We start from the raw sequence: 57,671 nt of genomic DNA, 5'->3' as shown, positions 1-57,671 counted from the left end.
CACGCGCAACAAGCACAGCGTGGCGTCGGAGGCGCTAGACGAGGGCCACGACTGCGAGCACGGCGAGCGCACCATTTCGCAACAATGAACCGGCACCGACAGGCTTCGCGGACCAGGGGCCGAAGCAGGCACATGCAGGCCTGTCGTCAGGCGGTCGGCGCAGCACCAGCGCCAGCGCTCCGCTGAAGGCGGCCAATAGCGCCAGCGCCAGCCACGCCAGCCACGGCTCGGCTACCCCGGCCGCCAGTCCCGCTCCCAGCACGATTTCGATGGGCGCAATAACCGGCACCGTCCAGCGCGGCGCACCCATGGCTCGGGCTGCGCCCGGCCACGACGGGTCACGCAGCTTCAACGCCCCCGATGCCAAGAACAGGACGCCCAGCGCTATCCGGGCGACAGTGCCGACCACTCGATCACCCGATCACCCGACCACATCCTCAGGCAAAGGTGCCGTAGCCACCCTTCCAGAACAGCAGAGGGTCCTTGGCGTCAAGCGCATCGAGCTCCACGACACGTCCAACCACGATGTCGTGGTCCCCCCCGTCGTAGACCGCCTCGATGGTGCAGTCGATGTAGGCGATCGAGCCGTCGATAATCGGTGCGCCTGTCGGTCCCGGCCGCCACTTCACGTCGACGAACTTGTCATCAGCTCGGCTGGCCATGACGCCGCAGGTAACCATCTGATCCTGGGCCATGACGTTCACGCAGAACGAGCCGGCCGCACGAATGTCGGCCCACGACGTGGAGTCCTTGGTGGGCAGGAATGCCACGAACGGCGGATCCAGCGACACCGACGTGAACGAGCCGATGGCCATGCCGACGGGACGGCCCTCGTTGACGGCCGTCACGGCGGCAACGCCGGTCGGGAAGTGCCCGAGCACGTTGCGGAAGAGCCCGGAATCGATGGACGGCTGGTCGCTTGCGTCAGTCACGGCTGCAACCCTAGACACGCCGCCGGGGCCGTTCCCCGTCTCCGTTGGAGCTCGCAGCACCCGGTCCGTTCTGCATGGCCCTATGTAGTCTCCGGCCATGAGTTCGAAGGCAGGCGGGACCACAACAAGCGGCGATGCAGCGGGTGCGCTACGCGAAGGCTTTGTTGCCGTCGTGAAGCGGGACTGCCCGACATGTGAGCTGATTGCGCCAGTGCTGGGCGACATCGAGACCCGGGGTGTGCTGACGGTATTCACTCAGGATGATCCTGCGTTTCCCGAGACGGTGTCAGTCCGGAAGCACGACGCTGACCTGGACTTCTCGTGGCACAACGACATTGAGACGGTGCCGACGCTGATGCGCTTTGCTGACGGCGCCGAAGCCGGACGCATCGTGGGCTGGTCGCGGACAGAGTGGGAGTCGTTCACCGACCTCGACGAGCTGGGAGACGGCCTGCCCGAGATGCGCCCCGGATGCGGCTCGCTGTCGGTGGATCCAGCTCACGCTGACGCTCTCGAAGCCCGATTCGGCGGCTCAGCGATGAGCGCCCGCCGCGTCGAGTTCGGCAGCCAGGAGGACGTCCAAGAGGCGATGTTGGACTGCGGCTGGTCTGACGGCTTGCCGCTCGTGCCCCCGACCGCCGAACGGGTGGCGGCAATGCTTACGGGCACGACGCGCTCCCCCGAAGAGGTGGTGGCCAACGTCGCGCCCGATCTTGCTGACTGCACAGTTGAGAAGGCGGCCGTGAACGCCGTCATGGCTGGCTGCCGGCCCGAGTACTTCCCGGTGGTGCTGGCTGCACTCACTGCTGTGTGCAACAGCACGTTCAACATGCACGGAATGCTGGCCACCACCATGCCCGTAGGGCCTGTGTTCATCGTCAACGGCCCCATCGCGCGCCAGATCGGCATGAACAACGGCATCAACGTCTTCGGTCAGGGCAACCGGGCCAACAGCACGATCGGCCGGGCGGTGCAGCTGATCGTGCGAAACGTCGGCGGGGGCCGGCCCGGCGAGGTTGACCGGGCAGCGCTGGGCCAGCCCGGCAAGGTGGGCTTCTGCTTCGCTGAAATCGAAGGCGGGATCGAGAGTGCGCAGGGCGACGGCGACGGCGACGGCGGCACCGGCTGGGATCCGCTGTGCACAGACTTCGGCTTCGAAGCCGGAGCAAACACGGTGACGGCCTTCCCCGGCGAAGCGCCCCGCTCGGTCGTCGACCAGGCGTCTCGCGATCCCGAATCGCTGGCGCGCACGCTGGCGGCCGCGCTGAACGCAATCCACCACCCCAAGCTGGTGCTGGGTTTCGATGCGATCCTGGCGGTGGCACCCGACCACTCCCGTGTCTTCATCGACAGCGGCTGGTCCCGCCAGCACACAGCACAGCGCATCAACGAGCTGACGACCCGCCCCGGCGCCGAATTGGTGCGCGGCGCCGGCGGCATCGCCGAAGGGGTCCCTGAGTTCCTGGCCGAGACGGACCTTCCCAAGTTCCGTGAGGGCGGCCTGCACCTCGTGCACTGCGGTGGAGGCGCCGGCCTGTTCTCGGCGGTCATCGGCGGTTGGGTGAACGGCGATGTTGGATCCCAACCCGTGTGCGTCGAGATCGATCCCTGGCGCTAACAGCACCACTCGTCTCCGGGAAATCTGAAGACAAGCGACTACAGTCGATCAGGACGTGCCCACCGGATCCAACACAGGGGGGACCTCATGAGCACTGTCGTTTTGGACCCAACCAACGAGGCGGCGCCTGCGCACCGCGAACGCGTGACGCGGCCCGACTCGCTGGATGGCCTCACCGTGGGACTGCTGGACATCAGCAAGCCCCGCGGCGACCGGTTCCTGAACCGGCTGGAAGATCGGCTGACCGAGCGAGGCATGCGCGTCGAGCGCTACGCCAAGCCCACGTTCACCAAGCCGGCGCCGGTCGACTTGCGCCACGAGATCGCCACCAAGTGCGACGTGGTGATCGAAGCGTTAGCCGATTGAGGCAGTTGCACGTCGTGCAGTGTGCATGACATCGCTGATCTGGAACGCCGCGGCATTCCGTCCGTCTTCGTCGCCACCGTCCAGTTCGTCGACGGGGCGCAAGTACAGGGCAAGGCCCTCGGCTTCGACCCTGCGGCCGTGTGGGTGGAACACCCCATCCAGGACCGCACCGACGACGAGATGGTCGCCATCGCCGACAAAGCCTTCGACGAGCTGATCGAGCAGCTGGTAGCCGCTTAGTCAACCCAGTCTCAGGTGGTCGATTCGGGACGTGATGAGTCCTTCGGCAATCAAATCCGCCACGAGTCGTTCCGTGCGCTGGAGATCGTGCTCGAGGCCCATTGCCGCAGCGGCTTGGTCTCGTTCGAGGTGTGCGGACGACAGCGCTGCGAGCAGTCTCCCCCTCGCCTGACGGTCGCTGCCTTCGAAACGGGGCTGGCGCGTGCTTGTGCCTGCGCTGCGCTCCGCGGGATCGGGTGCATCGGACCCAGTCCAGGCGCACCAGGCGCACACCGGACACGCATCGCATTGCGGATCTCGTCTGGTGCAGACCCGAGCACCGAGATCCATCATGACCTGGTTCCACGACCAGCCTTCGCCTGCGGGCACGGAGTCGTCGGCTATCCGCTGCGCTTCAGCGGGAGTCAGGCGGCGGCCGGTCCAGCGAGCCAGGATGCGACCCACATTGGTGTCGACGACGCCGACGTCGGCGCCGAACGCGAACGCCTGCACGGCCCGAGCGGTGTACGGCCCCACGCCGGGGAGAGCCAACAAGTCATCGAGGCCGTCGGGTACTCCGCCCCCGTGCTGTTCGGTGATCATCCCCGCGGCACGCCACAGGTTGCGTGCCCGGCGCGGATAGCCCAAGCCCTGCCATGCCGACAGAACCTCAGCGAGTGACGCCTGCGCGCAGCTCTCCGGTGTCGGCCAACGCTGCGCGAACGCCACAAAATGCGGCCGCACACGGTCCACCTGGGTCTGCTGCAGCATCACCTCAGAGACGAGCACGAGCCACGGGTCGCGTGTCTGCCGCCACGGCAGGTCACGCCGCTCGGCTGCGGCCCACTGCGCCAGCGCGAGATGGCGCAAGCGATCAACCTTCGCCGACGGCGGCCTCATCTGTGTAGGGGAACTGGCGCGTCGGACCGGCGTCACGCTTCCAGATCATCACCTTGCGCCGGAAGTAGCAGACCTCTTCTGAGCGCTGATTGAAGGCCCGAGTCTCAACGGTCACGACTCCCCTGTCGGGACGCGAACCCGACTCGCGCTTGTCGAGCACCTTGGTGACTGCGTAGATGGTGTCGCCGTGGAAGGTGGGGCGCTGATGGGTGAGGGTTTCCACTTCGAGGTTGGCAATGGCAGCCCCGCTCACGTCGGGCACGCTCATGCCCAATACCAGTGAGTAGACGAGGTTGCCGACCACCACGTTGCGGCCGTGCACGGTCTCGTTCTGGGCGAACCACTCGTTGGTGTGCAGCGGGTGGTGGTTCATGGTGATCATGCAGAACAGGTGATCGTCGGCCTCGGTGATGGTCTTGCCCGGCCAGTGCCGGTACACGTCACCGATCTCGAAGTCCTCGAAATAGCGCCCGAAGGGGCGGTCATGGACGGTCACGGGAACCTCCGCGAAGTGGTGCTGTGGGAAGGGTCGGATCATCGTACGGCGCACGACCTCCGCTGACCGGGTCGACAAGAGCGTCACGCTTTCTCTGCGCAGAATTGCCGCCTGCAGCGGCATATTTGCACAAAGTCTCGGCGGACCCCCGCCGACCAGGGTCGGCGGCCGGGTCGCTTGAGGGAGTGGGCTTTAGCCTGTGCGGCTATGACACATGGGGCGACGAACGCGGGACCCGCAGAACCGGACCTTGCGGCTGCGGCCGACGCGCTGGCAGCGGGAGCCGCGGCGATTGCCCGGGCCACTGACCATGCCGCAGGGCTGGGTGACGCCGATGCGCACCAGTGCTTCCTGTACGACCTCGCCCACGCCGCGTCCGCCATGCAGATCTGCGGCTCACTGCTCGACTGGGGCGCGAAGGGCGATGCTGAGGCTCAGCTGGCGTGCGGATTCATCGCCGATGCCCTCGGCGAGTTCAACACCCGGCTGTTCGCCCGCGAGGCCGAGTGGGGCCTCGAGCCGGGTGCACTGGATGCAACCCGCGGGTTCGTGGCCGCGTACCGCAACCCGTCCTACGTGGCCACGCTGGCCGATGTGGCAGCACCGAGCCACCTCGACGAGGATTTTGAGCTGGTGGCCGAGACATTCCGCCGCTTCGGCGAGGACAAAATCGCTCCCGCTGCCGAGCACATCCACCGCGGCGACGCCGACATTCCCGAAGAGCTGATCTCGGGACTGGCCGAGCTGGGTTGTTTCGGCCTGTCGGTGCCTGAGGAATACGGCGGCTTCGCGTCGGGTTCCGAAAGCGACTACCTCGGCATGGTGATCGCCACCGAAGAGCTGTCACGAGCCTCGCTCGGTGCGGGCGGATCGCTCATCACTCGCCCGGAGATCCTGACTCGGGCACTGGAACGCGGCGGCACCGAGGAGCAGAAGAAGCATTGGTTCCCGCGCATCGCCACAGGCGAGACGATGGTCGCCGTCGCTGTGACCGAACCCGACTACGGCAGTGACGTGGCCAACCTCGTGGTGGCCGCCGCGCCGACGCAAGGCGGCTGGCTCATCTCAGGCACCAAGACGTGGTGCACGTTCGCGGGCCGCGCCAACGTCATCATGCTGCTGGCACGAACCGACACCGATCGCCGTAAGGCGCACCGGGGACTGAGCCTGTTCATCGTTCCCAAGCCGCAGGCTGAGGGGCACTCGTTCCAGTTCACTGACGACCGCGGCGGAACGATCGAAGGCCGCGCCATCCCGACGCTCGGCTACCGCGGGATGCACAGCTTCGAGATCGCCTTCGACGACTGGTTCGTGCCCGCAGAGAATCTCATCGGCGGCGACGACGGGCTGGGGCAGGGCTTCTACCTTCAGATGGCCGGTTTCGAGAACGGCCGCCTTCAGACTGCAGCGCGCGCCGTAGGAGTCATGCAGGCCGCCTTCGACGAGGCGAAGGCCTACGCGGCCGAGCGGCGTGTCTTCGGCCAGCCGATTGCCGAGTACCAGCTCACCCAGGCCAAGCTGGGCCGGATGGCAGCGATCATCGCTGCGGCCCGTCAATACAGCTACGAAGTGGCCAAGATGATGGCGCGGGGCGGCGGTGCGCTCGAAGCGTCGATGATCAAGGCGTACGTCTGCAAGGCCGCAGAGTGGGTGACGCGTGAGGCCCAGCAGATCCACGGCGGCTTCGGCTTCGCGGAGGAATACACGGTGAGCCGGCTGTTCGTGGACGCCCGCGTGCTGTCCATTTTCGAAGGCGCCGACGAAACGCTGTGCCTGAAGGTGATCGCTCGCCGCCTGCAGACCCAGCAGGCAGCCTGATCTACGACGGTCGCCGCTGACGCGTCTTCCAGCGGGCCAGTCAACGCGGTTAGCTTTCGCGCGTGCACCCGATCGAGCACCTGCGCTACGTGGCCCGCGCGGGCGACATCTCCCAGGACATGCTCGTGCGCGAGACGGCCGCGGCGCTCGGGGCGCTCGCATCGGACCCGCTGGAATTGGTGACGGTCTGCCGTCGGATCCTGAACCGCTACCCCATCGCCGGAGCGTTGTGGTCGATGGCGGCACGCGTGTGCGCGTCGCCGCAGCCGCATCGTGCCGCACGCGAGTTCGTGGCCGAGCTGCGCTCGGATGCCACCGCAGATCATGTCGCTGCCGGCCTGCCTCACGATGCGTCCGTGTGCCTGCTGGGCTGGCCCGATCTCGTCGCTGACCGCCTCGAAAGCCGCCCCGACGTGAGGTTGCGGGTGATCGATGCCTACGGCGAGGGCGCAGGACTGGCCCGGCGGCTCTCTGGACAGGGCTGCGCGGTAACCGACGTGCCTTTGGCAGGCCTGTCCGCTGCGTGCTCAACCGCCGATGTGATCCTCATCGAGGCGGCAGCAGCCGGTCCCGACGGCGTCATCGCAGCCAGTGGCTCGCATGCAGCCGCAGCGGTGGCGTATGTGAGCAGCGTGGAGGTCTGGTGCGCGGTCGGAGCAGGCCGTGCGCTGCCGGCACCTTTCTATGAGGTGGCGGCGCGGACCGTGGCCGATGACGAGCCTTGGGAAGCTGATGAGGAAGTCGTTCCCCTCGGCTTGTTCAGCCGCATCGTCGGCCCCGGCGGCGTCGAGACGGCTGCCGGCTGGCAGCGCGAAGACTGCCCATACGCGGCAGAGCTCGTGCGCTTGCCGATCTGAATTCGCCCGCGAAGCGTGGCCGCAGCCACGCCGCGCGGTAACTTGCCTGCCGTGCTCGCAGCCCCATCCGCTGACATCACGCTCAAGACCATGAGCGGCCACGGTCACACGCTGGGCGAGTGGCTGGTGGTGTTCAACCTGCTGGCGGTCGTCATCGACCCCTACACGCACCAGAGCGGCTGGATCCTGCCGACTGCGTCTCGGATCTTCCTGCATTATGAGGAAGCCGACATGCGCTGCGCCTTCGTGGTGTGCAGCGACGCCGAAGGCGCTCAGAGCTTCCTCGGCCGATTCGCGGATGAGCACTTGGTCCTGCTGGATCCAGATCGGGAGTTTGTGCGCTCCCTCGGCCTCGAGCGCGTCCCCGCGCTCGTGCACCTCGCCCAGGACGCCAGCGTGCTCGGATCCGCTCAAGGCTGGGATGCCGCGGAATGGTCAGCGGTCATCGCACGTGCCGAGGAGACCATGGACTGGCGGGTCCGCCCCGTGTTGCCGGGCCCTGGCGATCCCGGCAACTTCGAAGGAACCCCGGCGATCAGCTAGGAGCCTGCTGATTTATTGGGGCGGATTTCCGCGTGTTGGGGGTGTGCGCGCGGGAGAATGTGTGCATGCAGGGTTCGTGCCGTTTGGATCGTGAGCTTTTGGATGCGCGGGCGTTGTGCGGGCATCTGGTGGGCGTGGGCTCGGTGCATGCGTTCTTGGCTGAGCATCGCAGTCGTCTGTTTCCTGACGGGTTGTTCGCTGATTTGTTCGGGTCGCGTCGGGGGCGTCCGTCGGTGCCTGGCGAGGTGGTCGCGGTGGTGATGGTGCTCCAGGCGCTCGAGGGCTTGTCGGATCGGCAGGCGTGCCGGCGTTTGGCGACTGATATCGCGTGGAAGGCTGCTGCGGGTCTGGCGTTGACTGATGAGGCGTTCCATCACACGGTGCTGACGTTGTGGCGCAATCGGCTGCGTGCGAGCGGTGATCCTGATCGGGTGTTCCGGGTGGTGAGCGAGTTGATCGCTGAGTGCGGCGCGGTAGCGAAGAGCCATCGGCGGGTGCTCGATTCCACGGTTCTTGATGACGCTGTGGCCCGTCAGGACACCGTCACGATGCTGGTGAACCAGATCCGGCGGGTCCGCAAGCTCCACGGCGGGCTCGCCGATGTGTGGGTGCGCGAACGCAATCTCGACACCGGCGGGGCGGTGGTGGACTGGGGCGATCCCGGCGACGTGGAACGGCTCGTGAGCGAGCTCGTCGACGACGCACTGGAGCTGATCGGCACAGCAGAAGATCTCGAATTGGACGACGCTCAGGGCGACGCGGTGGCGTTGCTGGCGCTGGTGGCGGGCCAAGACGTGGAGCCCGGCGACGGTCCGGGGCGGTGGCGCATCGCGCGGCGCACCGCGCCGGGGCGAGTGATCTCGGTGGTGGATCCCGAGTCGCGTCATGTGCATAAGTCGCGCAGCGTCTACCGGGACGGCTACAAGGCCCACATCGCGGCGGAGCCCGACACGGGTCTGATCACCGCAGTGGACCTCACCGCGGGCGATGTCGGCGACGCGCGGGCCGCGCCCGGCCTGATCGCCGACGAGGCGGCGGGCACCGAGGTGTACGGCGACAGCGCGTATGGCACCGGGGATCTGCGCGCTCATCTCGCCGAACGCGAGATGACCGCTGTGATCAAGCCGCCGCCGATCCAGACCGCGGTCGACGGCGGGTACAGCATCGACGACTTCGACATCGACATCGACGCCGGCACCGTGACCTGCCCTGAAGGCATCACCGTGACGATCAGCCCCACCGACACCGCCCGCTTCGGCCGCCGCTGCCGCACATGCCCGGTGCGAGCACGCTGCACCACCGCCAAAGACGGGCGCACCATCAAAATCCACCCCCACCACCAGCTCCTCAAAGCAGCCCGCAAACTGGCCCGCACCGACTGCTTCGACCATGACTACCGCCGCCGGCGGCCCATGGCAGAGCGCTCCATCGCGTGGCTCGTGCGCAACAACCGAAGATGCCCCTACCGAGGCATCCACAAAAACCGGCAATGGCTCACCACCCGCGCCGCAGCAGTCAACCTCAAACGACTCACCAACCTCGGACTCACACACAACGGCCGCCACTGGGCCATCAACTGACCCCCACCACAAAACACCGCCAACAACCCACCGCGACACCCAAACCCAACCCGAACCCCACACACACGACCCCGAACAGCCACCGCCACACCGCCAACCACCCCTCGGACCGTCACAACACGCCCGACACAAACACTTTCAGACAGGCCCCCACCCACCCAGACCCGACTTGCTCAGCAGGCTCCTAGCGCGAAGCGCCGTCGAGCACCCCACGTACCGCATGTTCGACCGCAGCTCCCTCGGCCGAGCTCGCTAGCCACTCTCGTGCCGTCCTGCGCGCAGTCGTGACTGTCAGTACGTCAACGCCACGATGCTGGCATTCGCTGCCAATCCGACGCTCGACGCCCGCAGCAGCTTCCGCAGCGGCTTGTGCCAATTCGACATGCGCTGTTCGACCGCCGTCATAACTCGGAATCGGCAATTTCCAAAGGTGCGTATGGAGGTGTCGAACGCCGAACTGACCCTTCGGCATCAACGGAGCAACGAGTTCACGTAGCGCGACAGAGTTGATGATGCCGCACACATAGTGGGCCTCTTCGTTTGTGCCTACCGGCATCCAGTAAAGGGAGTTCTCCACAATGACATCCGGGTCATCGCAAACAGCAGCTGTGGGATGTCCTGATGACGCGTAGATCACTCGGATTGCGTTATCTCGATCGATCGTCCGCCGCCACTCCAGCTGCGCTGACAGTGCGTGTACATAGTCGAGCCGACGAGCGAGAGTCATCGCCCGGCGCTGTTCCCAGACATCGGACAAGAAAGCCCACCGCTCCCGCATTCGCGGCGACAGCGATGCCGGATCGAGCCGAGTTGGGTCAGAAGGCAACCACTCAAAACCCTCCTGTGATGCAATTGGCAGGAGTGCAGGAAATGTTCGCAAGTGAAAATACGGGGCGATGCTCGCACCCAGAGCCACATCGAACAAGTACTTGGACTCGACGGTTTGCTGTGTGATTTCGGCGAAGTCGAGAGAGTGCCATGGCTCCCGACCCGGCAACTCACGATGTGGGCTGACTCGAATCGTCCCCGCAGCGGCGACAGGTCCGACAAGGGGTGCTTCCTCAACGAAGAACAAACGCCTCGGGAAAATCGTCGCGCCATTGCGGACGCGCCCCGCGTATGGCGACTGAAATCCCTCGTCGAGTATCAGTCGGGACACGGATCGCTCGACGTCAACGGAACCTGCTTCGCCGATCCACTGCTCGACTTCAGACGGGAGCGGGCTGCTGGATTCCATCCGACTGCCGTAGACGACGCAGGCAGGTACCGGGAAGAAGTTGTTTGCCTCAAGTGGCTCCAAATCCCACGGAGTCGAATGCGCGAGGTTCATGTTGAGCGGCGCATCAGACCCCATCCAGCGTCCAGTTCGCCACTTCGCGTATTGGCCCTGAGCGAGGGCAGAGTGCGGCATGACCATGGCACACACGCCTCCGGGCGCGAGGTAGAGGTCTGCACAGCGGGTAAAGAAAAGTGCGGCGAGATCGGCATTGGTGGCAAATTGGGCGCCTTCCCAGATGCCGTAGCCGACGCTGAGTTGCTTCAGGCGTGCACCGAGGCGGTCGATGGTCTGGTTGTAGGTGATCCAAGGCGGGTTGCCGATGACGACATCGACCGACTCTTCTGCAAGCACAAGCGGACGTACCACGTTGCGCGTGTAGTAACTCCAGATGTGGTCGCGGCCCTCAGCGTGAAGGTTGTTCAGGAGGTCAAGCGTCGGTTCCAGCGCTCGGCGCTCGTCCGTGGGAATTCCTGCGTCGACGAGCGCTTGCCGGGAATCTCCGTCAGTTCGAACTTGAGCTGCAACACGCTCCATGGCCGCATCGAACATTTCAGGCCGTTCGATGAGGGACCGAGGAAATCTCAGTTCGCGCCGTAGCGGATCCCCCGTCACTGGGATGCTGACTTCGACCTGGCCCAACATTCCTTCCGCCCGGGTGATCATCTGAAGGGAATCCCCCAGGTAGACGGGAGGCGCGAATTCGGGTCGATTCGCTGCGTCCGCGATCGCATCGCGTGAGGCCAGAACCCATTCCGATCGTGCGAGGTGAACCGCGACCGGGTGTACGTCCACGCCGATGACGTTGCGGCGCAACTTGGCGAGCGTTTCGGCCGGCGTCAGGCCCGCTCTGTCGGCAGCCACGAGCAGGTGCCGAATTGCTGCGACGAGGAAGCTCCCCGAGCCACACGCCGGGTCCAAGACGCGATGCGTCAGTGGGTCCGTGACCGCCTGACGAACCATCGCTTCCGCCAACCAGTCGGGTGTGTAGTACTCGCCCAGCTGCTCTCGCTCTGACGCGGGTATGACGCTCTGATACAGCGCCGATGCCAAGCCCAACTCGGCGCTCGACCAGTCGTAGGACGCGACCCACGCTGCCATTTCCCGTATGACGTCGACCCCGCCATCAACTTCGGCCAGCCATGCGAAGAAGTTCGACTCGATCACACCGGCGAGGCCTGTATCAGCAGAAAACCGACGCCCGAGGAGCAGATCCGCCGGGTCGTGCGCCGACAGACGCTCGATGTCCACGCCAAATGTGGCCTGGGTAATCATGCCGATCATGGACACCAAGTAGGTGTGCCGAACGAACAAGCTGTGTAGTGATTCGGCGGGCTCGGTCCCGATGATCTCTCCGAGGGCAACCGCCAGCAACTCCTGCCACAGGTCGTACTTGATGGCAACGGTGCGGTCTTCACCGTGATGCTCGAATAGCCGCCGGATCAGCTCAATATGGGTCGTGTACACCGGGCTACCCGGACCGAATTCTCTGCCTACCGTGCTCGCGTGAACCGGTTTCGCACGTTCACCGCTGAAGATGTACTCGTTGAGCCAGCGGTATAGCTCAACACCCTCGTCGGGGCCCCTCAGCGTGAATGCCCACGGGTACGTCGCCGGAACGTCCACCTGGCCGGCAGTTCTGCGCAGCCAGTGACGGCCGTCCGTCAATACCCCAACACTTACGTCGGGAGATACTGACAAGTAACCGTCGAGCTGCGCCACATGTTCGATCGCGGGCGTCAACGCGTCGGCGGCTCTGCCGATGCGGGTCTTCACCTCAATGAATGCATCCGACAGCACCAGGTCGACTCTGCGTCTCGTGATGCGCTGAGGGTCAGGGCTGGCTTCTGATTGCACCTCGTATGGATCGGTCAGTCCGGTCTCGACGAGAAAGCTGCGAACTGCGGACCTGATGTTGTCCTCATGCGCGGCGGCGCCGTGCCAATGAAGCAGCTGACGAGCCAGCTCGACGAAACGTGAATCGTCGGCGCTCAGCTCGGTTGTCCTCGCCACGGCTGTGAGTGTGTCACCTCGCTGTGACACAGACGGTGACCGATCAGGCATGTGCGCTGCCGCCGTTGACTTCTGTTCCTAGGGCAGTCGGCTCTTCTGGCAGTACATCGACCGATCGGCTGCATGGAGCAACGCACCTGGCGTCACCTCGGTGCCGCGGCCCGTTGCGGTGCCGATACTGACGGTGACATCCATCTCGGCCAAGGGGTCGTGGGTTCCGCTGTGTAAAGACGCCTGGGCGAGCGCAGCCTGCAGTCGTTCCAAGATGGCCACCATGTCGTCGGCGCTGCGCAGCCCACCGCACACCACGACGAATTCGTCGCCTCCCACACGGGCAACAACGTCAGAAGGGCGCACGGCGTCTCGGAGGCACTGCGCCACTGTGACGAGGACGAAATCGCCGGCCAGATGGCCATGCTGATCGTTCACCTGCTTGAACGCATCGATGTCACAGAACGCGATGCCGACCACCCGGCCGGTACGCGCCGAACGGACTAACTCAGTGTTCAGGTGGCGAAGCGCGCCGTCGCGAGTGGCGACGCCGGTCAGCGAATCCGAGCTCAACGCACGCCGGTGTCGGCCCGATGCCCACCACATGCCCCCGCCGAATGCTGCGACCACCGCAGCCGCACCGACTTGCAACCTCGAGATGTCCAGCCTACTCAACGTGCGCTCCAGCGTCGCCGGCCGAATCGGGGCGTGAACGTCATCGGGCGGTCCAGCCCCCGTCCACCATCAGCGAGCTGCCCGTGACGTAACTGCTGGCATCGCTGGCCAGGAACAACAGCGCTCCGTCCAGCTCGTGCTCCACTCCCGGCCGGCGCATCGGAGCGTTCCGGCTGATCCATGCCATTGAGCGGTCATCGTCGAACATCGGTGCCGTCAGTTCCGTTTCGAAGTAGCCGGGGCACAGGGCGTTGACCCGCACGCCCCGAGTCGCCCACTGGACAGCGAGGTCGCGGGTGAGATTCACCAGACCGGCCTTCGAAGCTGCATACGCGGGCTGCAGGTTCGGCGCGGATGCCACGTGGCCATGCACCGACGCCACGTTGATGATGCTGCCCGCCGATTCCCGCCCGATGATGTCCGCCGCGACGAGCCCGGCAAGCAAGAAGCAGGCGTTGAGATTGATGTCGACGACGCGGCGGAAGTTGTCGACGTCGGCGGCCTCGCCGGGGTTGATGGCGTCGCTGACGCCGGCGTTGTTGACCAGCACGTCGACCTGGCCGTAGTGATCGACCGTGCGTGCGACGAGATCTCGGCAGGCATCGTCGTCGCCGACATCACATGCCACCGCGAGAGCGTCGGGCAGGTCCGCAGCTAACGCCTTGAGCCGATCGACTCGCCGGGCCGCCACCACCACCTTGGCGCCAGCGGCCGCGAAGACCTGTGCGAACCGGACGCCGAAACCGCTCGATGCGCCGGTCACGACGCAAACGCGCCCGTCCAGCCGGAACGGCCCCACCAAGTCGATCTGCCCATTGCCCGAGGTGCTGCTCTCGTCCGTCGGCCCCATCAGCGTCTCCGTCCTTGCGCCGGTCCCAGCATCACCGCCTGAGGGTACGGCTTGGCTTTGCTCCGCCCCGTGATTGAGTCGAGTGCCCTAGCGTTGGGCTCATGAAGATTCGGATCGGCTTCGGGCTGGGAACGCGCAGCTTCACTAACGACCACGCCACGTTCGACCCGTTCGTGGATGCGCTCGAAGAGCTGGGTTTCGACTCGCTGTGGCTGAGCGAGCGCCTCGGCGGCGAATGCCCCGATCCGATCGTCGGCCTCGCCTATGCAGCGGGCCGCTCCAAACGCATGAAGTTCGGCATGTCGGTGCTGGTGCTGCCAGGCCGGAATCTCGCCGTTCTGGCCAAGGAGCTCGCCAGCCTTGACCGCCTGTCCGACGGCCGGCTGCTGCCCGCGTTCGGGCTGGGCATCGCCGATGTGCATGAGCAGGCCGCGTTCGGGGTGCAGCGCCGTGAACGGGCCAAGATGTTCAACGAGGCGCTGCCGCTGCTCAAGCGCTTCTGGGAAGACGAGCCCGTCACCCATCACGGCGACTGGTACCACTACGACGAAATCTCGCTGCTGCCCAAGCCCGCGCAGAAGCCGATGGACATCTGGCTGGGAGGAGCCGCGGAGGTCGAACTGCGCCGGTGCGGCCGCTTCGGCGACGGATGGCTGCCGTCGTTCTGCACCCCCGACGTGGCCCTGGCCGGCTGGAAGATCGTCAACGAATCAGCCGACGGACACGAACGCTGGATCGATCCCGAGCACTTCGGCGTGCTCGTGCCCTACACCCACGGCGAGATGAGCGCGGGCTACAAGGCGATCCTCGAACGGCGCGCCCCAGGGATCGACCCCGGCGAGATCATCCCCACCGGCTGGGACGGCCTGCGCGACCAGCTGCAGCGCTTCATCGATGTGGGCGCGTCAAAGTTCGTGCCGATCCTCGTGGGCGAGCCCGAGGACTGGTTCGCCGAACTCGAAGGCGTCGCCAACGCCGTCCTGCCCTTGCAGAACTAGCTGCGTCGCTTCGGGACTACTCGCCGTCGTCCGGCGTCACCGCTGGCGAACTCAGCAGTGCGTCGAGCATCTCTTGGACAGAGGCACCTCGGGCGTCTGCCCACACCCCCAGACGCTGGTACACCTCGCTCGCAGCGCGGTGAAAACCGTCAGGGAGGCCTGCGGCGGCGAACGTGTCCGCTATCTCGTCCATCTCGCCCGTCCAGCGCCACGCCTTGGGTGCCACTGCGACCGCGGTGTACGTCAATCGCTGTGACAGGCCGCTTTGCGACAACGCCCACTCGGCGGACAGCTCATCGGCCACGCCCTCGGCGCAAGCCAGCGCCGCCACCGACACCAGCAGGGCGCTGGTGCCCTTGGTCCACGACGCATAGGCCATCTTCAACGCCGAAGCGGCACCCACCCCGCCTCCGGACAGGACACGGGGCTCCAGTGCAGAACCCTCGAAGCGGGCGACTACCCGGTCGGCGCCATCGCCCGCCACATAGAGCCGGGTCGTGCCCGGCTCCCTCGCCGGCGGGCCGATGAGGCTTCCATCGACAAAATCGGAGAAACGGGCCCCGATTCGCCGAGCGGTGGCGGGCGACACTGCGTTCGCATCCACGTAACAGCCCGCAAAGCCCGCGTCAGCAACTGCGTCGGCAAGCGCTTCAGCCCCGTGCGGCGGGCAGACCGAGATCACGATGTCGGCGGCCGAGGCCATCGATGCGATATCGCCCGCGTCGGTGAGGCCAGCTTCCGCTGCGCGCTCGCTGGTCGCCTCCGAACGGTCCTCGCTGGCCCACAGCACAGTGCCCGAGCACGCAGCCCCAACGGTCGCACCCATGGCCCCGGGGTGCAGCAGCCCGGTAACGAAACCGTCTGCAGAGTCGCTCACAGACCCCGTCCTAGCAGGGTGGTCCCTGCGCCGAGTCACCCTTGCCTGGGTCGATTGCCCCTGGGTCGCTTGCCTGTGGGTCGCTTGCCTGTGGGTCGCTCGCCTTCGGTGTGCCGTCCTTGCCGCCCCCGAGATAGGAGGTACGCAGAGCTGGGTTCGCCAGCAACGCCTCGGCGGTGTCGTCGAGCACGACCCGGCCGGTCTGCAGCACCCAGCCCCGGTCCGCGATACCAAGTGCCATATTGGCGTTCTGCTCAACCATGAACACCGTCATCCCGGCTTCGTGGATCTGTGCGATCAGCTCGAAGTTCTGCTGCACCAGGGCAGGTGCGAGGCCCATCGACGGCTCGTCCATCAGCAGCACCCGGGGCTGGGACATGAGTGCTCGGCCGATCGCCACCATCTGCTGCTCGCCGCCCGAAAGCGTGCCCGCCTTCTGGCCGAACCGCTCCTTCACCCGCGGAAAGAGCTCGAAGACATGTTCCAGGTCTGCAGCGATGCCATCGCTGTCGTTGCGCAGGAAGGCACCGAGCTGCAAGTTCTCGCGCACCGTGAGTCGCTTGAACAAGCGGCGGTTCTCGGGAACCATCGTGATGCCACGGGCAACGCGGTAACTGATCGGGCGGTCGTTGACGACCTCGCCGTCGAGCACCACCTCGCCCGAGGTGGGCGTGAGCATGCCCAGCAGGGTCTTCAGCGTCGTCGACTTGCCGCTGGCGTTGCCGCCCAGCAAGCACACCAGCTCACCCTCGTAGATGGCCAAGTCGACATCGCGCAAGGCGTGAACTGCGCCGTAGTGAGCATTCACCCCACGCATCTCAAGGAGCGGAACGGCCCGTTCGCGCCCCTGCTCGCTCATGACCCGCTCGCCCATGACATTGCTGCGGCGCTGGCCCCGCTCATGAGACTGCCGCCGCATCGCGGCCGAGGTATGCTTCGACGACTTGCGGGTCAACCGACACGTCCGCGTAGTCGCCCTCGGCAATCTTGGTGCCATGGTCGAGCACGACCACACGGTCGGAGACTTCGCGCACCACCTCCATGTCGTGCTCGATCACCACGATCGCGTAGCCCCACTCGTCGCGCAACCGCCCGATCAGGCCGGTCAGCTCGGCCGACTCGGTGGGGTTCATGCCCGCCACGGGCTCGTCGAGCAGGATCAGCTTGGGCTGCGTCGCCATGGCGCGGGCGATCTCCAGTCGACGGCGGTTGGCGTACGACAGGGTGAATGCGGGCTGGTCGAAGCGGTAGCCCACGAGGCGATGGCCGAAGAACGACAGCACCTCTACTCCGCGCCGACGGATCTCTTCTTCCTCTCGACGGAACGCCTTGGTGTACAACAACGCCCCGACAACGTTCTGGCTGGTCCGGCAGTGCTGGGAGACCATGACGTTCTCGAGCACCGTCATGTTGGCGAACAGCCGCACATTCTGGAATGTCCGGGCGATGCCGCGTGAGGTGACCCGGTTGGGGTCCAGCCCGATCAGCGACTCGCCTTCGAACAGAATGTCGCCCTCGGTGGCGGCCACAGTGGCGGTGATCGCGTTGAACAGGGTGGTCTTGCCAGCACCATTCGGGCCGATCACCGAGATGATCTCGCCCGGGTACACCGCTAGGTCCAGCCCATCAAGTGCCTTGAGGCCGCCGAAGTCGACGCTGAGGCCCCGCGTCTCGAGGATCGGTTCAGTTGCGCTAGCGGCGGCGTCGGATTCGGCGCTCATGCCGGTTCTCCTGCCGCGCGTTCGGCCGCGTCACTGGCTCCGTTGGCATCAACGTCGTCATCGGTGACCTGACCGGCCAGCCAGGCGTCTTGGGCCATCTCTTCTTGGTGCAGCTCACGGGTGCGGCGCACGCTTGGGATGAGCCCCTCGGGTCGCGAGAGCATCATCCACACCAGCAAGGCCCCGTAGATCAGCAGCTTGAACTCAGAGAACTCAGCCAGCAGTCCGGGCTGCTTGGGGCCGCCGAGCACGCCAATGAGCACGGCCGAGCCGGCGATGACGCCGACGATGCTGCCCATTCCGCCAAAGATCACCACCACGAGGATGACAATCGACACCAAGATGAGGAAGCTGGCGGGGAACACCGAGCCGACCTTGGCGGAGAAGATCGCACCGCTGAACGAACCGAGCACTGCGCCGACCACGAACGCCAGCAGCTTGACGTTCACGGTGTTGATGCCCATGGCCTCGGCAACCGTCTCGTCTTCGCGGACCGCCATCCACGCCCGGCCGATGCGCGATCGCTCCAGCCGCCACGACACATAGACCGCTACAGCACAGAACGCCAGCACCAAATAGAAGACACTGCGAGGATCGGTGCCGGACACCTCGGCGAGGCCGAAGATCTCTGCTCCCGGGATGTTGGTGATGCCCTGCGCGCCTCCGAACCATCCCGACAGCCAGTCCGACAGGAACAGCAGACGGATGATCTCGCCGAAACCGAGCGTCACGATGGCGAGGTAGTCGCCTCGCATCCGGATCACGGGGGCGCCGATGAACAGACCGACCAGTCCGGTCACCACGACGACGCCGATGAGCGCAACGAACCAGGGCAGCTCCGGGCTGATGCGCGGCGAGGTGGCCGCGGTCAGCACCGCTGCGGTGTAGCTGCCGACGGCGAAGAACGCGACATATCCGAGATCGAGGATGCCCGCGAGCCCGACGACGATGTTCAGCCCGAGCGCAAGCAGCACGAACAGGCCCACGTTCGCGAGCAGCTCGTTGGTGAGCTTGCCCGCGAAGATCGGGAGGACCACCAGCAGTGCGCCCGTACCGGCGATCAGCATCATGTTGGCTCGTTGGCGCGCTGAACCTTCGAGCTGGTCAATGCGGGTTCGCGCTTGGCGTACCCGCCCTCGTGCGACAAAGGCCAGCGCTCCTGAGCCCCCAGCGAGAACCAGCGCGCCAATCGGTGTCAATCCTCCCCGGGAGGCGTAGAACCAGTCGGTCAGCGGCTCGATCCCGAGGCCCTCGGCGAGGTCTTCGACCAGCGCCTCGAGTACCGCCGCTCCGAACACGGCGAGCACCATGGTCCACAGCACGCGTCGGGCGACCGGGCACAGCACTCGCACCAGCCCGGCCGCTGCCCCGACGGCTGCTCCGATCACCAGCCAAATAAGCACGGCGAATGCCGTGCCCCGGCCGAACCCCAGCAGTTCGGCCAGGATCGGGCTCCAGTTGACCAGTGGCTCGCGCAAGTCGAAGTTGGCGAGCAGGATCGCCAGCAACGACAGCCCACCGCCCGCGAGCGCGCCGCCCGCGGCACCACCGACGATCTCGTGGGCGCCTGCGGCGTGATACGGAACGCCTTCACGGCGGACTTGCTGACCGACACGGTGGCCAATCGCCAGCGGGACGATGACCAGCGACAGGTAACCGAGGCTCAGCAGCCCCTCGATGATGGCCCTGCCGTCGAGCCGCACCGGCATATTCGACAGCGAGATGAAGAATTGCCCAAGGACGGCCACGGCGCCCATCCGGGCGATGCGACGCCAGTCCTGCGCGAACGCAGGCCTCGGCGGCGCCGCGTCGCCCACAGCCGCGGAGGTCACGGCCATATCGGGATCCCGCGCAGCGGAAGGCGCTTCGGCGCTCACGTCCGATCCTCCGCGGGCAGCCGCTCGCCGAAGAAGCCGGCGGGCCGCACCAGCAAGACAATGATGAGCATCGAGAACGCCACGGCGTCTCGCAGCTGCGACACCCCGCTGACGCCGAGAGGCTCGAGGATGAGCAGCGGGCCCACCGACTCGGCGACGCCGATCGAGAGCCCTCCTGCCATCGCGCCGCCCAGATGCCCGATGCCGCCCACCACTGCTGCGCTGAACGCTTTGATGCCTGGCAGGAAACCAGTGGTGTGGATGACGCTGCGGAACAGGATCCCCCACAGGATTCCGGCCATCCCCGCCATCGCACCACCGACGGCGAACACCTTCACGATGGTGCGGTTGACGTTGATGCCCATCAGCGCCGCTATCTCGGCGTCCTCGGCCACGGCCCGCATTGCCTTGCCGGTCTTGGTGCGGTCGACGTAGTACCACAGGGCCGCCATCGACGCAGCGGCGACCACGACCACAAGGATCTTTCCGCCCTCAATCTGCAGGAACGTGTGTTTAGCCTTCACCCAGTCAGGCACATCGGGGTACGACTTGCTCGCCGGGCCGAGCAGCACCACCGAGGCGTTCTGGAGGAAGAACGACACGCCGATGGACGTGATCAGAGGAATCAGCCGCGGAGCGCCGCGCAGCGGTCGATAGGCGACGCGCTCCATGATCACTGCGGTCAGCGTCGACACAATGATCGACACGACGACGATGAACAGCAACGACCCGATGAAGTTCGACTCCCACAGTCCGGCGTCGGCGAGCTTGTTCGAGGTGATCATGCCGGTCATCGCCCCCACCATGAACACCTCGCCATGGGCGAAGTTGATGAAGCCCAGCACGCCGTAGACCATCGAGTAGCCCAGAGCGATCAGCCCATACATCGAGCCTTGGGCAACGCCGGACACCACAAGGCCTCTGAATTGGGCTGCTGTAAGGCCCGTCGCGTCAGGATTGGCCCACCGGGCGAACGGATTGTCGGGATTGATCTCCTGGGCGATGAACGCCAGAACGCCGACTGCCAGAACAACGAGCACTGCCACCCGCAGGAACGTGAGAAACCAATCGACCCTCGTGCGTCGCGCCGCATGCCCGGCGCGGGGCGCCCCACGCGGGACGCCCCGTGCGAGGGAGCCTCGTTTTGGTGTCACCGAGCTGACCCTAGAAGGCTGACTCGGGTCGAACCAGTTCTTGTGTGGGCGGCTTCATCCCGCTTAGGGGGCGAAGGAGAATACGACGTTCTCCAAGCTGGCTTCGGCGTTGGCCTCGCCGCCGATGTTCTGCACCACGGTGATGCGGGCCGCACCGCAATCGCCGAACTCGTCGCAGTTGATCGTGCCGATGAGGCCGCTGTAGCCGCTGATGTTGTTGAGGTGATCACGGACGCCTTGGCGGTCGATCACCAGCGTGTCGCCGTCGAGATGCGACGCAGCAGCAATCGCCTCGAGCAGCAGCGTGGTGGCGTCGTAGCCGTGCGCCCAGAAGGGTGCCGCCGGCTTCTCGCCATAGAGCTCCTCGTACTTCGCCAGGAAGTCGTTGGCTGTCTTGCCGGTGCTCTCGTTGACATTGTCACCGAAGCGCGTGTCCGGACCCGAGAAGTACATGCCCTCGGTCTGCGACAGTGCCAGATAGTTCGTGTTGAGCAAGCCGTCAGCAGCGAGCAGGACCGTGTTCTCCAGCCCCGGGACTCCGGATGCCTGATCGGCGATGAAGTCACCGGCCGGCTGGAAGATGGGGAAGAACAGTGCCTCGGGACTGCCCGCAGCGATCTCGGTGAGCGCCGGCACCATGTCGGTGTCGTCCTTGTTCACTGCGGTGAAGCCGGTCACCGTTCCGCCCTCCGCCTCGAACGCATCGGCGAACGCTTGCGCGAGACCTTGGGTGTACGGGTCGCCGTCATGAATAGCAGCTGCGGTGGTGAGCCCCAGTTCGCCAAAGACGAACTTGGCCATCGCAGCGCCCTGGAACAGGTCATTGTGTGCCGTGCGGTAGTAGCCGACGTTGTAGTTCTCACCTGCCGTGCCAGCCAAATCCGAGGTCAGCGCAGGCGAAGTGTTCCCGCCCGAGATCAGGACCATGCCGGCGTCAGTGATGAGCGGTGCTGCGGCGACTGCCGCTCCCGAACACGATGTGCCGATCACGCCGATCACGTCCTCGTCAGCGACGATGGTCTGGGCGGCAGCCTGACCGCCGTCGTTCGAGCAGAGGTCGTCGAGCGTCGTTCCCAGATCTACGTCGAAGCCTTGGATCGGGCCGTAGTCCTCGATGGCAAGAAGCGTGGACCGTTCGATCGGCAGACCGAAGAATGCAACATCGCCGGTGATTGCCTCGAGTGATCGGATCTGGATGGCATCGCCCTCCTCGACCTCGACCACGCCGAGCGTCCCGGCCTCAGGCCGGTCTTCGCCGCCGCACGCTGCGGCAAAGAGCGAGACCGCGAACATCACCGCCATCAGCGTCAAGTGCTTTCGTCTCATTCGTAAATCCTCCCCGATGAGTTCGCCCGGCAACCCTGTGCGATCGGCCTCGTGCGCGCGGCGCACTTGGTCGCACAGCCGTCGGTGCCTTGTGCAGACACCAACGTGGTCACCAAGCTGGATCCGTCGCGTCCGACTCTAGATCAATGCTGCGTGATAAACGAACCGCATGGCCTCGCAAGCCGGCTCGACGTGGGGACCGCGGATCTCGCCCGAAGCGCTGTTCGCGGCCGGAGCCGTCTCGCAGTACCTCGGTGCTGCGACTGCAGTCGAGCTGTTCGACGATCTGGGCCCCGCCACGGTGGCGCTGCTGCGCGTCGCGGGCGCCGGGGCGGTGCTGGTGTTGCTGCGACGCTCATGGCGACGATCGTGGTCGCGAACCGACCTGGGCTGGACCGCAGCGTTCGGCATCTCGCTGGCATTGATGAACCTGTTCTTCTACCTGGCCATTGCCCGATTGCCGCTCGGCAACTCGGTGGCTATCGAGTTCATCGGACCCATCGCCGTTGCGGCGCTGGGCACCCGATCCGTTCGTTCGGGATGGGCCTTGGCGCTCGCCGTCGTCGGCGTGGTGATATTGGCCGGCTTCTCGCCTCCGGCGGCCCAGGTCGGAGCCCTGTTCTCACTGATCGCGGGCACGCTGTGGGCGGGCTACATCGTGCTGGGACATCGTGTTGCGCGCTCGGGCACTGCCGTCGACGGACTCGGCGTGGGAATGCTCATCGGTGCCGTGATGATCGTCCCCGCCGGCATCGGCGACGTGAGCACCGCATTCACCGCACCTGTGCTGTTGGCTGGGGGCGTCGCTGCGGGGGTGCTCTCAAACGTCATCCCGTACGGCATCGACCAACTCGTTATGCAGCGACTGCCACGAGCTCGATTCGCGCTGCTGCAAGCCCTTCTGCCAGTCACGGCAACGTTCATCGGCTTGGTGTGGCTTGGGCAGGTTCCGAACCTGCGCGAGGCGGCGGGCATCGTGGCAGTCATCGCTGCCATCGTCATCAACCGAGAGTCGGAGCAGCCCCCGGTCGACCTCGGGCCATGAGGCACAGTATCGCGCGACTGTGTCGCTGGGCAGGATCTGAGCAGGCCCTCAGAACAGGGGGTTGCGCCAGGTGCCCGCCGCGCCCAGCGCTCCAAGGAACGCCGCGGCGCCGAGCAGTGCCACAAGGGCCCACACCAGATACGGCGAGCGGCGCGTCCTCGTCTCGACGGTGAGCTCTGGCGAGAGCCGCTCCGCCAGCGTCGGAGGGTGCCGGCGGCGTCGTGTGTCGCCGACTGCCACACCGCACAGTGCCCCCGCCACGAGGCCTCCGAGGTGCCCGCCGATCGAGATGTTGGGAGTCAGGAACGACAGGGCGACGTTGATGAGAATGAGGCTGCCCAGGCCGTCGCGCCAAGGGTTCCCGCCTCGCAGCAGTTCTACGAGATACGCGGCGCCCATCAACCCGTACACCGCTCCGGATGCGCCCACTGCGGCGACATCTGGGCGCAACAACAGCGCTCCGGCCGATCCTCCAACGAGCGACACGGCATAAATGCCGACGAGCAAGGCCCGCCCGGTGACCTGTTCGAGCCGGCGTCCCAGCAGGTACAGCACCAGCATGTTGAACAACAGATGCCTCAGGTCGATGTGCAGGAATGTGCCGGTGACGATGCGCCACCACTCACCCAGTTCGGCGATGTAAGGACCGAATGTGGAGTATCCGTCGAGGGCCGAGAATCGCAACGATCCCGGGGTGGACGGCACTGCCCGGCCCAGCTGATGCGTCAGCGCGAACACCACCACGGAGACTCCGCCCAGCACCAGCGTCGCTACCGGCTGCACACCGCTCCGACCGCCCAGCCGTCGCACGGCTACGAACCCTAGAACCCCCACGGGTGCGGATGGATCCGCGCGCCAGTACGTTTCGCGGCTCCGAGCGGCCGAGATCCTCTGGGCTGGCGGTGAGGAGCCGCACCCCATGGCGACATTGCAGGAAGTGATGGCGCAGCTGGAGGCTGCCGGCACGGCGCAGAACCGCAAGGTGTACACACGCCATGGTGCTGCCGAGCCGATGTTCGGCGTCAGCTACAAAGAGCTCGGCCGCATCGGGAAGCCCCTGCGCACCGACCACGATCTCGCAGCCAAGCTCTGGGAGAGCGGCAACCACGACGCGCTAGTTCTCGCGCTGCGGGTCGCGGATGCCTCCGCTATGACCAAGACGCTCGCTCGCCGCTGGCTGCGTGACGTCGACAACTACGTGCTTGCCGAGGGACTGGGAGGTCTGCTGTCGCAGTCTCCGGTGGCGCGCGACCTCAGCGACGATTGGCGTGACTCGCCCTCCGAATGGCCGGCGTCGGTGGGCTGGTTCATCGTGACCTGCACGGCCGAACAGGCCGACGTGTGGTCCGCACCCGAATTGCGAGACCTAGTCGGCCAGATCGAAGCTGAGATCACCGATCGCCCGAACCGGGTTCGGCATGAGATGAACGGCGCCCTCATCGCGATCGCCCTGCGGGACGGCAATCTGCGCCGATCGGTCGTTGCAGCGGCTGAGCGCATCGGTCCAGTGCAGGTTGATCACGGCCAGACCGGCTGCAAGACCCCCGACATCGCCCCGTATGTCGAGCGAACCCTCGCGCATCGCGCCACGATGGCCGCCCGCCAAGCAGACAAGGCCAAGGCCAGGTCCAAGCGTTAGCTGCGCAACAGCCTCCGGGCGATGACGCGGGCTTCGTCGAGATCGTCGACGAAGTGCTCCGCTGGAACCCCGCGGAGCACGTTCAATTCCTTGATGCTCGTTGCCTGCGATCCCTTGAGGCCCATCACGATGCACTTCGCCCCCGAGTCCACGGCGACGGCGACGAGCTGACCGACCATGTAGGCCGCGCTGTCGTCCATGTAGCCCGTGTCGGTGAAGTCGAAGATCACCACCTCGTGCTCGGCGACATCGGCGTTGATCGTGTTGAACAGCTTGATGGACGATGCCGCTGTATAGATGCCCCGCAGCGACAGCAGGCCGGTCCGCGCGGCGAATGGGTCCGCAGCATCGAGGTCGAAGCCGGGCGCGTCGCTGTCGTCCCCGGCGCCTAAGAACGTCATGTCGAGCAAGGGAGTGGACACCACATTGTCGAACTCGAGACGTTCAAGCTGGCGCGAACTCGTCAGTGCCGCAGCGACAAGTCCTGCTCCTACTGCCACGACAAGGTCGGCCACAACCGACAGGCCCAACGTGAGTGCCATAACTCCGTACTGGTCCAACTGCGCCCGTCGTACCTGCGTCAGGTAGTTCCAGTCGATGATGTCGAAGCCGATCTTGATGAGGATCCCGGCGAGCACAGCGTGCGGGATGACCTCCGCGTAGCGCCCCAGGCCCAGCACCAAAGCCAACAGCACCAGTGCACAGAGCACACCCGACAGGCGGGACCGGCCGCCGGCCTTCACATTCGCAACCGTGCCAGAGGTGGCACCAGCGCCTGGTACGGCTCCGATGAACGCCGCCAGGACATTGGCGGCTCCCACGCCGATCAGCTCACGATTCGGACGATGCTGGTCGCGTGTCATCGAGTCGGCGACCATCGCCGTCAACAGGCTGTTGACCGAGCCGAGCAGCGCGAGCGTCACTGCGGGCGCCACAGCACCACCCAGATCGCTCCAGGCGAACTCGGGCAGCGATATCTCAGGCAGCCCTGAGGGCACATGGCCGATGATCGCCACGTCGTCGATCCACAGCACGCTGAACAGCGTGCCGATGAGCAGCGCTGCGACCGACGGTGGGAGAAACCGGCGCAGGCGTTGCGGCCAGAACACGCAGACGCCAATGGTGAGAGCACCGAGCGCCACGGCGCCAACTCCGATGTTGCCTATGACATCTGGCAGAGCGCGGACCGAGGCCACCACTCCGCCGGGCACGACCTCGCTACCCAGCAACGGCAGCAGTTGCACTACGACGATGATCAACCCGACTGCGGAGGTGAAGCCCGACACAACCGGGTAGGGCGTGTACGACACGAAGCTGCCAAGGCGCAGTGCGCCCAGCAAGACCTGTACAAGCCCGGCGAGCACCACTATGGCAAGCGCTCGGCTGATGTCACCACCCGCGTAGTTGACAACGACCACCGACATCGCCACCGAGAGCGGCGCGGTCGGGCCGGAGATCTGCGTCCTGGACCCACCGAACAACGCCGACAGGATGCCGACGGCGATGGCGCCGTAGAGGCCTGCGATGGCGCCGAGACCCGATGCGACACCGAAGGCCAGCGACAGCGGCAACATGACCACCGCCGCGGTGAGACCGCCGAAGACGTCCCCGCGCAGGCGCTCAGCGCTGTAGCTCAGCGAGGGCGCTGCGAACGTTTTCCTCAGAGGCCGAGGATGGCGTTAATAGCCTGCAGCACGGCGGCGGCGTCGGGATCGACGAACAGGGCCGCATATCCCGCGTGGTAGATCGTGTCGTCGACACGCGCTGTGACGCTGTAGCGGTTGACCGGGAAGCCCGCGACAATTCCGGCGTAGTCGTGGCCGTAGGACTCGTCGCCCACCTCCGGCGTGTCGCCGGGGCTGAACGCCCCCAACGCTGTCGTGCGCGGCTCGACGAACTCACCGCACGCGATCAGCTCGGCGTCATAGTCCTTGATGGCCTGTGCGGCCTCCTCAGCCGATTCGAAGCGGGCAGCCCAGACGTCGAGGAAGGGTCCCGTCGTCGGGTCTCGGACCCACGTCGCGGCGGAGAATGCAACCGGCTCTACCCCGCCGAAGATCGCAGTGCCGGGACAGGTCTCTGCCACCGGCATGGTGGTTTCGCTCAGGAGCGTGTCGAGACCCTCAGGCGTCGAGCCTTCGAGCAACGTGCCCTCCACGGCAGCGGATGTTGCCAAGGCCGCGTCGATCTCCGCTAGATCGAGGTCGACGTAATCACAGCCTCGGGGTGCGTCGGCGCCGGCGAGCCGATCGCTGACCCAGCCAAGGGTCTCGGACAGGAACGTGAGCGTGGTGTCGATGTGTCCGCCGTTGGGGTACACCTCAAGTGTGGCGTGGGTGCCCTGTGAGCAGTAGGCACCGTGCAGAGCACGAACCGACTCGGGTGCCACGATGCTGTCGGCCCAGCCCTGCACGAACAGCACCGGCGAATCGGTGATGGGCACCCCGCCGGCCTGGTTGGCAGCGAGCGCCTCAGCCAGCGGGCCGATCGGATTGATGCCGTCCCAGCCGCTGGGGTTGCGCATCGCATCAGCCTCGAATTCGAAGAAGGCCCCAAAGACTTCGCCAACGCAGCCCTGCTCGATGACTGCCATCTGATCGATGGCCGCAGCAGAGAAGTAGTCCTCAAGATTGACATCGTCATACGCGGTCGCCACGGCGAACGCGGCCATGACAGCGAATCCCTGCGCAGTGGTGCCGACCGTGTCCATCAAGCCGCCGATGTCGGCAGCGGGGGCGGCAGCAACCACTCCGGCGAGATCCAGTTCGGGTGCGTATGAGGGCGCTATCTGCCCTGTCCACAACGCGGCGTGACCGCCTTGGGAGAGGCCCCACACGACGTAGCGGTCGCTGGCTCCGATATCCATCTGGCCAACCGCTCGGACGATGTCGATGGTGCTGCGACCCTCGCTCTCACCGACCAGGTATGGGTGCGTGCCTGGCGTGCCGAGACCTTGGTAGTCGGTGGCCGCAACGATATGGCCGGCTGCGGCGATCGCCATCGGGATGCCGGATTCCGCCGGATGCGTCACCGACGGCGCACAGATGTCGGCGACACCGGTCGTGCCGTGTGCCCACGCGACAACCGGCGAGCCGGCCGGAACACCGGGCGGAGCGAACACGAGCCCGCTGACTTCGACCAGATCGCCGTGCACGCCCGTGGAGAGGTATGTGACGCGCCAGCCGTCCAGATCGCCTGCATCGATCGACTCAGACGAGACCAGGTCACCTGCTGCAGGCTCTGCTGGCGGCGCCGCAGTGGTTGTCGTGACGGCGGGTGCTGCAGCGGTCGTAGCGACGGGTTCGGACGTGGTGTCGGAATCGGCGCTCGTCGTCGCCGGGGCGGCCTCAGCGGCCGTGGAGTCTGCCGATGTCTCCGTGTCAGTGCTGCAAGCTGCTCCGAAGAGGGCGAACACGAGAAACAGGACCAATATGCGGCGCATCCCCGCACACTATGTCTTCAGGCACCATCGGCCCAGCCGCTGCGAGCGGGTGCTTCAGGGTCCGAGGAGGGCGTTGATGGAATGCAAGACGGCGGCGGCATCTGGTTCGACGAACAAAGCAGCGAACCCTGCCTGGTACACGGTGTCGCCGACTCGCGCCGCGATGCTGTAGCGATTGACCGGGAAGCCTGAGACGATGCCTGCGTAGTCGTAGCCGTACGACTCGTCGCCGACGCCGGGATTCTCTCCCGGGGCGAACGCCCCGAGCGCTGAGGTGCTTGGCTCGACAAACTCGCCGCAGGCGATTAGCTCGGCGTCGTAGTCGGCAATCGCCTGTGTCGCCACCTCGACCGATTCGAATTGGGCGGCCCAGACGTCGAGGAACGGTCCCGTCGTCGTGTCTCGGGCCCACGTAGCAGCTGAGTACGCGATCGGCACGACCCCGCTGAAGATCGCGGTGCCGGGACACGGCTCAGCCGCCGGAGCGTTCGCCGCGCTCACGAGGTTCTCGATGGTCTCAGGCGTCGCGCCCTCAAGCAGCGTGCCTTCGACGACACCAGGCAACGGCGGTGCCGCTTCGGGCTCCTCAGCTTCGGGCTCCTGTGCCGGTGCAGCTGTCGTGGTGGTGACGATGGGCGCCGCGGTCGTGGTGGTCACCACCGGCGCCGCGGTCGTGGTGGTGACAACCGGCGCCTCTGTCGTAGTCACCACCGGGGCAGCCGTCGTGGCGGCCGTGTCATCGAAAGACGGCTCCGAATCAGAACCGCAGGCGGCTCCGACAAGGGCGATTACACAGAACAGAATCGAAATACGACCCATTTCAGCACCTTACGGCCTCGGGGAACCCGGAAGTCTCGTTCGAGGGAGCAGTAGGGTCGCGGTCGCTGCGTGACGCCGAGTCGCACCGAATTCCGGGCAGTGCGGGCGCGCGCGAGGACAACAGGGGTGTGTTGTGAAATTCGGAATGACGCTGGCGAATACTGGCCCGCAGGTCGAGGGGGGCGGAGCGATTGCCTACGCACAAGCTGCGGAGGCGGCCGGCTTCGAGTCCCTGTGGACCGTCGAGCACGTCGTGGTGCCCGAGGGCTACGCGTCGCCGTACCCCTACTCCGACGACGGCAAGATGCCCGGCAAGCGAGACGACATCGACATTCCCGACCCGCTCATCTGGATGGCATTTGCGGCGGCGGCAACCAGCGAGATCAAGCTGGGCACCGGAATCCTGATCGTGCCCCAGCGCAACCCGGTGGTCACCGCGAAGGCCATCGCGACACTCGACCGGCTGTCCGGCGGCCGAGTGCTTCTGGGCATCGGTGCGGGCTGGCTGGCCGAGGAATTCGATGCGCTGGGTGCGTCGTTCGCCGACCGCGGCGACGTCACCGACGACTACCTCGCGGCCTACCAGTCGCTGTGGCGCGACGAGGTGTGCTCCTACAGCGGCGAACACGTCTCATTCGATCGCGTCTACTGCCGGCCTCAGCCAGTCGGACCAGTACCGATCGTCGTCGGCGGGGACAGCAAGCGCGCAGCGCGGCGCGCCGGCGAGTACGGCGACGCCTTCTTCCCGGTGTCGGGCGATTTCGAAGAGATGACTGCGCTCTTTGACCATGCGAAGCGGTGTGCCGAGCGGGCAGGTCGAGATCCCGAGCAGCTCGACTTCATGACACAGGGACCCGGGACGCCTGAGTTCATCGAGCGGGCGGCCGGAGCCGGAATCACTCGCCTCGTCACCTATCCGATGTCCCGCTCGAAGTTTGACGACTTCAGCCGGGACGTCATCACCGCATACGCCGACGCCTAGAACACGCATGCTCGACCGGCTGTTCGAGTTCATCGAGGCGTCGCCGTCGCCGTATCACGCGACGAACGAAACGGCTGAACGCCTTGGCGCCGTTGGCTTCGCCGAAGCGGCCCGGAGCGACTCGTGGAGCGAGCTCGACCCGGCCCGAGGCTTCCTCGCCCGTGAGGGCGGAACCGTCATCGCAGTTCGCACAGGCGACCGGGTGAATCCGGACCGGTTGCGATTCAGCGTCATCGGTGCGCACACCGACAGCCCCAACCTGCGCGTCAAGCCTCAGCCTGACAGCGGTGCCCTCGGCTACCGCCAACTCGGCGTCGAGATCTACGGCGGGGTCCTGCTCAACTCGTGGCTCGACCGAGACTTGGGCTTGTCCGGTCGCCTCGTCATTGCAGACGGCGGCACCGCCGACGAAGTGCGCACGGTGCTGTGGCGTTGCGACCAACCGCTGTTGCGTGTGCCACAGCTAGCGATTCACCTCGATCGCGCGGTCAACGACAGCCTGAAGCTGGACCGCCAGCAGCACATGACCCCCATTTGGGGGCTTGGAGAGCCAACGCCCGACGCCTTCCGTGACTTTCTCGCGAGCGAACTCGAGATGGCGCCCGAAGCTGTGCTCTCGTGGGATGTCATGGCCCACGATCTGACGCCGCCAGCACGTCTTGGCCGCGACGGCGAGATGTACGCGTCCGCCCGCATCGACAATCTGGCTTCGTGCCACGCGGCCGTCGAGGCACTTGCCGGCCTCGACGGCGGGCCGCCCGACGACACCGCCGCCGTCGTGGTTCTATTTGACCACGAGGAGATCGGCAGCGACTCGGCCACAGGTGCCGGCAGCCCGATCCTGCCGGACACCCTCGAACGCATTGCACTGGCACTCGGGGCAGATCGCGAGCAGTACTTGCGGGCCGTGAGTCGCTCGCTGTGCGTCTCGGCGGACGGGGCGCATGCCGTGCACCCGAATTACCCAGAGCGCCACGAGCCCCAGCATCTGCCGCAGCTGAACGGCGGCCCTGTCGTCAAGATGAACGCCAACGTGCGCTACGCCACCGATGCACAGACCAACGCCCGATTCGCTGCAACATGCGAGGCGGCCGGTGTGCCCCACCAAGTGTACGCCCACCGCAGCAACCTGGCGTGCGGCTCCACGATTGGGCCCATCACCGCAGCGCGGCTCGGGATCAGCGTCGTCGATGTGGGGTCGCCTCAGCTGTCGATGCACTCCGCACGCGAACTCGGCGGCAGCCACGACCCGGCAATGCTGACTGCCGCACTCGGCGGTTTCCTCGCCGACGGCTAGATGTGACAACCGGGGACGTTGTCCTCGGCGGGATGGGGCTCGTGGGCTTCAGCCGTGATGCAGGTGATCGTCGAGGTGTGAACAGTCGTTGAAGCGGCGCATCATCCACTCGCCGTCACAGCGCACGATCTGGCTGATCGAGCAGTTGTCCGCGCCGCCGAACGAGAAGGGGCTGGCGCCGACGATGTGAGCCAGCACCGCGCCGATCACGCCGCCGTGCACGCAGGCCGCGATGAGCTGGTCTGGGTGGGCGTCGGCGATGCGTTCGAGCGCCGTCATGCAGCGGTGAGTCAATTGCTCGTTGGTCTCGGCGCCAGGGATCACATCCCAGCGGCGCTCGGTGTGCAGCTTTACGTACAGCGGGTGATTGTCAGCTGCGAACTGGCGGATGCGACCGCCGTCCCATTCACCCAACGCCACCTCGCGCAGGTCAGGCTCGACGGTTGGCGTCATGACGAGCTGGCGCGCCAAGGGCTCGAAGGTCTGCTGCGTTCGCTGTAACGACGTCACGTACAGCGCGTCAATTGGCTCGGTGGCGAGCCGCCTCGCCGCCATGGCGGCCTGAGTGTGACCCTTCGGGGCGAGCGGCGGGTTGCCCTGGGTACCGAGCATCGGGAACGGCTCGCCGGGCACGAACGCCTGCGAGGCGCCGTGGCGCACCATCACGATCTCGGTAGCGCCCGGCGGGCGCTGCCACCGCTGCTGCTCGAATTGCCGAACCTCAGTATCGGTGGCGGCCAGTTCGGAATCAGATTCGGTCACGGCGGCAAGCTAGCCCGCCGTAGCGGGCGCGCCCGAGGGAGCGTCTAGTTCAGCTGGTACGCGGCCTCGCCGTGGTCGCTGACATCGAGACCCGCGAGCTCGACATCCGCAGAGACCCGGATTCCCATCGTCGACTTGATCACCGTGGCGATGATCCAGGTGACCACGAACGAGTAGATCGTCACCACGGCAATCGACAGGATCTGGTTCCACAACAGCACACCGCCGCCGAAGAACACGCCGTCGATGAAGTCGCCCCCAGGCACGGCAGACGAGTCGGCGAAGAAGCCCAGCAGGATGCCGCCGACTGCGCCGCCCACCCAGTGAATGCCGACCACGTCGAGGCTGTCGTCGAAGCCCACCCGGAACTTTGCCTCGATAGCGAAGAAGCAGACCACGCCTGCAATGGCACCAAAAGCCAACGAGTGCATCGAGCCGACGAAGCCCGCTGCGGGCGTGATCGCCACGAGCGCAGCAACGACGCCCGACGCAATGCCGATCGTGGACACCCGCTTGTGCCTCGCGAACTCGGAGAAGGCCCAGCCGACCATGCCGGCTGCGGCCGCGATGAACGTGTTGACAAAGGCCTGTGCTGCTGCGCCGTTGGCCCCCAAAGCCGAACCGGCGTTGAAACCGAACCAGCCGAACCACAGAATTCCCGCACCCAGCATGACGAAGGGCACGTTGTGCGGAACGGGCCGGTTGTCAGGCCAGCCCGAACGGCGTCCCACCACCAGCGCCAGCGCCAGCGCCGCTGCACCGGCGTTCACGTGAATGGCCGTACCGCCGGCGAAGTCGTGTGCCGGCAGATTGAAGATCCATCCGTCTCCGCCGTACACCCAGTACACGACCGGGGCGTAGACGAGCAGCGACCACACGGGAACGAACACCATCCAGGCAGAGAACTTCATGCGGTCGGCCACAGCGCCGGAGATCAGCGCCGGCGTGATCGCCGCGAACGTCATCAGGAAGGCAAAGGTGGCGAGCCCTTCAGCATCACCGATGCCCGCCATGCCGACAAGCGAGAAGTCGCCGATGAACGCAAGGCCGCTGTCGCCCGCAGCGAGGCTGTAACCCACGAGCACCCAGACCACCGGCACGATGCCAAGGCACCACATGTTCATGTTCAGCATGTTCAGGGCGTTCTTGGCGCGAACCATGCCGCCGTAGAACAGCGCCAGGCCCGGAATCATGAACAGCACCAACGCAGCAGACGTGAGTATCCAGGCGATATTGCCTTCCATAGGTGCGCTCCTCGTCACGACAGACCGGCTGGGGGGCCTGCGGGCTGATTCGGCGCCAATCATTGCAGAGCGGCCGTGACACGCCCAGGTTTCTTGAAGCCCTTTGGCACGTCCGGTACCGACGAGCGCGCTTCGCTGCGCCCGGCGGCCGGTCAGTCCAAGGCGGTGAGCGCTTGCGCCAGGTCGTCCAACAGGTCCGCCGTCGTCTCCAGGCCCACGGACAGGCGCACGAGGTCGTCGGGGACTTCCAGCGCCGAGCCTGCGACGGATGCGTGGGTCATCGCTCCGGGATGCTCGATCAATGATTCCACCGCGCCGAGGGACTCGGCAAGCGTGAAGACCTTGGTGGCGGCAGCGACTTGTTCGGCCGCATCGCGGCCGCCGTGCATTCGGAACGAGACCATGCCGCCGAAACCGCTCATCTGGCGTCGCGCGATCTCGTGGCCGATGTGGTCGTCGAGTCCCGGGTACAGCACCGAACGCACCGCCGGGTGACCCGCCAGCAACTCGACGACCGCCTCGGCGTTGCTGCAATGGCGGTCCATGCGCACTGCCAGGGTCTTGGTGCCGCGCAAGGCGAGATAGCAGTCGAACGGGCTGGGAACTGCGCCGACAGCATTCTGGGTGAAGACCAGGTGGTCGGCGAGAGCGTCGTCATTGGTTGCGACGAAACCGCCCACGACATCGCTGTGACCGCCGATGTACTTCGTGGCCGAGTGCACCACCGCATCGGCGCCCAGCGCCAGCGGTTGCTGCAGGTACGGCGTCGCGAACGTGTTGTCGACCACGACGATGCCGCCCAGCTCGTGGGTTATGGAACAGATGGCTTCGATGTCGAAGATCGTGAGCAGCGGATTGGTCGGCGTCTCGAGCCACACCATCCGGGTTTCGGGCGTCCAGGTGTCGCGGATCTTCTCTGGCGCAGTGAGGTCGACGGCGGCGGTCTGCACGCCCGCATTGCCGTGCACCTTGTCGATGAGACGGAACGTGCCACCGTAGGCATCGTCACCCAGCAGCAGGCTGTCGCCAGGGCGCAGCACCCGCAGCAGCGCGTCCTCGGCCGCGAGACCGCTGGCGAAGGCTAAGCCGTGCTGCGCGCCCTCGAGTGACGCAACACACACCTGGTAGGCGTGACGTGTCGGATTCCCGGTGCGGCCGTACTCGTAGCCGTGCCGTGGCTGCCCGACGGCCTGCTGAGCAAACGTGGTCGCCAGCGAGATGGGCGTCACGACCGCGCCGGTATACGGGTCGTGGGGCTGCCCCGCACGGATCGCCCGAGTCTCGAACCCGTACTCGTCCGGATCCTCAAACCCAGACAGCTGCGGATCGCCTCCTAGCACCCCACACCTCCCTGCGATGCAGCGGGACCGAGTGTCGCAACCGGACGGCCCTCGTCGTAGACCACAACGGCGAGAGGTGCCCCAAGCGTTCCGTCGTCGCGCAGCAGCTCGGCCACACGTCCGGCCGGCTCCCCAACTCCGACCGCCGGCAGCAGTGCCTCGACAGCGTCGGCCACCTTGACCTCGTCACCGAACGCCAGCAGACCGTCCTGGGCGACCGACCCGATGACCTGCGCGGCCGCGATGGGCATGTCGCCGGTGCAGACCGGCACTGCACGGAGGCCAGCTTGATCCATGCACTGCCGTGCCACCGCCGCCGAGTCATCGGGCCGCACATAGACGAACTCGCCGTCGACAAGGTCGGCGACGGTGGCGCCGTCGAAGGTGCGATCTGTCTCGAAGCCCATCTGCGCCATCCACTCGTTGTCGAACACGCGGCTCAGGTAGCCGCGGCCCGAGTCCGGGATGAGCGTCACGACCAGTGATTCGGCTGCGCGGCCCGCGGCATCAAGCTCTCGAGCGACGGTGAGCGCGCCCGCCACAGCGGTGCCGCCCGAGCCGCCGATCAGCAAACCCTCGGTCTGTGTCACCCGCCGGGCCACCGCGAACGACTCGGCATCGGTAACTGGGATCACGCGGTCGACGACGCCGGGGTCGAACGTGGCCGGCCAGAAGTCTTCGCCGATGCCCTCCACCAGATAGGGCCGGCCGTCGCCGCCTGCGTACACCGATTCGGGCGGATCTGCGATCACGACCTGGACATCGGGATTCTGTTCCTTCAGGTACCGCCCGACACCGGAAACGGTTCCGCCAGTGCCCGCACCAGCGACGAAGTGCGTGACGCGCCCAGCGGTCTGGGACCAGACCTCGGGCCCGGTGCTCTCGTAGTGCGCCAGCGGATTGTGCGGGTTGGCGTACTGGTTCGGTGAGAACGCTCCTGGCGTCTCGGTGCGCAGCCGCTCCGCCGTCGAGTAGTACGAACGCGGGTCCTCGGGCTCGACCGCGTTCGGGCACACCACCACCTCGGCGCCGTACGCCCGCAGCAGCGCCACCTTCTCGGGCGCAACTTTGTCGGTGCACACAAAGATGCACCGGTAGCCACGCTGCGCCGCCACTACGGCAAGCCCAACTCCAGTGTTGCCCGATGTTGGCTCGACGATGATCCCGTCGGGCTGCAGGAGTCCCTCGGCTTCGGCCGCGTCGATCATTGCGACCGCGGCACGATCCTTCACCGACCCGCCCGGATTGGTGGTCTCGAGTTTCGCCACCACGGGAGTTGCAATCCCCTCGGTAACCCGGCTGAGCCGTACGAGTGGCGTTTGCCCCACGAGATCAAGCACCGAGTCGGCTATCGCCAGCCCATCCAGCGCGTTCGCCCCTGATGCCGTCATCGCCGCTGAAGGCTACGAACCGGGACCGCGGTGCGTGCTCGGTCCGAGCATCGGACGACACCCGACAGATGTTGACCCGCCGACAGTGGACGGCTGCCGTCGATATGGTTTCCGCTGAGACGGATCAGGCGCCGAGTTCGGCGGCGCGAGCCCGGAAGCGCTCGACGTTGGATTCCTTGATGTCCTCGTAGCCGCGAATCATGTCGGGCAGCTCAGCGATCTCGACCGCACGGGCGTAGGCAGCGTCGTCTCCGCGTGCCAGCGTGTCGAGCGTCCGAGAGATCATGCCGCGGTACTCGTCGATGAGCTCACGTTCCATGCGGCGGTGAGCGGTCTTGCCGAACACGTCCAGCGCGCCTCCCCGCAGGCCCTTCATGCGGGCAAGAACTGCGAATGCGACATCGCCCGAGCGGCCAAGGCCGATTTTGCGCTGCACGCCCATGCGCCGCATGATCGGCGGGTGCAGCTTGTAGGTGACGTCGGTCTTGTCGCCGAACTGGTCACGCACTGCCTGCTGGAACGCCTTGCTGCGGTGCAAGCGAGCAACCTCGTACTCGTCCTTGTACGCCATCAGCTTGTACAGGTACCTCGCGACGGATTCGCTGAGCGCTGACGAGTCGCCCACTGCCGCTTCAGACTCACGCACCTGGGCCACGAAGGAGGCGTAATCCGCTGCGTAGTCGATGCTCTGGTAGGCCACCAGGTCGGGAACACGGATGCGGAGCAGCCGCGCCAACTCCTCCGACGGATCGGCCACCGAGTCGATGAGCTTCTGCTCACGCTTCGACGGGCCCGTGTCACGCTTGACCCGGCCGACACGATCGACGTGCAACGTCGTCAGGAAATCGGGATCGAGCACGATCTTGCGGCCGATGCGGAACGCCTGAGTGTTCATCTCGACAGCGACGCCGTTGAGCTCGATGGCCCGCTCGATCGCCGTCGCGCTGATCGGCACCACGCCCGACTGGTACGCAGCGCCGAGCACCAGCACGTTGGCCGGCATGTGCGAGCGGAACAGGTTGTCCGACAGCGTGCCGGCGTCGAAGTAGACGTTGCGCTCCGGCGTGGTGGCATCGTCGATTGAGCGCTGAAACGCCGTCCACTCGGGGAACTCTGCTGCTGTGTCTCGAACCATGGCGCTGGTCGGCACCTTGGACGACGACACCAGCGCCACCGTGCGGCCCGCCTGCGCCTTCTCGAGGTTGACGGGGTTCGTGCCTGACAGCAGGTCGAACACGATGTAGGCATCTGCCTCGCCGACGCCGACCTTGTTGGCCGCCTCATTTGAGCCCCCAGCGTCGCCCTCGTCGGGGGTGCTGCCGAAGCGACGAACCTTGAGGTTCGACACCACCGGTCCGCCTTTTTGAGCGAGACCCGTCTGGTCCAAACCGTTGGCCTGCTTGCCGTCGAGCAACGCTGCGGTGGCGAGCATCTGGTTCACGGTCACGACACCGGTGCCGCCGATGCCCATCATCAAGATGTTGCCCTCGTCGAGCCGATCGGGCTCGGGCAGATCGTCGCCGATCTCGTCGACGGCGGCAGTCGCCTTGGTGGGCACCTTGCCGCCCGGAACCACTTCGATGAACGCCGGGCAGTCGCCGTCGAGGCAGGTGAAGTCCTTGTTGCACGAGGACTGGTGGATCTGCGTCTTGCGACCGAACTCGGTCTCGACGGGCTGCACGCTGAGGCAGCTGGACTTTTCGCCGCAATCGCCGCAGCCCTCGCACACGGCCTCGTTGATGAAGACCCGCGTCTTGGGCTCGGCCACCTTGCCGCGCTTGCGGTCGCGCCGCAGCTCGGCTGCGCAAGCCTGGTCGTAGATGAGCACCGTGCAGCCTTCGATGTCACGCAGCAGCCGCTGCGCCTCGTCGAGCCGGTCACGGTGCCACACGTCAGTGTCGGGAGCGAACTGCGCGTCGGAGGGGTACTTGTTGGGATCGTCGACGACAACCATCACCTTGGCCACGCCCTCTGCGTGCAGTGACCGCGTCAGCGCCGGCACTTCCATGCCACCGTCCACGTCCTGGCCGCCAGTCATCGCGACTGCCGCGTTGTAGAGGATCTTGTAGGTGATGTTGGTGCCAGCTGCGATCGCTTGGCGAAGTGCTAGCGATCCGGAGTGGTGGAACGTGCCGTCGCCAATGTTCTGGAAGCGGTGATCCATCGTCACGAACGGTGCTGCGCCGACCCACTGCACGCCCTCGCCGCCCATCTGGGTAGTGCCACGCACGTTGCGGGTCGGGGTCATCGCAGCCATGCCGTGGCAGCCGATGCCGCCGCCGGCCTCGGAGCCCTCGGGCACCCAGGTTGAACGGTTGTGCGGGCAGCCCGAGCAGAAGCCCGGAGTGCGGCCCGCCGCCTTGGCGCCGTCCTTGGTGGTGACTGCCAGCGGAATGGTGATGCGCTCGGGCACAGCCGAACCGATGCCGCCACCGCCGAGCCGGTCGACCAGGAAGGGCCGAACCTTGCGGGCGATGAGGTCAGCGTCCATCTCGCCGTGTCCGGGGAACCAGAACTGGTCCTGCGCGTCGCGCTTGCCGAGGATGCGGGGGGCATCGGGCATGCCGTAGAGGATCTCGCGCGCCAGCGTCTCGATGACCGAGCGCTTCTCCTCGACCACGACGATCACGTCGAGACCACGGGCGAACTCACGAAGGCTGACCGGATCGAGCGGCCAGACAACGGCCGGCTTGAGGATGCGTACGCCTCGGCGAGAGAGCTCAGCCTCGCGCAGACCCATCCGGTCGAGTGCTTCGCGCAGGTCGTAGTACGTCTTGCCTGCCGCGATCAGGCCGACCTTGGCATCGCGGCTGGTGACGGTCTGGCGGTTGAGCTTGTTCTCGGCCACGAACTTTTCGACCGCGACCATGCGGCCCTCGTGTATCTCGAGCTCCATGCGGACAGCGTTCGGGCCGAACAGCGCATCCTGCTGGGTGTGGGCCCAGGGCTTGCCGTCCCATTCGAAGGCAGGGCGTGTCGCGCTGACGCGACCGGGGCCGACTTCGACGGTGGAGTATCCGTCGGCGACGTTGGTGACGATCTTGAGTGCGGTCCACAAGCCCGAGTAGCGGGACAGTTCGTAGCCCCAACGGCCGTAGTCGATGACCTCTTGGACGGAGCCGGGGTACAGGATCGGCGTCTGGTAGTGGATGAGCACCGGCTCGGATTCCGACGCCAGCGTGGACGATTTCGACGCCGGATCGTCGCCTGCCACGAGCAGCACGCCGCCCTTGGGGTCGACGCCGCAGACGTTGGCATGACGAATGGCGTCACCGGACCGGTCGACGCCGGGCGCCTTGCCGTACCACATGCCCAGCACGCCGTCGTAGCTGCCCTCGAAGTTGCGGTTCGCCAGCTGGCTGCCCCACACCACAGTTGCGCCGAGATCCTCGTTGAGGCCGGGCTGGAACGTGATGTTGTTCTCGGCCAGCTCTTCGGCGTTGCCGAGCATGAGGCTGTCGATGCCGCCGAGCGGCGATCCCCGATAGCCCGAGACCATCGCAGCGTTGTTCAGCCCGTCACGGCGATCGGCGCGCAGCTGGTCGAGCAGCACACGCAGCAACGCCTGGACGCCAGACATCGCGACATCACCTTCGGCGCGGTCGAAACGGTCCTCGAGCTTGAAGTCTGCGAGTGCCATCGGTTCCCCTTGATACGCCGTAGTGGCTCTCCGCGGAGGCTACCCGTCAGCCCAAAGTGCTGCCTGCTGAACGAGGGCGCTCATGCTTATGACGATGCCTGCCAGCCCCGACGACCCAGACTCTGCGCAAGAATGCCGCCACAGGCGGCAAATCTGCACAAAGAATGCGTGGCAGTCGTTCCCCGAGCCGTGACCTATCCGCCCGGCTTCATGGGCAGCAATTCCGGTCGTGGGAGCGTGAACGCCAGGCCCAATGCGCAGGCATTCGCCACTGCCGCGAAGGAAAATGTCCAGCCGTAGCCGCCGGTGGCACCGAGCAGCAGTTGCGCGACGTACGGACCAACTGCCGCGAACGACCCCGCTGTCGCGAAGAAACGTCCCACGATCGCGCCCGCATGGGTGCGACCGAAGTAGTCGGCGACCAGTGCCGGGAAGACCGCCACACTCCCGCCGTAGGACAGGCCAAAGGCAATTGACGAGGCGTACAGCAACACCAGCCCGTCGGAGACGGCGATGCCGACGAACGACAGCGTCTCCACCGCCAGGGCCAGCATCACGGCACGGCGACGGTCGATGTGGTCGGACAGCGGGCCGGTCACAATTCTGCCCACGAGCCCGCCGACGCCGATGGAGCTGATGACTCCCGCAGCCCACAGCGGTGAGAATCCGAGGCTCCGGGCGTACTGGACGCCATGTGCGAATGGCACGAACACCACCACGAACGTCAGAGCGAACATCCCGAAAATGCGCCAGAACACCGAGTTGCGCCACGCCTGGTGGGCGGTCCACGCGGTTGCGGGGTCTTCAGTCGCGGAAGCGCCGCTCTGGACTGCTTCCACGACGTACGCCGCCGGCTGCGACGCGACCAGAGAAGGCGCTAGCGGTCGGTCATCAGGATCGGGTGTGCCCCCGTCGGGTCGTTGGCCAATCGACTCCGGGTCGCGCACGAACACCATTGCGGTGGCAGCCATGAGCACACCGCCCGTCACAGCCATCACCGCAATTGCGATCCGCCATCCGTACTGCTCGACGAGCCACGCAGCGATCGGGGGCGCGACGATGCCGCCGGCACTCCCGCCGGAGCCGACGATGCCCGTAGCCAATCCGCGCCGGGCGGCGAACCAGCGAACGACGGTGGCGTTCGCGGGAACCCACGACGATGACATCCCGAGCGGCGCAATCACGGCAAGGCCGACGAACACCATTACGAGGTTTCCCGCGGATGACAACACCAAGTAACCCGCTGCCAGCAACACGGAGCCTCCGGCGATGACCCGGCGCGGGCCGATGCGGTCAGTGAGCTGCCCACTCCATGCGCTCACGGCGCTGTAGGTAAGGATGTAGGAGGCGTATGCGAGCTGCAGCCAACTGGCCGACCAGCCGGTGTCGGTGCTGATGGCATCTTCGAAGGTGCCGTAGCTGAACTGGATGCCGTAGACGATGAATAGCACCCAGAATCCGGCCCACGCCACGCGCCAGCCGTGGAACGGCTGGCCAATGAGCAGGTTCACAGGATGCGCATTCTCGTTCGCTGGACGCCGCTCTCGGCGGCCACCGCTACATGTCGCCGGGCGTGATGTAGAACCAGAGGCCGTGCTTCTCGCCGCTGTCGGCCATCGCCTTGCGGGCAGCAACGATGCTGCGGCCGGCTTCGGTGGACTCGAAGAACCAGCGGGTCCCGGCCCACGCGGCCGGTGCATGCTCGGCGAGCGTCAATGCCGCCGTCTCGTAGTAACCGCGAATGTCCTGGGCCACGCGTGCCGGAATTCCGGGAATGCCCGCCTCCTTCCACGGGGTGCCCGAAGCGACGTCAACGAAGCTCTGCACGGCTGCTCCGATGTCGGCGGCAGCAACGGCGCGTCCGGCGCCTACCCGGTTGCCGAGCTTGGCCACCGCACGGTCGTAGGCCGGACGCAGCCCGTTGGCTTCGTCGACAGCGGGGTGCAGATTCGGGTCGTGGCGGGGCGGCAGCGTGCACGACATCGTCTCGGTGCCGTCGTCGTCGATCGTCTCGGAGAACTTCTCTACGACCGGCTCGGGTGACGACAGCAAGCTGAACGCATGCGCCAGCACTCGATGCTGGAACTCGGCGTCGTTGGGCTTGCCGAGCGGCCGACCGAGTGGGAATTCGCACCAGAGGCCTCGCGGCGGAGCGGTTCCCTGAATGTGGGCGCCGATGGATCCCAGAGTGACCGTCGCCAATCCCTCTGCCTCAAAGACGTGTGCAAGCGTACTCACGGTACGCGTGCACAGCGGTCAGACGGGAGTAAACAGGACGACGTCCACCTCCTGCTCACGGAGGAACTTCGCCCCCGCAGGCCCCGAGTCCATCCGCACCGCAGACAGGTCGAATTGGTTGCCAGCATAGGACAGGTGGACGTCGGAGACCCGCCCGATGGTGCCCTCAGCCGCCAACTCGTCGAGGCGGTCGATCGGAAAGACGGTGTTGATGTCGACGGCGATGCCGGTGGCGTCGAAGTTCGGGCTCCAGTGGCCGCACATGTAGTCACGCCGGCCCGCCTCAAGCACGCGGTAGCCGACGTCAGTTGGAGCGAAATCGTCCTGGTCGGGATGGTGCAGCGACGCCGAGGACACGATTGCCACGGTGGCATCAGCCAGCGGCGGCGGCGTGGTGAACGCCGTGGTCTCGAAATCGGGCAGCTCAAGCCCGCCCGTCAGTGCCTTGACATCGGAATCAGCCATGGCGGCAAAGTTAGGGCACGGGCCTCTCTACGCGCTGAAGCCGACCAGGCGCTACTTCGCGCCCAGTTCAGACGCCTTCTTCGAGGCCCAGCGAACGCTGACGGAGCCTGCGCATCCCTCGCAACCAGCGATCAGGATCGGAGGCCTTGCGCTCCACGTAGGTCTGGGCCTCGGGATGCGACAGGATCAGGAACCGCTCTTGTGCCATCGCTTCGGTGATGGCCTGCGCCACGAACTCGGGCTCGACGATGCCGTCGGTGCCACCGTCGGCGAGCCTCTGCGGCGCCATGGCTGTGTTCACACCCTGCGGGCACAGCACCGACACCCGGATGCCGTCGTCGCCGTGGAGGATCGCCTCCATCTCGGCCAGCTTGATGCATGCCGCCTTGGTGACCGAATACGGTGCCGAGCCCATGGCCGCGAGCAGACCCGCCGCGCTCGCGGTATGGACGAGGTAGCCCTCGCCCCGGGCCAGCATCGACGGCAGCACCGCCCGGGCGGCGTACACGTGGCTCATGACGTGCAGCTCCCATTGGGACTGCCATGCGTCGTTGGATGCGTCTACTCCGCCTTCGGCGCCGGCTCCTGCATTGGAGAAGACCACGTCAATCGGACCGTGAGCTTCGAGCGTGCGCTCGACGAGATCCGCGACGGCGGCCTCGTCGGTGACGTCGAGCCCGACGCCCTCGCACCCCAGCTCATCGGCTACTGCCACCGCAGCCTCAGCGTTGTAGTCGGCAACCACGACATGGCGGGCGCCTTCCGCCAACCAGTGGCGTGCCGTGGCGGAGCCAATTCCCCCGCCGCCCCCGGTGATGATCGCTACTCGATCGCGCAGTTCCATCTCATCCGCTCCTTGTCCGGCGTTGCGACAGTGTGAACCGGATCAGTGTCGCGCAGCGGAGCCCGATGTGGCACGTCCGCCCAGCCTGCGCCAGATGAACGGAGAGCTCAGTCGGCTGCGGCCTGGGCCGGCTCGTCGGTGCCGATGCCGCCGACTTCTTCGCCGTCTTCAATCGCCTTCAGCCGAGCTGCATACGCGGTCTCGGCGAGGCGCTCGGCGCCGAGGTACCGGCCGGGGCTGGCCCCATCGACGTGCCCCATGATTCCCCGGTAGAGGCTGAACCCGCACAGCGCCGCGAGTTCTTCAGACATGTCACGGACGTCTTCCGGGGAGAGGCTGTAGTACTGGTTCTGCTGTTGGCGCATCCAACCCCGGCAGTACTGCACGCTGACGCCGAGGCGCCAGTCGTCGGTGGACGTGTTGGCGCCACCGCAGTGCCAGGTGCCGCCGTTCACGATGAGGACCGAGCCGGCAGGCATCTCAGCCGCGATGTAGGAGGGCTTCTCCCCCGGCTGGGGCTCGTGGTCGAAGCGGTGCGACCCAGGAACCAAACGGGTTGCGCCGTTCTCGTCGGTGAAATCGGTGAATGCCCAGATCGTGGTGACCATGAACGGAGCGCGGGGGCGCGGCACATCGATCTGATCGACGAGGCCGTCGTCAGAATGCAGGCCTTGATGCACCTCACCTGGGCCGATGTGCATGCAGGTGGTGCCCGACAGGATTGCTCCCTGCTCCATCAACCGCTGCGGGAACGGCAGCACATTGCGGTGAATCGGCAGCTTCCAGAACGACCGGTCCTTGTCGAGCAAGTTGTACATGCGCTTGGTGGCGAACCCCTCGATGCGGTTCCCCTTCGGCTGGACGCCCAACTCGTCTTCGACGCGGGCGACTGCGTCGCGGATCTCGGTGACGAGGTCAGGCTCAATGGCGCCTTCGACGATGCAGTAGCCGTGAGTTTCGACTTCGTCCAGATAGCGGTGAAGTTCGGCTTCGTTCGCGGTGAGATCGGTGGTGCGACTCATTGCCCCAGTCTCGCAGGGACGCCAGGCCCTTGTGTCGGGGCGGATCTGAGACCGGGTTCAGGCGTCCACAACTCCAGCGAAGAACAGATCGCAGCCATCTCGTACTTCGCTGGCTCTGCCGAGGAAGTGGCTGTCGTCGACGTTCCAGGTGTGCTCGTCGCCGTGGCGGACTCGGAGATAGCCCGCGCCGTGAGTCCAGTAGGTGCGACCGCCCGCGGCGGTGACGTCGTGAGCCAGGGCGATATCGACCCGGCGGGGCACCCGGCGCCATCCGCCGGCTGTCTCGAGATCGTGACGGGAGATCATCAGCACGCCGCCTGAGACGCCGATGAAGGGGATGTACTTCTCGGAGAATTTCTGGCGGTTCTGGTCCCGTACGGTCTTGTCGAGCCGCTCCAGGTACACGTACTCGGCGGACTTCCCGATCAGCTCGGCCCGGGAGTACTCGTGTGCGAGCACCAGGTCCCAGACATGCTCGGTGCCGTAGTAGTCGTCATCGTCCATCTTGGTGACCAGGGATCCGCCCGCGGCATCCGCGGCTGCTCGCAGAACCCCTCCGAGCGGCTCGGCGCCGTCCACCCGAACGATGCGGAGCGAATGACCGAGATCGCGGGCCAGCGCTTCGATCTCCGCGTCGCCGTCGAATCCTTCGCCATGCAATGCCAGCACGAGCTCAAGGCGGGGATAGGTCTGGCTGCTCACGGTCGTGATGACGTCGACAAGGCGGTCGGGCCGCCGCGTCGGCGCGAGGATCGACACTTCGGGGGGTTGGGCGCCCATGCCCGTCGCCGAGAGGATCTGGCGAGCCCGGCCGCGCAGCGAGTGGTCGCGCAGCGCGCAACGGCGCATCTCGATGCTGAGCTGCTCGCGACGGTGAGCATCGGCGTCGACAACTTCACCCGATGCCATGAGGTCGTGCAGTGATGAGCCGAGGCTCGCCGCCAACTCGGCATCGGGTGCGTCGATGTGAACGAGCACCCCGGCCGCCGCCAGCGCCGCCAACGCACCGGCACGCTCGGCGGGGTGCCGATGGTCGGCGGATCGGTCCGCCAGGTGGTGGCGAGAACGAAGGTCCACAAGCAGCTCGCCGCCGATCTGCAGGCTGAACACCGAGCCTCGTGAGAGCGACATCAACGATCGCAGCGAAGCGCTGTCCGGCTCGCAATGGGCCGACCAGCCGATCGGGTTGACGGCTTCGGGATTGAATGCCTGAACGCTGAGTCGCGGTGTCAGATCCGGTAGAACGGCTACTGCGGGCCGCCGCTCCAGAGTGCCGGTGCGCAACAGTGCGTCGCCTGCCCCCGGCGAGTCGGCCACGACGACGTCGACATGGTGATCCCCACCGTCGCCGACATGAGATGCCACGCGGGTCGAGGCAGCGAATACCGCCGAAGCCGTTCGGCCAGCCACGGCAAAGTTGGCTCCGAGCGGGTAGCGCGCCATCCGCTGTACGTAGCGCTGGCTGCGAGGCTGCAGGCCCAGCCAGATCCGCAGCCGCTTCTTCAACCGGCGGGGCCATTGCGTGCGCGCTCGACGCAGCGCCCACTTGACCCGCCGCGCTCTCCACCGCACACCTCTGACGATCCAACGGAGATTGCGCAGGCGCCACCAGACGGCGCGAACGACAACGCCCAAGAAACGGGCCATGTCCCGCGGCCGCCGGACGCGTCGCAGACCGGACATCAGCGTCGACAGATGCCGCCGAACACGAGCCCACAGGCGCAGCAGCCGCTTGGCGGGCCCGTGGAGCTTGCCGGCAAGCCACCCTTGCGGCTTCGCTTCCTGGGTTACCAAGAGGCTGTCGACATCGAGTTCGAGCACGGCTCCGACTTCGGCAACTGACCGTGCCGAGCGGCGTGCACGTTGGATCGCCCAGCCGCGCGTAATGCCGACGCGATGGCCCGAAGCAAGATCCGACTCACCCGACGCCGCGGTCCCCAGCTGATTCGCCAATCGGTCGAGCATCCTGGGGCCGATACCGGCACCAGCGGGGACTCGTACATGAAACGCGGCGGACGGGTATGCGTCAGCCGCTCCACCGGGTTCACCCACGCGGACTCGCGGATCGGGGTCAAGCAGCCGGCGCAGACGCTCAAATGGCTCACCTGGCCATTCCGAGACCCAGACAGCGAGATCATGGATGTTGCTGGCGAGCACCCGCTCGACGGTGGCGAGCACGTCTTGCTCTTCGGCGTGGCCGGGTTCCACCGTCACGACGAACTGCGGGACGGTGTAGGACCGTCCCGGCGCCGAAGTGCGCAGCCGCCTGTCGGGGATGAGGTGTGAGAGCTTGTCGCGTTGCTGTTCGAGGCTGACGGCTTCGGTTTCGCTGAGCACCGCTCCCTCACCCTGATGCCAGCAGAGCGCAGACCGCTCCGGCACGAGAACCGCTCCGAGTGCGTAGGCGCGCCAGCCGAACTCGATGTCCTCGGAGCCCCACTGGGTGAATGACTCGTCGAACTCCCCGACTGTCCGGAAGAAATCCGTCGAGACGGCGAAATTCCCGCCGGTGACCACGCGGAAGACGTCATCGGCATCCGATGCCAGGTCCTCGGTCTGTTCCATCCGGCGCTCGATCCATTCAGGACTCTGCACCGGGCGTCCGGAGAAGAGACCGGCAAGCGATCCCGCTCGATCCCGAACATCAGCGGCCTCGATGCCGTCAACATCGACGTGGTGGCGGAAACCCAGTGTCAGCAGGTCGCTCGCCGCGTGGTGCCATCTGGCGTGCGAGGCGAGCCAGTCAGCTTCGGGGACCATGTCGCAGTCGAGAAACACGAGAACGTCGCCGTTCGCAGATCGTGCGCCGTTGTTGCGAGCCCGGGCCAAACCGAACCCGAGGTCTTCTTGGTGAATCACCCGCAGGTTCACCGAGTTCGGGCCACTCAGGTCGAGCCCAGGCAAATCAAGCGCAGACAGATCCAGCGGGGGATCTGAGCCGTCATCGACGACGATCACCTCGAAGAGATCCTGCGGGTAGGTCTGGCGTTCCAGCCCGGCCAGCGTGAGCCCCAATTCGTGGCGCGCTTCGTAGTACGGAACGACGACCGTCACGCTCAGCAGCGGCTCGAAGACGTCAAGCGGCGCGACCGCAAGCGAACGCCAATCATTGCCCCGCACATCGGCGGGCGGCGTCGGACGGTTTGGGGGCGGTGTGAACACAGGCGGTCCGTTGCGGTCAGACATCCATCGCCGGACATCACTCAGCGGCGTGAGTATGCCCCCGCCGACAGCCCCAGCCCCGCACGGTTGCCACAGGACGGCGTTCGTAGGATGACCCGCATGGACGCCGAAGGCGGTAAGGCAAGCAGGGCCAGCGAGGCCGCCGACGGCGCAGGTGCCGGCGATGCAGCGGTCCGGCCGCTCATCGACCTGACGTCACGGCCGTCGACGCTGAGCTACCTGCGCGAAGCGTGGCGGCGGCGCGAATTCGCCATCGTGGTGCCGGCACAGGATCTGCGGGCACAGAACATGGACACCACGCTGGGCCAGCTCTGGCATCTCGTGAATCCCGCGCTCCTGGTCGGCGTCTACTTCCTCGTGTTCGGCGTGATCATCGACACCCGGCGTGGGGTCGACAACTTCCTGGCATTCCTCATCATCGGCGTGGTGCTGTTCCATCTCACCCAGCGCGTCACGCTGGAAGCGGCCGGCTCGATCACGCAGAACCTCGGCCTGATCCGATCGATCCAATTCCCGCGCATCCTGCTGCCGGCGGCGTCGGTGAATGGCCAGACGGCCGCGTTCGTGCCTGCACTGGTGCTGGCGCTGCTGGCGGTGCTGGCGACCGGCGAGCTGCCGACACTGCGATGGCTCGTCCTACCTGCCGTGCTGGTGGCGCAGTTCGCCTTCAACTTCGGCGCTGCATTGCTGGTAGCGCGCATCGGCACGACGATGCGGGATTTGCGCCAGATCCTTCCGCACCTATTCCGGCTGCTGTTCTACGGCTCGGGAGTGATCTTCAGCGTCGACGCGTTTGTAGAGAGCACTGCGTGGCGGCGGGCTTTCGCCCTCAACCCGATCTACGACGTGATCACCTGTGCCCGCTGGTGCCTGCTCGGTGAGCCCGTGGATCTGTGGGCCGTCGCCGGCCTCGTGTTGTGGTGCATCGTGATGCCTGCGCTGGGCTTTGTCGTGTTTCACCGGTCCGAACAGAGGCTCGGCGCGTGAGCGACTCCACCGTCACCGTTGAGGTGCGAGACGCCCACGTCAGCTACCGGGTGTTCGAGGAACCTGACATGGGCATCAAGCAGGGCTTTGCCCGGGGCCGGATGCGACGCGAGTCCCGCCTGATTCCTGCGGTGCAGGGTGTGACGCTCGACCTCTACGAGCGCGAGACGCTGGGGCTGATCGGGCCCAACGGTGCGGGCAAATCGACACTGCTCGCCGCGATGACCGGGCTGCTGCCGCTGCGCTCAGGCAGCATCCGGGGCCGGTCGAGGCCGTCGCTGCTGGGCGTTTCCTCGGTGCTGCGCCCGGCGCTGTCAGGGCGTCGCAACATCCTGATCGGCGGGCTGGCGCTGGGCTTCACCCGCGCCGAGGTCGAGCGCCGGATGGACGAGATCATCGACTTCGCCGGCCTGCGCGCGGCAATCGACCGCCCGATGCGCACGTATTCATCTGGCATGCGGGCCCGTCTGCGCTTCGCCATCGCTACGGCTCGGATTCCCGAGATCCTGTTGATCGACGAAGCGCTGACCGTCGGCGACGAAGAGTTCCGGCGCCTGGCTGCCGAGCGGATCGACGACGTGAGATCGGAATCGGGCTCGGTGGTGCTGGTCACCCACAACATGAACGAGATCCAGCGCTTCTGCGATCGGGTCGTCTGGCTGGACGAAGGCCGCGTCCGTGCCGTCGGCGAGCCGTCAGAGACCGTCGAGGCCTACGTCGCGTCGTCGGGGGCGCGTCCGCGCTGAGCGGGCGCCGCATTCGTCGCAGCGGCAGCCTCCCGGCTCATCTTCGGCGGGTTCGGCCCCACCAGAATCCAGCACCCCACGCGAGGTGCATGACACCGAAAGCGCCCATGGCCTGGAGCTGCTCATTCACCGACCGCAGCGTCGGGCGCAGCCGCGCCGCCGCAATCGCCGACGCGCCCGTGTACGCCAATGGCACCACAGCGCCCCAAGGTCGACCACGGAACAGTTGCACCCCAGAGACGGCAAGCCCTGCCAGCAGGGCAGGTGCCGCCAGCTGTCTCGGCCGCAGCGACTGCGGATGCCGCAGCAGGATCCGTCGCTTCCAAGCGCCGTAGGCGAAGTACTGGCGGGCCAGCGCCCGGTAGCCGGCCCGGGGCACGTAGTCGACGACGAGGCCCGAGTCGAGCCATACGGAATGGCCTGCGCTGCGCAGTCGCCAATTCAGCTCGTAGTCCTGGTTGCGCTCGAGTGACTCGTCAAAGCCGCCCACAGACTCGAGCACCGATCGGTCGAACACGCCCAGGTAGACGGTGTCGACGTGTCCGCTGCGGCGACCGCTCCGGAACGCCGCAGGTCCTGCGCCGAACGGGGACGCGAGGGCGGCCGCCACCACGCCGGCCAAGCCGGGCCCCCCGACCGGCCTCTGCACGCCGCCGACGTTGGCGGCCTCGGATGCCCCCATGGTCGCGACTGCCCGCTCGATGTAGTCGGGCGGAATCCGTGCTTGCGCATCGACGCGCACGACAACGGTGCCGTCGCTGGCCGCGATCGCGGCATTGAGACCGGCCGGGGTCGTGCCGGCTGGATTGTCGATCACGTTCATTTGCACGTTCATTGGCACCTTCATGGGCGCCCCCAGGCGGGCATCGGTCAGCACACGCCGGGTGTCGTCGGTGCTGGGCGCCACCGCGACGGTGAGGTCGACCACACCTTGGTAGGTCTGGGCGTCGATCGCTGCCAGGCAGTCGGGCAGCAATTCTGCGCAGTCGCGTGCGGGCAGGACCACCGACACGTGGGGCAGTGCCGTGCCCTCGACGTCGGGAGGATTCACTTCGAGCACGGGCGTTCGGTCGGGCACGCGCTCGCTCGCCGGCCGTTCACGAAGATCACCCGCTCGGTCACAGGCGACTAGTTCACCACGCAGCCCGGGTGGCAGCCGAACGCACCGGGGCGGGGCGCAACACCCCGAGCGGTGCGAGACTGGCGCCGTGGCGACGGGAACCCAGCGAGCGCCAGGCAATCGACGGATCATCCTGAATGCGTTCACCATGAACTGCGTCAGTCACATCCAGCAGGGCTTGTGGGTGCGCGACGACACACGCCAGCGCGAGTACACATCGCTCGATCCGTGGCTGGAGCTGGCCCGCATCTGCGAAGCGGGCTGCTTCGATGCAATCTTCCTGGCGGATGTGATCGGGCTCTACGACACCTACCAGGGCAGCGCCGACACGTCGCTGCGTGAGGGCATGCAGGTGCCGGTGAACGACCCGATGCTGCTGATCCCGGCCATGGCCACGGTCACCGAGCACCTCGGGTTCGCTTTCACCAGCAACGTGCTGCAGGCGCATCCGTTCACCTTCTCCCGCCAGATCACCACACTCGATCACCTCACCGCAGGGCGCGTGGCATGGAACGTGGTCACCTCGTACCTGCAGAACGGTGCGCAGAGCCTCGGCTACGAGCGGCTTCCCCGCCACGACACGCGCTACGAGCGAGCGGAGGACTACTTGGACGTCTGCTACAAGCTCTGGGAGGGCAGCTGGTCCGACGATGCGGTCGTGGCCGACACCGAGCGCGGTGTCTATGCCGATCCCGACGGCGTTCGGCCGATCAATCACGAGGGCCCGTACTACTCCGTCGCAGGTCCGCACCTCGCCGAGCCGTCGCCCCAGCGCACACCGGTGATCTACCAAGCGGGCTCCTCGGATCGCGGGCGGGACTTTGCAGCCAAACACGCCGAGTGCGTCTTCGTCGTGGCGGCCTCGCGGGGCCTCACCCGCATCGCCGAGGACATCCGGCGCAGGGTGAGCGCCGCCGGACGCCACCCGAACGACGTGAAGATCATCGCCGGCCTGTCCCCCATTGTGGGCGGAACGGAGGCCGAGGCGAAGGCCAAACACGCCGACTATCTCGCCACGCTCTCGTTGGAAGCAGGTCTCGCACACCTGAGCGGCAACCTCAACGTCGATCTCAGCCACATCGATCCTGACCAGCCGCTCGAGAGTCTCGCCACCGAGGGCGTGCGGGGACCGGTGAAGTCCCTGCTCGATTCCGCTCCGCCGGGAACGCGGACCTTCGGAGACCTCATCAAGCTCAACATGGCGGGCCAGTTCCTCGTGGGCTCTCCCGAGCAGATCGCCGACGGCATGGCGCGCCGCCTGAACCAAGGGGTGGACGGCTTCAACTTGGTCTACGCCACTACTCCCGGCACGTTCATCGACTTCATCGAGGGTGTGGTGCCCGTGCTAGCCGAACGCGGGCTCGTCCAACGGGAGTATCAGCCGGGAACGCTGAGGGACAAGCTCTTCGGCCGCAGTCGTCTGCCCGCTGCTCACTACGGCAGCAGCTTCCGCCAGCAGCCTGCGTAGCCATCCTGCCAGCCGGTCAGCTGCCCTGGCTCAGCCGGCCAGCGTGGCCCGTGAGGGTCCCCGCAAGGTCACGCCGCCGTCGACGACCAGCGTGTGACCGGTGATGTAGCGGGCCTCGTCGGTGCACAGGAACCTGACCGCTGCGCCCACATCCCAGCCGCTGCCTTCGATTCTCAGCACGCTCGCCCTCCGGCGGGCTTCGGCGAGTTCTTCGGGCATGTCATCGCCGCCGACGAGCGGTGTCCGCACGGGACCTGGGGCCACACAGTTCACGCGCACACCGTCGGCGCCATGGTCGACCGCCATCGCCGAGGTGAGCGACATGATCGCCCCCTTCGACGTCGAGTACGCCGTCATTCCCCGCGGCCGCAGCGCCGAGATTGACGAGATGTTGACGACCGCTCCCGCTCCCAAGTACTCGACCATGGCTGGTATCGCGTGCCGCGAAGCCAGCACCATCGAGGTCAGGTTCACGTCCATGACGCGTTCCCAGCGGTCCACGTCCTCGGTCACCACCGTTCCGCTGCTGCCGATGCCGACGTTGTTCACCAGGATGTCCAGCCGGCCCCAGCGATCGGTCGCAGCCTTGACCATGGCCGCGCAGTCAGCCTCGGCGGTCACATCAGCGTCGACGGCGATCGCGCTGCCGCCCTCTGCGGCAATCATCTCGACGGTCACCTCCGCGAGTTTGAGCTTGCGGTCGACAGCGACGACATGCGCCCCGGCCTCGGCCAGCAGGATTGCCGCAGCCCGGCCATTGCCGATCCCGTCTCCATGTGCCCCGGCGCCGGTGACCATCGCCACCCGACCGCTCAGATCCGCATTCGCCCGCGTCGCACTCATCGGCACAGTGTTCCATTCCTGTCCCGCATGCGGGACAGCGAGAAAGCTCCGCCTGTCCCAGATGTACGCTCGCGACATGGCCGCAGTTGTTCGAGTGCCGGACATCCTGGCGAAGAAGCAGCAGGGTGAGCCGATCACGATGCTCACCGCCTACGACTTCAACATGGCCCGCCTGCTGGACGCCGCCGGCGTCGACATGCTGCTGGTCGGAGACGCCTTGGGCATTGTGGTGCTGGGCTACCGCAACACCATCCCCGTCATGGCACACGTCGGGCTTCGGCCCCAGTCGGTGCACCAACCGTCCTAGCTGTCTCCATGGCACTGCGGCGCGCCGACACCATTGCGCAACTTAACGAAGTACTCCATGTCGCGCAGCGTGACGGTCAGCGAGTCGCGTGCGTCCCGACGATGGGCGCGTTGCATGCAGGTCACACATCGCTGCTTGACCGGGCCCGCGCCGAATGCGATGTGGTCGTGGCCACGCTGTTCGTGAACCCGCTCCAATTCGACCGCGCCGACGACCTCGCGAAGTACCCCCGAAACGCCAATACCGACCTCGCCATCTGCGAACGGCACGGCACCGATGTGCTGTTCTCCCCCACACCTGAGGTGATGTACCCCGGACCTAAGAAGGTGACCGTCGATGTCACGCCACTTGAGGGCTGCCTCTGCGGCGCCACCAGACCAGGCCATTTTCGTGGCGTTGCTACCGTCGTGACCAAGCTGTTGAACATCGTTGCGCCCCAGCGGGCATATTTCGGTGAGAAGGACTTCCAGCAGCTCGTGATCATCGCCACGATGGCGCGTGAACTCAATCTGGACGTCGAGATCGTCGGCTGCGAGACCGTGCGCGACGACGACGGCTTGGCGCTCAGCTCGCGCAACGCACTGCTCGACCCCGTCCAGCGAGCCGTAGCGCCGCTGCTCGCCACCGTTCTGCGCGATGCCAGCGCAGCCGTGGCTGCCGGCGAGCGTGACGCCTCGAAGCTCATCGCTGAGGCCAGAACCACGCTGAACTCCGAACCGCAGTTCGAGAGCGACTACGTAGAGGTCGTCGATCCTGCAACGCTCGAGCCCGTGAGCACCATCACCGGCACCGTCAGGATCGCTGCTGCCGCGTACTTGGGCTCAGCGAGGCTGACCGACAACGTTGCCGCGTCGCCGCTGGGTTGACCAGGCTGGGCTGATTCCGCCGAGCTGATTCCTAGGCCTGGTCGCGGCGCAACGTGCTGCGATCGTCCAGCGGCATCCACGCATCGGTGTAACCGTCGTGCAGCTCACCCAGTCCGGCTGCCCAAGCCGTGGGGATCCACGCATAGCGGGACTCGAACATGAAGGCCAGCATGTCGGCCATCCGCCGGGGCTCGAGTTCCGCCGTGGTGCCGGCGTCGTAGGCGTCGATGTCGGGGCCGTGGGGCAGAAACGCGTTGTGGATGCTGACCCCGCCGGGCAAGAAGCCTTCGAGCTTGGCGTCGTAGGTGCCTTCGATGAGCCCCATGAGCTCGCTCATCACGTTGGAGTGGTACCAAGGCGGACGGAAGGTGTGCTCCTGCACGGCCCAACGCTCACGGAACAGCACGAAGTCGACGTTGGCCGTGCCCGGTGATTCTGAGGGTGACGTCAACAATGTCCAGATCGACGGCGCCGGATGGTCGAACAGCAGCGGCCCGAGCGGGCAGTAGTTACGCAGGTCGTACTTGTAGGGGGCGAAGTTGCCGTGCCACGCCACCACGTCGAGCGGCGAGTGCGGCAGGTGCGTCTCCAGCAGGCGACCGTCGTGCTTGAACACCAGCCGGGTGGGACGATCCGCAGACTCGTAGCCGGCGACTGGATACAGGAAGTCCCGTGGCATCGCCAGCGCATCCACTCCGATGAGGCCCGGGTCAGGCAGCCGGAACGGCGCGCCGTAGTTCTCGCACACGTAGCCGCGCGCCGTCTCTTCCATCAGCTCGACGCGGAACTTGACGCCCCGCGGCACGGTTGCCAGCTCGGCCGGACCGGCAGTGAGCGTGCCCAGCTCGGTGACCAGCCTCAGCGCGCCCTGCTGGGGCAGGATCAGCAGCTCGCCGTCGGAGTCGGCGAACACCTCGTCCACCATGGACTCGTTCGCGAAATACAGGTGCGTGGCTGCTCCGCGCTGGGTGTGCGCATCGCCGTTCGCAGCCAGCGTGCACAGGCCTGACAGCCACGTCGCCGGCTCGTCGCCGACGGGAATCGGGCTCCATCGAAGCTGTGCCACTGGAGGCGCACCTTCGCGGCACGGCGAGGACCGAATGTTGCCTGGGTCCACATCGCGCAGCCCGGTCACGTGACGCACCGACGGGCGGATGCGGTACATCCAAGTGCGCAGCGCATCGGCACGTGCCACGGTGAACGCACTGCCGGTCAGTTGCTCGGTGTAGAGATCGTGCGCGACCCGCTGCGGGCTGTTCTGGCCGATCGGCAGCACGCCCGGCTCGGCCTCGCTGGCGTGCTCGTTTCCGAAGCCGCTCTGATATTCGACCCCGAAGTCATCCCCCATTGATCACAACCTAGATGAGCAGGTCCGAGCGACGGGCAATCGCCAACGGACCGGCGCAAACGGACCGGCGGGGTTGCCGGCCGTGACAGAGCTCACACTGCGGGGCGGGGGCCGCTATAGAGCAGCGCCAGCACCGTCGAGGCAACAGCACAGGCACCGAAGAGTAGCCACACGAGCTGGTAGCTGCCTGTCCACTCGACGATGTATCCAGTGAAGAGCCCGCCCACGCTGAGTCCCGACATGAAGCCGAGCATCACGATTCCAGAGGCTCGACCGGCCAGGGCCACCGGCACGCCGGTGATGAGCGCCAGCATCGCCACCGCGTTCCATGAGGCCATGCTGAATCCCGCGAGCGGTGCCATAACCCACAGCAGCGCCCCGCCGACATCGACAGCGGCAAAGAGCAGCGCTATGGCACCGACCGTCAGGGCGGCCTGCAACGCCAGTGCGCGCAGCGGCGCGACGCGGCGCTCAGTCGTGCGTGCCCACCACACGCGTGAGACCACCGCAGTGACCCCCATGAGCGCGGTGACCATGCCCGCCCAGAAATTCGTCCACCCCAGCGCCTCTTCGGCGAACAGCGGAAGGAAGCGACTTACGCCGCCCACGATCGACCCCATGAGCAGCGAGTACCAGGTCACGATGCCAATGAGCCGGCGACGCACTCGCCGCTCCGTGGCCTCGAGAAGCTGCGCTGCCGCCGTTTCCGCGTTGCGCGCTGCCTCGGGGTTGCTTCGCTGGATCAGCGGCACCGACTGTCCGAATGCGCGTCGCACGGCCTCGCCTCTGCGACCGACGGGGACCCAGCCGCCGCCGTTCGCGGCAGCCACCACGTGACGGCCCCCACCGGAGAGGAGGCCCGGGCTGTGGCGAGCGTGGCCCGTCGCCTCTGAGTGGGTGGCTGCCGCAGTGCGACCGCCGCGGTCAGAACGCATGAAGATCTGCACGCCCGTCGCTGTCACCAGCGCGACGACGCCATAGACGGCCATCGCAGCGCGCCAGCCGAATGCAACTGCCAGCGTCGGCAATGTCGCACCCGCCAGGGTGCTGCCGAACATCACGCCGGACTGCTTGATACCGGTGATGGTGCCTTGGCGGCCGGCGGGCACCCGTTCGGCAATGAGCTTGTTACTGGCCGGGTTGCACCAGCCCTGTCCGAGCCCGGCAAACACAGCTGCACAGATCAACACTGAGAGCCGAGCGGCGTAGGCCATGACGATGAGGCCCAGGCCCGCCGTGGCCATCGTGAGCACCGTTGACAGCTTCGACCCGAAGCGATCCGTCAGGCGTCCCGACAGCGGCGCGAACACCGCCGCCGCAACGGTGTTGGCGGAGATGGCGATCCCGAACGTCGACGTCGTGATGCCGAGCGTGGAGATCAAGTCCACCGCCACGATCGCGGGCGCGATCAACGGGAATGGCCCCAGGATCATGGTGGCCACCAGCACGAAAGTCAGGCCGAATCGCTGCAGCGGGCCGTCGGGGCGTGCCGCTTCGGGCGACGTAGAACTCGGCAGCGCGACGCGCCCGCTCGCAGCTGGCATCCGCCGCACCCTAGGAGGCCGAACGGATAGGCATCGCACCGTAGACACGAGCGCGACGTCGACAGCGAGGCCGTGCGGGCCGCGGCTGCGTAGCGTTCAGGCGTGCCTTCTCGTCAAGTCCTGTTGCCCGCCGATGACTATCTGCGCCTAGCCGGCCGACTCACGGCGCTCGACCACGACATCGAACCGCTGCTGTGGGCTCCCGACGGCGTCACGCTGGCCGACGGCACGTCGGTAGTCGATGGGGCCGGGAACGCCGCCTCGGGCGCGACGTACGCGCCCGAGGCGGCGTGGGTTTCGATCAGCCTGCTGTTCTCCGGATCGTTTCCGGCCTTTGTCGAGGCGGCTCTTGCGCCAGGAACCCTCCGTTGGACCCAAGCGTGTCTCGCCGGCACCGACGCACCGCCGTTCCAGCAGCTGTTGGCCGGCGGAGTTCAGCTGAGCCGCAGTGACGCTCCGAACGACGCCACCGCCGAGCACACGATGTCGCTGGTCCTGCACACCCTTCATGGCTGGGAAGGACGGATCGACCGTCGGCGAGCCGGTGTCTGGCTGCAGGAGCCGTGGCGAGAGGTGCGGGGCAGTCGCTGGCTGGTGATCGGCTTCGGCTCGATCGGCCACAAGCTGGCAGCGCTGGCACGGCCGTTTGGCGCAGTCGTCGTCGGTGCGCGTCGCAGCGTCGCCGATGCCGCAGACCTCGAGGCCGCCGATGCGATGGTGACGATGGAAGCCCTTGCCGATGAGCTGCCTCTGGCTGACGTGGTGGTCCTGACGTGCCCGCTCACTGATGAAACGCGGGGACTCGTCGATGCCAAATTCCTGGCGTCGGTGCGCGACGACGCGGTGCTGGTCAACGTGGCCCGTGGATCCGTCATCGACGCCGATGCCCTGCTGGCATGGCTGGACGGGGACCGTCCCGCGACGGCGGTGCTCGATGTCTTCGATATCGAGCCGTTGCCCGCTGACAGCCCACTCTGGAATCACCCCAAGGTCGTCATGACG

At 66.4% G+C, this 57,671-nt stretch carries 48 protein-coding genes and 1 pseudogene (1 of these 49 only partly in view); 17 read left to right on the top strand and 32 right to left on the bottom strand.

Going from position 1 to position 57,671, the window contains the following annotated elements:
• Nucleotides 1-34: 34 nt before the first annotated feature.
• Nucleotides 35-409, bottom strand: a complete 375-nt coding sequence (locus tag ACQY5K_RS00680) for a MauE/DoxX family redox-associated membrane protein (protein ID WP_428119146.1) — start codon at nt 407-409, stop codon at nt 35-37.
• A gap of 28 nt (nt 410-437) precedes the next feature.
• Nucleotides 438-932: a flavin reductase family protein gene (locus ACQY5K_RS00675; RefSeq protein WP_428119144.1), complete on the bottom strand. Its 495-nt coding sequence runs from the start codon at nt 930-932 to the stop codon at nt 438-440.
• Between the two features lie 97 nt (nt 933-1,029).
• Between ACQY5K_RS00675 and ACQY5K_RS00670 the strand changes: the two genes are divergently transcribed.
• On the top strand, nt 1,030-2,550 hold the full coding sequence (locus ACQY5K_RS00670; protein WP_428119142.1) for a thioredoxin family protein: 1,521 nt from the start codon (nt 1,030-1,032) through the stop codon (nt 2,548-2,550).
• Nucleotides 2,551-2,637: 87 nt separating this feature from the next.
• A complete protein-coding gene (locus tag ACQY5K_RS00665) occupies nt 2,638-3,156 on the top strand; it encodes a UGSC family (seleno)protein (RefSeq protein ID WP_428119140.1) in 519 nt (172 codons plus the stop codon).
• Here the strand turns inward: ACQY5K_RS00665 and ACQY5K_RS00660 are convergent, their stop codons facing one another.
• Both ACQY5K_RS00660 and ACQY5K_RS00655 read right to left on the bottom strand, forming a co-directional pair.
• Nucleotides 3,157-4,035, bottom strand: a complete 879-nt coding sequence (locus ACQY5K_RS00660) for an A/G-specific adenine glycosylase (protein ID WP_428119138.1) — start codon at nt 4,033-4,035, stop codon at nt 3,157-3,159.
• Complete coding sequence (locus ACQY5K_RS00655) at nt 4,010-4,531, bottom strand: MaoC family dehydratase (protein ID WP_419922448.1); 522 nt, start codon at nt 4,529-4,531, stop codon at nt 4,010-4,012. The genes ACQY5K_RS00660 and ACQY5K_RS00655 overlap by 26 nt, the downstream gene beginning before the upstream one ends.
• Nucleotides 4,532-4,738: 207 nt before the next feature.
• Between ACQY5K_RS00655 and ACQY5K_RS00650 the strand changes: the two genes are divergently transcribed.
• The 4 genes from ACQY5K_RS00650 (at nt 4,739) to ACQY5K_RS00635 (ending at nt 9,329) form a co-directional block, all read left to right on the top strand.
• Nucleotides 4,739-6,349: an acyl-CoA dehydrogenase family protein gene (locus ACQY5K_RS00650; RefSeq protein ID WP_428119136.1), complete on the top strand. Its 1,611-nt coding sequence runs from the start codon at nt 4,739-4,741 to the stop codon at nt 6,347-6,349.
• Nucleotides 6,350-6,411: 62 nt separating this feature from the next.
• On the top strand, nt 6,412-7,206 hold the full coding sequence (locus ACQY5K_RS00645; protein WP_428119134.1) for a hypothetical protein: 795 nt from the start codon (nt 6,412-6,414) through the stop codon (nt 7,204-7,206).
• Nucleotides 7,207-7,257: 51 nt separating this feature from the next.
• The gene (locus tag ACQY5K_RS00640) at nt 7,258-7,749 is read left to right on the top strand and encodes a hypothetical protein (protein WP_428119132.1); all 492 of its coding nucleotides are present in this window, start codon (nt 7,258-7,260) and stop codon (nt 7,747-7,749) included.
• 65 nt (nt 7,750-7,814) lie between these two features.
• Complete coding sequence (locus ACQY5K_RS00635) at nt 7,815-9,329, top strand: IS1182 family transposase (RefSeq protein ID WP_428119130.1); 1,515 nt, start codon at nt 7,815-7,817, stop codon at nt 9,327-9,329.
• Nucleotides 9,330-9,513: 184 nt separating this feature from the next.
• On the opposite strand, the gene ACQY5K_RS00630 is transcribed toward ACQY5K_RS00635, so the two are convergent.
• The 3 genes from ACQY5K_RS00630 to ACQY5K_RS00620 all read right to left on the bottom strand — a co-directional run bounded on the left by ACQY5K_RS00630 (nt 9,514) and on the right by ACQY5K_RS00620 (nt 14,134).
• Nucleotides 9,514-12,618 carry an N-6 DNA methylase gene (locus ACQY5K_RS00630; RefSeq protein WP_428119128.1) on the bottom strand — a complete coding sequence of 1,035 codons (3,105 nt, stop codon included), beginning with the start codon at nt 12,616-12,618 and terminating at the stop codon, nt 9,514-9,516.
• Nucleotides 12,619-12,696: 78 nt separating this feature from the next.
• The gene (locus ACQY5K_RS00625) at nt 12,697-13,284 is read right to left on the bottom strand and encodes a GGDEF domain-containing protein (protein WP_428119126.1); all 588 of its coding nucleotides are present in this window, start codon (nt 13,282-13,284) and stop codon (nt 12,697-12,699) included.
• A 40-nt stretch (nt 13,285-13,324) separates the two neighbouring features.
• Nucleotides 13,325-14,134 carry an SDR family NAD(P)-dependent oxidoreductase gene (locus ACQY5K_RS00620; protein WP_428119124.1) on the bottom strand — a complete coding sequence of 270 codons (810 nt, stop codon included), beginning with the start codon at nt 14,132-14,134 and terminating at the stop codon, nt 13,325-13,327.
• Nucleotides 14,135-14,235: 101 nt separating this feature from the next.
• On the opposite strand from ACQY5K_RS00620, the gene ACQY5K_RS00615 reads away from it, so the two are divergent.
• Nucleotides 14,236-15,132, top strand: a complete 897-nt coding sequence (locus tag ACQY5K_RS00615; RefSeq protein WP_428119122.1) for an LLM class flavin-dependent oxidoreductase — start codon at nt 14,236-14,238, stop codon at nt 15,130-15,132.
• A gap of 16 nt (nt 15,133-15,148) precedes the next feature.
• On the opposite strand, the gene ACQY5K_RS00610 is transcribed toward ACQY5K_RS00615, so the two are convergent.
• The 6 genes from ACQY5K_RS00610 to ACQY5K_RS00585 form a co-directional block, all read right to left on the bottom strand.
• Nucleotides 15,149-16,009: a DUF1932 domain-containing protein gene (locus tag ACQY5K_RS00610; protein WP_428119120.1), complete on the bottom strand. Its 861-nt coding sequence runs from the start codon at nt 16,007-16,009 to the stop codon at nt 15,149-15,151.
• Nucleotides 16,010-16,019: 10 nt separating this feature from the next.
• On the bottom strand, nt 16,020-16,928 hold the full coding sequence (locus ACQY5K_RS00605; RefSeq protein ID WP_428119118.1) for an ABC transporter ATP-binding protein: 909 nt from the start codon (nt 16,926-16,928) through the stop codon (nt 16,020-16,022).
• Nucleotides 16,909-17,730 (bottom strand): ABC transporter ATP-binding protein, encoded by an 822-nt coding sequence (locus tag ACQY5K_RS00600; RefSeq protein ID WP_428119116.1) that lies wholly within the window; start codon nt 17,728-17,730, stop codon nt 16,909-16,911. The genes ACQY5K_RS00605 and ACQY5K_RS00600 overlap by 20 nt, the downstream gene beginning before the upstream one ends.
• A complete protein-coding gene (locus ACQY5K_RS00595) occupies nt 17,727-19,607 on the bottom strand; it encodes a branched-chain amino acid ABC transporter permease (RefSeq protein WP_428119114.1) in 1,881 nt (626 codons plus the stop codon). Before ACQY5K_RS00595 ends, ACQY5K_RS00600 begins: the two co-directional genes overlap by 4 nt.
• Nucleotides 19,604-20,653 carry a branched-chain amino acid ABC transporter permease gene (locus tag ACQY5K_RS00590; RefSeq protein WP_428119112.1) on the bottom strand — a complete coding sequence of 350 codons (1,050 nt, stop codon included), beginning with the start codon at nt 20,651-20,653 and terminating at the stop codon, nt 19,604-19,606. Before ACQY5K_RS00590 ends, ACQY5K_RS00595 begins: the two co-directional genes overlap by 4 nt.
• Before the next feature lie 171 nt (nt 20,654-20,824).
• Nucleotides 20,825-22,087: a branched-chain amino acid ABC transporter substrate-binding protein gene (locus tag ACQY5K_RS00585; protein ID WP_428119110.1), complete on the bottom strand. Its 1,263-nt coding sequence runs from the start codon at nt 22,085-22,087 to the stop codon at nt 20,825-20,827.
• 169 nt (nt 22,088-22,256) lie between these two features.
• Here ACQY5K_RS00585 and ACQY5K_RS00580 point away from each other — a divergent pair, with 169 nt between their 5' ends.
• Nucleotides 22,257-23,132 carry an EamA family transporter gene (locus tag ACQY5K_RS00580; RefSeq protein ID WP_428119108.1) on the top strand — a complete coding sequence of 292 codons (876 nt, stop codon included), beginning with the start codon at nt 22,257-22,259 and terminating at the stop codon, nt 23,130-23,132.
• A gap of 48 nt (nt 23,133-23,180) precedes the next feature.
• On the opposite strand, the gene ACQY5K_RS00575 is transcribed toward ACQY5K_RS00580, so the two are convergent.
• Nucleotides 23,181-23,942, bottom strand: a complete 762-nt coding sequence (locus ACQY5K_RS00575) for a rhomboid family intramembrane serine protease (RefSeq protein ID WP_428119106.1) — start codon at nt 23,940-23,942, stop codon at nt 23,181-23,183.
• 109 nt (nt 23,943-24,051) lie between these two features.
• On the opposite strand from ACQY5K_RS00575, the gene ACQY5K_RS00570 reads away from it, so the two are divergent.
• Nucleotides 24,052-24,771, top strand: a complete 720-nt coding sequence (locus ACQY5K_RS00570; protein ID WP_428119104.1) for a DNA alkylation repair protein — start codon at nt 24,052-24,054, stop codon at nt 24,769-24,771.
• On the opposite strand, the gene ACQY5K_RS00565 is transcribed toward ACQY5K_RS00570, so the two are convergent.
• From ACQY5K_RS00565 to ACQY5K_RS00555, 3 genes are read right to left on the bottom strand one after another with little or no spacing between them, the layout of a single operon-like run.
• Nucleotides 24,768-26,387: a SulP family inorganic anion transporter gene (locus tag ACQY5K_RS00565; RefSeq protein WP_428122802.1), complete on the bottom strand. Its 1,620-nt coding sequence runs from the start codon at nt 26,385-26,387 to the stop codon at nt 24,768-24,770. The genes ACQY5K_RS00570 and ACQY5K_RS00565 overlap by 4 nt on opposite strands.
• A gap of 44 nt (nt 26,388-26,431) precedes the next feature.
• Nucleotides 26,432-28,213, bottom strand: coding sequence for a lipase family protein (locus ACQY5K_RS00560; protein ID WP_428119102.1), 1,782 nt, complete (start codon nt 28,211-28,213; stop codon nt 26,432-26,434).
• Nucleotides 28,214-28,267: 54 nt separating this feature from the next.
• Complete coding sequence (locus ACQY5K_RS00555; RefSeq protein ID WP_428119100.1) at nt 28,268-28,924, bottom strand: hypothetical protein; 657 nt, start codon at nt 28,922-28,924, stop codon at nt 28,268-28,270.
• A gap of 241 nt (nt 28,925-29,165) precedes the next feature.
• Between ACQY5K_RS00555 and ACQY5K_RS00550 the strand changes: the two genes are divergently transcribed.
• Together ACQY5K_RS00550 and ACQY5K_RS00545 are read left to right on the top strand one after the other, a co-directional pair.
• Nucleotides 29,166-30,014, top strand: coding sequence for an LLM class F420-dependent oxidoreductase (locus ACQY5K_RS00550; protein WP_428119098.1), 849 nt, complete (start codon nt 29,166-29,168; stop codon nt 30,012-30,014).
• A 7-nt stretch (nt 30,015-30,021) separates the two neighbouring features.
• On the top strand, nt 30,022-31,311 hold the full coding sequence (locus ACQY5K_RS00545) for a M18 family aminopeptidase (RefSeq protein ID WP_428119096.1): 1,290 nt from the start codon (nt 30,022-30,024) through the stop codon (nt 31,309-31,311).
• Between the two features lie 48 nt (nt 31,312-31,359).
• Here the strand turns inward: ACQY5K_RS00545 and ACQY5K_RS00540 are convergent, their stop codons facing one another.
• The 11 genes from ACQY5K_RS00540 to ACQY5K_RS00490 form a co-directional block, all read right to left on the bottom strand.
• Nucleotides 31,360-32,073 carry a histidine phosphatase family protein gene (locus tag ACQY5K_RS00540; RefSeq protein ID WP_428119094.1) on the bottom strand — a complete coding sequence of 238 codons (714 nt, stop codon included), beginning with the start codon at nt 32,071-32,073 and terminating at the stop codon, nt 31,360-31,362.
• Between the two features lie 44 nt (nt 32,074-32,117).
• Nucleotides 32,118-33,317 carry an ammonium transporter gene (locus tag ACQY5K_RS00535; RefSeq protein ID WP_428119092.1) on the bottom strand — a complete coding sequence of 400 codons (1,200 nt, stop codon included), beginning with the start codon at nt 33,315-33,317 and terminating at the stop codon, nt 32,118-32,120.
• 152 nt (nt 33,318-33,469) lie between these two features.
• Nucleotides 33,470-34,657, bottom strand: a complete 1,188-nt coding sequence (locus tag ACQY5K_RS00530; protein WP_428119090.1) for a cystathionine gamma-synthase — start codon at nt 34,655-34,657, stop codon at nt 33,470-33,472.
• Nucleotides 34,651-36,015: a pyridoxal-phosphate dependent enzyme gene (locus ACQY5K_RS00525; protein ID WP_428122799.1), complete on the bottom strand. Its 1,365-nt coding sequence runs from the start codon at nt 36,013-36,015 to the stop codon at nt 34,651-34,653. The genes ACQY5K_RS00530 and ACQY5K_RS00525 overlap by 7 nt, the downstream gene beginning before the upstream one ends.
• Nucleotides 36,016-36,172: 157 nt before the next feature.
• On the bottom strand, nt 36,173-39,688 hold the full coding sequence (locus ACQY5K_RS00520) for an indolepyruvate ferredoxin oxidoreductase family protein (protein WP_428119088.1): 3,516 nt from the start codon (nt 39,686-39,688) through the stop codon (nt 36,173-36,175).
• A gap of 194 nt (nt 39,689-39,882) precedes the next feature.
• The gene (locus ACQY5K_RS00515) at nt 39,883-41,199 is read right to left on the bottom strand and encodes an MFS transporter (RefSeq protein ID WP_428119086.1); all 1,317 of its coding nucleotides are present in this window, start codon (nt 41,197-41,199) and stop codon (nt 39,883-39,885) included.
• A gap of 46 nt (nt 41,200-41,245) precedes the next feature.
• Entirely contained in the window at nt 41,246-41,926 is a 681-nt protein-coding gene (locus ACQY5K_RS00510; protein ID WP_428119084.1) for a hypothetical protein, read from the bottom strand.
• A gap of 18 nt (nt 41,927-41,944) precedes the next feature.
• The gene (locus tag ACQY5K_RS00505; RefSeq protein WP_428119082.1) at nt 41,945-42,391 is read right to left on the bottom strand and encodes a glycine/sarcosine/betaine reductase selenoprotein B family protein; all 447 of its coding nucleotides are present in this window, start codon (nt 42,389-42,391) and stop codon (nt 41,945-41,947) included.
• A gap of 67 nt (nt 42,392-42,458) precedes the next feature.
• Entirely contained in the window at nt 42,459-43,235 is a 777-nt protein-coding gene (locus ACQY5K_RS00500; protein WP_428119080.1) for an SDR family NAD(P)-dependent oxidoreductase, read from the bottom strand.
• 107 nt (nt 43,236-43,342) lie between these two features.
• Nucleotides 43,343-44,257 (bottom strand): phytanoyl-CoA dioxygenase family protein, encoded by a 915-nt coding sequence (locus tag ACQY5K_RS00495; RefSeq protein WP_428119078.1) that lies wholly within the window; start codon nt 44,255-44,257, stop codon nt 43,343-43,345.
• A 57-nt stretch (nt 44,258-44,314) separates the two neighbouring features.
• A complete protein-coding gene (locus ACQY5K_RS00490; protein WP_428119076.1) occupies nt 44,315-47,443 on the bottom strand; it encodes a glycosyltransferase in 3,129 nt (1,042 codons plus the stop codon).
• A 96-nt stretch (nt 47,444-47,539) separates the two neighbouring features.
• Here ACQY5K_RS00490 and ACQY5K_RS00485 point away from each other — a divergent pair, with 96 nt between their 5' ends.
• The gene (locus ACQY5K_RS00485) at nt 47,540-48,427 is read left to right on the top strand and encodes an ABC transporter permease (protein WP_428119074.1); all 888 of its coding nucleotides are present in this window, start codon (nt 47,540-47,542) and stop codon (nt 48,425-48,427) included.
• Nucleotides 48,424-49,173 carry an ABC transporter ATP-binding protein gene (locus ACQY5K_RS00480; protein ID WP_428119072.1) on the top strand — a complete coding sequence of 250 codons (750 nt, stop codon included), beginning with the start codon at nt 48,424-48,426 and terminating at the stop codon, nt 49,171-49,173. The genes ACQY5K_RS00485 and ACQY5K_RS00480 overlap by 4 nt, the downstream gene beginning before the upstream one ends.
• Before the next feature lie 37 nt (nt 49,174-49,210).
• Here the strand turns inward: ACQY5K_RS00480 and ACQY5K_RS00475 are convergent, their stop codons facing one another.
• Complete coding sequence (locus tag ACQY5K_RS00475; protein ID WP_428119070.1) at nt 49,211-50,251, bottom strand: glycosyltransferase; 1,041 nt, start codon at nt 50,249-50,251, stop codon at nt 49,211-49,213.
• A 130-nt stretch (nt 50,252-50,381) separates the two neighbouring features.
• Between ACQY5K_RS00475 and ACQY5K_RS00470 the strand changes: the two genes are divergently transcribed.
• The gene (locus ACQY5K_RS00470) at nt 50,382-51,761 is read left to right on the top strand and encodes an LLM class flavin-dependent oxidoreductase (RefSeq protein WP_428119068.1); all 1,380 of its coding nucleotides are present in this window, start codon (nt 50,382-50,384) and stop codon (nt 51,759-51,761) included.
• Between the two features lie 30 nt (nt 51,762-51,791).
• On the opposite strand, the gene ACQY5K_RS00465 is transcribed toward ACQY5K_RS00470, so the two are convergent.
• Complete coding sequence (locus tag ACQY5K_RS00465) at nt 51,792-52,604, bottom strand: SDR family NAD(P)-dependent oxidoreductase (RefSeq protein WP_428119066.1); 813 nt, start codon at nt 52,602-52,604, stop codon at nt 51,792-51,794.
• A 76-nt stretch (nt 52,605-52,680) separates the two neighbouring features.
• Between ACQY5K_RS00465 and ACQY5K_RS00460 the strand changes: the two are divergent.
• Nucleotides 52,681-52,863, top strand: a pseudogene (locus ACQY5K_RS00460) (3-methyl-2-oxobutanoate hydroxymethyltransferase); the annotation flags it as partial.
• Between the two features lie 56 nt (nt 52,864-52,919).
• Nucleotides 52,920-53,777: a pantoate--beta-alanine ligase gene (gene panC, locus ACQY5K_RS00455; protein ID WP_428119064.1), complete on the top strand. Its 858-nt coding sequence runs from the start codon at nt 52,920-52,922 to the stop codon at nt 53,775-53,777.
• 31 nt (nt 53,778-53,808) lie between these two features.
• Here panC and hmgA read toward each other — a convergent pair whose 3' ends face one another.
• Complete coding sequence (gene hmgA / locus ACQY5K_RS00450) at nt 53,809-55,125, bottom strand: homogentisate 1,2-dioxygenase (RefSeq protein WP_428119062.1); 1,317 nt, start codon at nt 55,123-55,125, stop codon at nt 53,809-53,811.
• A gap of 92 nt (nt 55,126-55,217) precedes the next feature.
• Complete coding sequence (locus ACQY5K_RS00445) at nt 55,218-56,669, bottom strand: MFS transporter (RefSeq protein WP_428119060.1); 1,452 nt, start codon at nt 56,667-56,669, stop codon at nt 55,218-55,220.
• A 102-nt stretch (nt 56,670-56,771) separates the two neighbouring features.
• Between ACQY5K_RS00445 and ACQY5K_RS00440 the strand changes: the two genes are divergently transcribed.
• Nucleotides 56,772-57,671, top strand: the 5' portion of a protein-coding gene (locus tag ACQY5K_RS00440; protein ID WP_428119058.1) for an NAD(P)-dependent oxidoreductase. The gene runs 114 nt beyond the window's last position; 900 of the gene's 1,014 nt are visible here — the first part of the coding sequence; its start codon is at nt 56,772-56,774; the stop codon falls past the right edge of the window.

This window comes from Candidatus Poriferisodalis sp. (assembly GCF_965262965.1).
Classification (GTDB): Bacteria; Actinomycetota; Acidimicrobiia; order Acidimicrobiales; family Poriferisodalaceae; genus Poriferisodalis.
The sequence above is the reverse complement of the archived record's forward strand: the minus strand, read 5'-3'. Positions and strand labels throughout refer to the sequence as shown.

What these genes read in the sequence shown, in the direction of transcription:
- ACQY5K_RS00670 (WP_428119142.1), top strand. Translation starts at nt 1,030, where the DNA reads ATGAGTTCGAAGGCAGGCGGGACCACAACAAGCGGCGATGCAGCGGGT.
- ACQY5K_RS00660 (WP_428119138.1), bottom strand. Translation starts at nt 4,035, where the DNA reads ATGAGGCCGCCGTCGGCGAAGGTTGATCGCTTGCGCCATCTCGCGCTG.
- ACQY5K_RS00650 (WP_428119136.1), top strand. Translation starts at nt 4,739, where the DNA reads ATGACACATGGGGCGACGAACGCGGGACCCGCAGAACCGGACCTTGCG.
- ACQY5K_RS00635 (WP_428119130.1), top strand. Translation starts at nt 7,815, where the DNA reads ATGCAGGGTTCGTGCCGTTTGGATCGTGAGCTTTTGGATGCGCGGGCG.
- ACQY5K_RS00620 (WP_428119124.1), bottom strand. Translation starts at nt 14,134, where the DNA reads ATGGGGCCGACGGACGAGAGCAGCACCTCGGGCAATGGGCAGATCGAC.
- ACQY5K_RS00615 (WP_428119122.1), top strand. Translation starts at nt 14,236, where the DNA reads ATGAAGATTCGGATCGGCTTCGGGCTGGGAACGCGCAGCTTCACTAAC.
- ACQY5K_RS00605 (WP_428119118.1), bottom strand. Translation starts at nt 16,928, where the DNA reads ATGCGGCGGCAGTCTCATGAGCGGGGCCAGCGCCGCAGCAATGTCATG.
- ACQY5K_RS00600 (WP_428119116.1), bottom strand. Translation starts at nt 17,730, where the DNA reads ATGAGCGCCGAATCCGACGCCGCCGCTAGCGCAACTGAACCGATCCTC.
- ACQY5K_RS00585 (WP_428119110.1), bottom strand. Translation starts at nt 22,087, where the DNA reads ATGAGACGAAAGCACTTGACGCTGATGGCGGTGATGTTCGCGGTCTCG.
- ACQY5K_RS00580 (WP_428119108.1), top strand. Translation starts at nt 22,257, where the DNA reads ATGGCCTCGCAAGCCGGCTCGACGTGGGGACCGCGGATCTCGCCCGAA.
- ACQY5K_RS00570 (WP_428119104.1), top strand. Translation starts at nt 24,052, where the DNA reads ATGGCGACATTGCAGGAAGTGATGGCGCAGCTGGAGGCTGCCGGCACG.
- ACQY5K_RS00560 (WP_428119102.1), bottom strand. Translation starts at nt 28,213, where the DNA reads ATGCGCCGCATATTGGTCCTGTTTCTCGTGTTCGCCCTCTTCGGAGCA.
- ACQY5K_RS00545 (WP_428119096.1), top strand. Translation starts at nt 30,022, where the DNA reads ATGCTCGACCGGCTGTTCGAGTTCATCGAGGCGTCGCCGTCGCCGTAT.
- ACQY5K_RS00535 (WP_428119092.1), bottom strand. Translation starts at nt 33,317, where the DNA reads ATGGAAGGCAATATCGCCTGGATACTCACGTCTGCTGCGTTGGTGCTG.
- ACQY5K_RS00520 (WP_428119088.1), bottom strand. Translation starts at nt 39,688, where the DNA reads ATGGCACTCGCAGACTTCAAGCTCGAGGACCGTTTCGACCGCGCCGAA.
- ACQY5K_RS00505 (WP_428119082.1), bottom strand. Translation starts at nt 42,391, where the DNA reads ATGGCTGATTCCGATGTCAAGGCACTGACGGGCGGGCTTGAGCTGCCC.
- ACQY5K_RS00500 (WP_428119080.1), bottom strand. Translation starts at nt 43,235, where the DNA reads ATGGAACTGCGCGATCGAGTAGCGATCATCACCGGGGGCGGCGGGGGA.
- ACQY5K_RS00495 (WP_428119078.1), bottom strand. Translation starts at nt 44,257, where the DNA reads ATGAGTCGCACCACCGATCTCACCGCGAACGAAGCCGAACTTCACCGC.
- ACQY5K_RS00490 (WP_428119076.1), bottom strand. Translation starts at nt 47,443, where the DNA reads ATGTCTGACCGCAACGGACCGCCTGTGTTCACACCGCCCCCAAACCGT.
- ACQY5K_RS00485 (WP_428119074.1), top strand. Translation starts at nt 47,540, where the DNA reads ATGGACGCCGAAGGCGGTAAGGCAAGCAGGGCCAGCGAGGCCGCCGAC.
- ACQY5K_RS00465 (WP_428119066.1), bottom strand. Translation starts at nt 52,604, where the DNA reads ATGAGTGCGACGCGGGCGAATGCGGATCTGAGCGGTCGGGTGGCGATG.
- panC (WP_428119064.1), top strand. Translation starts at nt 52,920, where the DNA reads ATGGCACTGCGGCGCGCCGACACCATTGCGCAACTTAACGAAGTACTC.
- hmgA (WP_428119062.1), bottom strand. Translation starts at nt 55,125, where the DNA reads ATGGGGGATGACTTCGGGGTCGAATATCAGAGCGGCTTCGGAAACGAG.
- ACQY5K_RS00445 (WP_428119060.1), bottom strand. Translation starts at nt 56,669, where the DNA reads ATGCCAGCTGCGAGCGGGCGCGTCGCGCTGCCGAGTTCTACGTCGCCC.